This is a genomic window from Lactonifactor longoviformis DSM 17459 (genome assembly GCF_900129135.1).
In the GTDB taxonomy this organism is placed as follows: Bacteria; Bacillota; Clostridia; order Lachnospirales; family Lachnospiraceae; genus Lactonifactor; species Lactonifactor longoviformis.
In genome coordinates this window covers 1-57,671 of sequence record NZ_FQVI01000017.1, presented here as the reverse complement: position 1 = coordinate 57,671, position 57,671 = coordinate 1, and the positions used below count along the sequence as shown (strand labels likewise).

The window sequence follows — 57,671 nt, the reverse complement described above, 5'->3', positions numbered from 1 at the left end:
TTTACATAATTAGCAATCTTGAGGGTTAGCTGTGATTCTACGAATTTTGTACCGTCACTGAAGGTGTATTCCGCACCGCCGTCCATGCCGCCGTGTCCAGGATCCAACACTACGGTAAAGGTTCCTGCTTTATCGCCCGCTTTCGGTGCAGATAAAGCGGACCTGGACATGGAAGCGGGAGCGGCTTCACTTTGAAGCACCTCGGAAATGTCGGAAGCTGTAAGTCCGTCCTCCCCTTCTTTTGTGACTACTGTTTGATTCACATAATCTAATTCTTCCTCTGAGAGATTCTCTGTGTCTGTCTGATTCTCTGTATCCCCAATGATTTCCGCGGCTTGTTCCTCGTCAATACTGAGGGTATCCATCTCTTCCTCCGGCTGCAGTCCGGTCTCGATATCCTGACCGCCTACAGTGGTAACGATTGAAAGAAAGGTTCGGGTAACACCTTCCCCTGGAAGATCCAGCAGGAAAGCGGCATAATTTTCAACAATTTCTTCTGCTTCTGCAGTATGTATCTCCCCATCCCCATCCTGATAGGAGAGCACTGCTTTTTCCATCACAGTAGAAGTATCCCCCATCTCAAGAATGACGGATTGGTGCGTATCGTCTTCCTGGGTCAAAAGCAGCTGGCAGTCCAGAGAAAGGGAATCCCTGCTGTCGTTGTCTGGTTGTGTTTCCTGTGCGGGTTCCTCCTCAGGAAGGCTGTCATGGGCCTGACTGCTGGCGTAAGCCGGCGTCCAGGCAGTGAGCAGCATAACTGCAGTCAGAACATAGCACAGGAGTTTCTTTCGGATGTTTTTCATTTGTCTTTCTCCTTTGCTTTTTTGCAACGTAAAACTTTGTTACTAAAATGTTAATGAATCATTACATATTATAGTATATGGCCGGACGGATTGCAATGGAGGAATAGAAAATGGCCTCTGAATTTAAGAAAAGTTTAATCTGAATTTATAAGCCATCCATTGCAAGGGTCAGAAAAATATGTTACCTTACAAATATAGTTTATCTGTTAGTTGCTATAAATAATGTATTGGGAGAATGTATGAAATGGAAAAATTAGAACTGAAGTACCTCCAATGTCTGGCAGAGCTTTACCCGTCAATCGCTAAAGCCTCCACAGAAATCATTAATCTGCAGTCTATACTGAACCTGCCTAAGGCCACAGAACATTTTCTGACCGACATTCACGGGGAATATGAAGCTTTTTCCCACGTCCTGAAAAATGGTTCGGGAGCAGTGAGAAGGAAGATCAATGAGGTATTCGGACACACTCTGGACGAAAGAGAGAAGAAATCTCTGGCAACCTTAATCTATTATCCAAAAGAAAAGATGGAGGTAGTGAAAAAGAGCAGGGAGAACATGGAAGACTGGTATATGATTACCCTGTACCGTCTCATCGAAGTCTGCAAACGGGTAGCCTCCAAATATACCCGGTCAAAGGTGAGAAAGGCTCTGCCGGAGGATTTTGCCTATGTCATTGAAGAATTGATTACAGAAAAACCGGATCTGGTGGACAAAGAAGCTTACTATGACGAGATTGTCCATACGATTATTGAAATCGGGAGAGCGGAAGTATTTATTATAGCCCTTTCTGAGCTGATTCAGCGCCTGGTAGTCGATCATCTCCATATCCTGGGAGATATCTATGACAGAGGGCCTGGTCCCCAGCACATAATGGATAAGCTGACAAGCTACCACTCCCTGGACATTCAGTGGGGAAACCATGATATTCTCTGGATGGGAGCTGCGGTGGGCCAGCGTTCCTGTATTGCCACTGTGATACGTATCTGTGCCAGGTATGGAAATCTGGACATTCTGGAAGACGGATACGGCATTAATCTGCTTCCCCTTGCAACCTTTGCCCTTGCAACTTACAAAAATGATCCCTGCGAGTGCTTTAAAATTAAAGGGACAGATGTCTATAATCCTGCAGAGACAGAATTGAATATGAAGATGCACAAGGCCATATCCATCATTCAGTTTAAACTGGAGGGCCAGCTTTTGACAAGGCATAAGGAATATAAGATGAGCGACCGGCGGCTTCTGGACAAAATAGATTATGAAGCCGGGACAATGGAACTGGACGGGAAGACCTATGCATTAATCGACAAAAATTTTCCAACCATAGATCCCAAGAAGCCCTTTGAACTTACAGAAGAAGAAACAGCTATCATGGAGCGTCTGGTGACGGCGTTCACCGACTGTGAAAAGCTTCAGCAGCACATGATGCTGCTTCTGAATAAGGGCGGTCTGTACAAAACATTCAATGGGAATCTGCTGTATCACGGATGCGTTCCTCTGAACGATGACGGAAGCCTCATGACTGTAGAGATATACGGGAAAAAATATAAGGGAAAAGCGCTGTATGATGTGCTGGATACCTACGTGAGAAAGGCCTTTTTTGCCCTCAATCCCGTGGAAAGAGAGAAGGGCAAGGATATTCTGTGGTATATCTGGTCAGGCCCCGGTTCTCCGCTGTTCGGAAAAAGCAAGATGGCAACCCTGGAGCGGTATTTCCTGAAAGAGCCGGAGACCCACAAGGAAGTAAAGAATGCTTACTATGGCATGCTGGAAAACGATACGGTAGTAAACAGTATCCTTCAGGAATTCGGACTGGACCCGGAGCACGGTCATATTATCAACGGCCATGTCCCGGTGCATCACATGTCAGGGGAAAGCCCTGTCAAGTGCAGCGGCAAACTTCTTGTAATAGACGGAGGATTTTCAAAGGCTTACCAAAAGGAAACCGGAATTGCCGGCTATACCCTTATCTTTAACTCCTTCGGACTCATTCTTGCCGCCCATGAGCCCTTCACATCCGCAGAAAATGCCATAGCCCAGGAGACAGATATCGTATCAGACAGCATACTGGTAAAACGAGTGGCAAAGCGAATGGTGGTTGGAGATACAGATAACGGGAAAGCCCTCAAAGAGAGAATTGATGAGTTAAAACAGCTTCTGGATGCTTACAGGAGCGGCCTGATAAAAGAAAAGTAAAGAGTAAAAAAGGGGACGTGTTCTTTCTAAAAGGAACACGTCCCCTTTTCGGGTTGGCCTGTCCCAAAATACAACAGACCTGTCCCTAAATGATTTTCCGGGCCAGCGCCTCATCTATAATTAAAGTATTAATATATCCGCTTCTTGCACAGCTTATCACGGACTGGGCATTGACTATACTGGCCGATACTCCGATAACTGTGTCTAATTCTTTCAGAACATCCAAATCAATGGCCATAATTCGTTCATTAATCCCTGCGTTACAGGGGAGTCCATTTTTATCCAGATATCTCCCGCAGATCCGGCACACTGCGCCTAACTCATCTGACGGCCAGTTCCTGTCCCCCAAAAAGAGATGCCTGTGAATCCACCCCTCCCATCATCTGTATGGAATTGATTTTTTGATAATCTCCAAAATACAGCTTTTCGGCAATATAATAAGATATCATATCATTTGTGTATCCAAGAAGCATTCCGTTATTCAAAATAAGCCTGAATGTTGTATGACGGGAGCAGCTGGTCATTCCCCACAGAATTCTATATTGCGCCCATAGTTTTTAAATGTTCAAGATATCCCTGCATTTCCTGATACTGTTTCTGCTGGATACTTTTTCTGTGTCCACAGCCGGAGGCAAACGTGGATTCATCCAGACTGGTACCCTTCCTGTACATTTCCAACAGTTCCGAAACATAATCGATAGGGTATGCTTCCCGCTTCTCCAGTTTCACGCCTGAATATATCCTTGAAGAGCTGCTCGATGGAATCAGTCAGTTGATTTCGGATGATGTTTCCGAACGTGGTAAAAGAGGGTGCCTGTATGTCATCAAGAAGATAGATATACCGGATATCATTTCTGCAGGACTTTTCCATTTCCCGCAGAGAACATATCTCATGTTCCATGAAAGTAAAGAGTATCACTTTGAGGAGTTTTTGTTCATCACATCCCGGACGGTCTCTTTTGTACCCTTTCTCTACAAAATATCATGATAGGTCGATGTGGTCCATAATCTCACAAAAAGTGTATACTGGATCAGAAATATTAATTAATTTTTCTATATCCAGTAGTAATTTTACTGACGTGGGGTATAATTACCGCTGGTGTCATTAGGAGGAATGCAAAAAACGCTCATTATTTTAGGAGTTATCGTTTTAATCTCCGCTGCTTTTTTATGTTTAGCAGATACATGTCTCAGAAAGAGGATGAAGAGGATATGCTTCTGTATGACGGCTACGGATCAGAGGAAGTGGTGGGTGACCTGGCGATTCAAGGGGAGAAACATATCCTTTACATTAGAAAAATCAAGCTAATCCTGTACAATCCGACTTTAGGGAATGTGATCAATGCTGTCAACGCAGACGATGAGGGTGTGGACATCCAGTTAAATGAGAACGGGGAGATTACACAGATTGGGGATGTTCAGAGCAATGAGACAGGACATTGGAAAATCCTGATTGACAATATAGGTGTGCATAAAAATAATGTATGGCATATCCCGGCACAGAATTACCAAGGCTTTACCTTCGTTTGGAACGAAAAGAATTAAACTTTAGCATCAGCCATAGACGCAGGCCTGATATATCAAAATGTTCATATAAAGAGTTTTTCAGTGGAAAGCGCATGACATTACCCAATGCCGAAATTATGTTACACCAGCCGGCTATGTATGGGAATGGTATTCGAGGACCAGAGAGCGATATAAAAATAATGTCTGATTATATGCAAAAGAGCAGACAAAGATTAAACAAAATATTGTCCGAAAATACTGGACGCACAGTCGAAGAAATCAAACGAGATACTGATAGAGATCACTTTATGAATGCCGAATAGGCGTAGTCATATGGCTTGATTGACTCCATAATTTCCAGAATATAGAAAAACCATCCAAGCCAAATCTGCAGAATTACTGTTATCCGACGGGGTAACAGAATAGAACGCTTGTGAAGAATTTGGTGAAATCAGGTTTTCATGTGCTATATTAGTACTCCACCGGTCTTGTAACCCTCCTACTACTATGGTAAGATGGGATGGTAGTAAGTCAAACAATAAGAACCGGCTCTCATTTCCCATATCCCAGTAAAGAGAATGTTTGCCTACATGGCAGGCATCCCTCTTTCAGAGTACATCCGTCGACGCCGGATGTACCTGGCGGCTGTGAACCTGCAGGGAGGCGGGATAAAGATCGTGGATGCGGCCCTGAACTATGGGTACTCATCACCTACAGCATTTAACAGGGCGTTTCAGAGCGTCCACGGCATCGCGCCCTCATCAGCAAAAAGAGAAGGCGTGTTCCTAAAATCTTATCCTCCCATCAGCTTTAAAATCACAGTAAAGGGATTGGAAGAAATGAATTGCAGAATCGAAACAAGAGAGGCGTTCCGCATTGTGGGTATCAGTACACCTCTGCACAAGGAGATTGAGAAAAATAAATGGCCACAATGATGGAGCAACAGCCTATGGGGTTCTTGGGAGTAAGTGCTTGCGGGGAGCTGGAACAGCGCATAGTCACAGAATGGATCCCCACCTCAGGCTACGAGTACGGGAACGCCCCGGATATCGAAGTCTACCTGAACCCGGATCCCGAGGTGTGGATACCGGTGATAAAGTCTCAGGGCTAGAAATTTAGAGCGTATTTGATAGAATATTGAAAGGACAAGGTTGGTACGGATATGAATGCAAATCAAATTATACAATTCCTCACGGTCGCCTCTGAAAAAAATCTGACAAAAGCATCCGAAAAGCTTTTTATATCACAACAGGCACTGAGTAAAGCAATAAGTGCCCTTGAAGAAGAGCTAGGGGTTCAGCTTTTTATCAGAACTGGGAAGGGAACAGAGCTAACAGATTTAGGTGAGAAGATCCTCCCTGTTACCGAATCTTTATTGAAGAAATACGAAGAACACATGGCAATTATAAGGGATGTCATTCAACAGCATCACTATACCATCACGTTGCTTTTTGAACATGCTTTCATGCCCTATGTCATCCCCCCTGACTTTATTTCCAAAATTGGAGAAATTACATTAAAATTTACAATTGCAGATAACACCGAATATTGTATAAAAGGAATTGCGTCTGGAAAGTATGATTTGGGGTTCATACACAAGCCTAAGCAACTGTCCGGTCTTGTATACATACCTGTTTTCCACGAACGGCCGATTGTGCTGATGAACAGGAATCATCCTTTGGCAGCCAAAAAAGAGATTAAGATAGAAGATTTAAAAAATGTAGCGCAATTTCTGCCGGCAGTCAGTTCCTCCGCGGTATATATGGATTATATTGAAGCCTGTATTGAAAGTGGCTTTTATCCAAAGTATGTATTTGAGTCTTCAGATCAGGGAATACTGGCAAGGGGAATCGAGGCAAACAAAGGTGTGGTTGTGGCAGGCGGCAGAGGAATTACGGAAAATGATACAGTGATATCGCGGCCCCTTGTATATAAATCATTTATGGTTGACATGGGGTTTTTGGCAAAGCCTGATTATTCTGAAAAATTGCATCTGAAATCCTTTGTCAAATCTATTATAAACTATTATTCGTGCAGTTAATGCAAGGGCATAAGCGTCACAACTTTTGGTTGTGATGTTTTTTTTGCATGTAAATACTACAACTGTGGAATGTAGGGTAAGAATTATGTTTGTTTTACGATACCGATACCTTTTCTTATAATGAACATATAAAGAAAATAGACTAAGTAAGAAAGGAGTATCTGCTATGACACCACGTGAAAATGTATTGGAAGTAATTAATTGGGGGAACCCGGAATATGTACCGCTGATGAATGAATGCGACCCCTATTTTTTTTCTGGGGTCTGTAATCTGGAAATGACTTTTGGAGGGCCAGATGCTTTTGGGGTTAATTGGGTTTCGACCCCAGAAGGCTCCATACCTGAACCTGGGAAGTTCCTATTCTGTGATATATCCGAGTGGCGGGACTATGTAAAAATTCCGGATGTGGATAAAATAGACTTTAAGGCAATGGCAAAACACGATCTTGTTGGTTTTGACTGGGATAACAAACTTTTGAATTTTTTTTATCCCGCAGGGCTATTTGACCGCCTTGTTGCTTTTATGGGATTTGAAAATGCATTGATTTCACTGGCTGAAGATCCAGAGTCCTGCGATGACTTTTTCCATGAAATGATGAAATACCGCATTCAGGTATTAGAACGTGCTATTGAGGCGTATAAGCCGGATATGGTCACCTATGTGGACGATATGGCACATGCCAAAGGTCTGTTCATATCCCCGGAGACCTATCGTAAACTGATAAAGCCATATCATAGGCAAATTGTCCAGACAGTCAAATCCAGGGGTGTCATTTTTAACCAGCATATCTGTGGGAAATGTGAAGACCTGCTGGATGACTTCGTGGAGATTGGAGTACAAGTATGGAATTCCGCACAGCCAATTAATGACTTAGCAGCAGTTCAGAAGAAATACAAAGGTAAACTGGTGGTAGAAGGTGGATGGGACACTTCCGGCCCAGCCTCCTATCTGGACTCCTCCATAGAGCTTGTGATGGAAGAGGCTATGAGAAATATAAAAGAGTATGGAGTAAATAAAGGGTTTATTTTCTGGCCAATTATTATGAACAAACAAGGAAACGGAATGATTGTAGGAGACGAGCGTCTGGATAAGCTTACCGAAGTCTGGCCCACAATCAGCAGGATTTATTAATGTTGGGAGGTCATATCTATGAAAAGGAATCTTACTCTGAAGCTTACTATCCTCAGTCTTTCCCTGCTGGTACTGGCGCCCAACGGCGCTTCAGTCATCCTGCCTAATATTGCACAGACGTTTCCCGATATACCTTTTACATCGGTGATCCTTGTTCTGACTCTCCCTTTTGCAGTCTTGACGGTCTTTTCTTTTATTACAAGCGCTCTGATGAACTTTATACCTAAAAAAACGCTTGTCATAATAGGCATAATACTATACTTGATTGGCGGGCTCGGTCCTATATTCACAGGTAGTTTCTCTGTACTGCTGTTTTTCAGGGGGGTTCTGGGAGCTGGGATTGGTGTCATTACACCTCTTGCCAGCGGATTAATTCCGCTATTTTTCCAGGGCCAGGAACTGGCATCTGTTTTTGGACTATCATCCTCATTTATGAATATCGGACAGATTTATTTTGTATTCATGGCGGGTTTGTTAGTAACATTAGGTTGGAACAAAACATTTTGGCCTTTTCTGATAGCTATCCCAATTTTGCTGCTAATTATATTTAAGCTCCCTGAGCCGTCAACCTCCGCAGCCGAATGCCAGGATAAACCGAAAATCAAGTTAACACCTGTCTTTTGGTTAATATTCCTACTTGCAATCTTGGAAGGTGTGTTTCATTATCCCATTCTGACTAATACATCCGCTTTTATTGTGGGGATGAATTTGGGCGATAGCGAAACGGCCTCTACGGTTCTTACTGTTATGTTAGTTGCGGGTTTAATCAGCGGTTTTTTATTTTCCAAGATTTTTGCAAAATTAAAGGCTATGACTATCCCACTTTCAAGTATGGTAATGACTGTCGGTTTCTTTACCATGGCATTGGCTGATAACCTGGCAATGGTTTATATTGGAGCATGCCTGGCATGCCTGGGATTATCGGTAAATATGTCTCTTATTTTTGTTTATGCCACTGCGGTCAGCAATCCGTCCTCATCTTCCTTCGCAGTCGCAATAGCCACCACCGGTGTTTATCTAGGAGGGGTCGCTTCCTCTTATGTCATGTCCGGTTTATTGCGGATGCTTGAAAAATCATCCGACCAGACGGTATTTACCATCAGCAGTGCGGCTTTTTTTGGATTTACCTTGTTATCCATAGGGTGCCTGCTCATAAAACGAAAAAACAGATAAGGAGAAAGATATTTTATGGACAATAACACAATACTTACCCCGGAAAAGAAAAAGTATAATGAACGCTTACAACGTATAGAGGATGCGGTTGCATTAAAAGAGCCTGATAAGATTCCACTGGCTCCCAGTTTTGATGGGGTCATCCAGAATTTCTATGGCTCAAGCTATAAGAATACATATTATGACCATCCGAAGGCAATTGATGCGATTGTAAGATTTTATACAGATTATCCTCAGTGTGATGCAACAATGACCAATTTGCTAATAAGCGGAAAAGCATGTGAACTATCTGGCTTTAATTTTATAGACTGGCCTGGGCGACCAGGCACTTCTGTATCAGACTACAGTACCCATCAGATTATTGAGCATGAGTATATGGCACAGGAGGAGTATCCGGAGCTGTTGAAGGATTTTACAGGATTCATGATTAGAAAATACATTCCCAGAGCCTATGACAGGCTCCAGGGTTTGCAAAATTTTTCTTTTAACACTTCCACTGTATTAAGCGCGGCTTTTTTAGCTCCTTTTTATTCGCCTGCCATGCTGGACTCCTATAAGCTTTTTGCAGAAATCGGCAAGTTAGAGGCGGAAACCAGTGCGGCCTTTATGAATCAGATAGACCAGTTGGCCGCCATTGGGATGCCATCCATGTTCATGGCTATTTCGGAAGCACCCTATGATATTTTAGGTGATTATTTCCGTGGAACTGTAGGAATTATGGAAGACCTGTTTGAATATGAAGACGAAATAAAGGAAGCCTGTGATATGTTTGCCGACCAGCAAATTCAGGCACTGCAGTTCCTGCGCTTTATCCCCATGAAGGGTAAAAGGGTATTCTTTCCCCTTCATAAGGGTATGGATGGCTTTATGAATGACAAGCAGTATGAGAAGCTTTATTGGAATCCGCTAAAAAAAATCATGCTTGCGCTGATTGATATGGGTGTGACGCCTTACGTCTTTGCCGAAGGAAAATACAGTACACGTCTGCACTACCTGGCTGATGTACCAAAAGGAAAAGTTATTTATCATTTTGAGGACATTGATATGAGAGAAGCCAAAAAAATCCTGGGAAAAGTAGCTTGTATTTCCGGCAATTTGCCTGTGGCACTGATGGAATATGGGAAAAAGGAAACTATAGTCAATTACTGTAAATCCCTGATTGACAATTGTGCTCCGGGAGGAGGATATATATTTGATTTCAATGGAGCCTGCGAAAATGCTAAACGTGAAAACATCAATACTATGTTCGAAGTTTTTGAAACTTACAGATAATTAGTAACTGTTTAGAACTATGAACAGTTACAACTCAAGCCCATGAAAATCGCCTTTGGCGATGGGGCTTGCTGTTGGACGTTCAACGTTTTTGCATGGGGCTGTCCTGAAAACGTAACTCTCGGAAACCCAATAATAAGCATTACAATAAAGCCTACCAATTATGGTGGGCTTTTAGTTTTGACATGGCAGACGACTTAGCCAATCACTACGTTTACTCCCAGACGTTCTAATGAACGAATATTTCTCTGTATGATTTTCTCATGATTGCATGTATCGTAATAATCGTACCCAAGTTCCTTATAAGGCTGTAACTCTTTCAAGATATGGTAGACTGCAATAAGCATAGAGTGGGCAACCGCAATTAAGGCTCTTTTTCCACCCCGGCGTGCGGCAATTCGTTGATAACGTGAATAGAAATAACTCTTTTTATTCCGAATTGCAGAGCGTGCACACTCTACAAGAACCGATTTTACATGCTGATTACCCTTCCGAATCCGGGTACTCATCTTTTTCCCGGCACTTTCTTTGCATTCAGGGACTAAACCAGCCCAAGAGCTAAATTGAGATTGGTCTTTAAACTGATCCATTTCAATCCCTATTTCTGCAAGCAAACGCTCCGCACTTTTTTTACCTATTCCAGGTATCTGTCGGGAAATAGACAACCCTCTCTTTTCGGGTTGCCCTGTCCCAAAATACTACAGACCTGTCCCTAAATGATTTTCCTGGCCAGCGCCTCAGCAGATGAAAATTCACAGGCCAAAACAGGCAATTAAGCATGGAATCTTCAATATGTCCGAAGGCGAAAAAGGATAAGGAAGAGTATGGCAATTATGATTACTTAGAGGTGGAGAGCATAAAGAAAAGGGGAATCAAACCGACAAAAATGTATGAAAGTTCCAGAAAAAACAGCTGTTTTGTCGGTTTGATTTATGCGTTTACAATGTTATAATAAATCCGTAGGAATGTGTTTTGTGAATTTAAGGGTTATCCCTAATACATTGTAAATTATGAGAATAACGATAGGATTGATTATTGACAAGCTTTCTGTAGAGTATCAGACATACTGTTTTTGGAACGAGGCGGATAAGCGTTCATGGAAACGTCCGGCTCTATTTGATGCGCAGGCAGAACTTGAGGAGGGCCGTATTTATTTGGCACCGACGGATGCATTGCCGTCGAGACATGAATTCACTTCGGACTATTTTATTATCTGTGTAGGGGATGAACCGAGAAAAAATTATCTCAGAGGATGTTTTCCGTTTATCTGGGTAAAAAACGGTTATTTTGCAGAGGTTTTTAATAAGGTACAGGGGTGGTATGAAAGCTATGCCCAATGGGAAATTGATATGCAGGAAGTAATAGCATCAGATATTGATTTCGGGAAGCTGACAAAACTTTCACTGCCTTTTATTGGTAATCCTGTGGCGATTTTAGATACAGAATTTTATCATGTGGCTATTACTACCTGGGAAAAGAAGGCAGATGGGCAGGTTAAATTTCATGTCGAAGCGCCAATGTTCCCAATATCACTTGAAAAATTCGAAAATGTCCATACTATACGGGAGAAATATAAAGAACTGAGGGGGATTTATCGTCCTACAGAAGGATATATCTGTTCAAATTTGTTTGTTACAGGCCGTTTTGTGGGAACAATAACGGTAGCAGAAAGATGGCGGCCTTTTCGGAAAAGCGATGAAGAGATTATACAAGTTTATGCAGAAAGAATAGAGGAAGCTTTTCTGAGACGCGCAAGTGTTAAGACTATGCAGACTTCTACATTGAAAAGTGTTGTCTTTGATTATTTGAATAAGAATCCTGTCAGTAAATATCGGGTAGCTCATATTACCACTGAGAATCAGTTTTTTTTGTGTTTTAAGGTTATGGTACAGGGGGACGGACATTTATCTCCTCCTGTCAATTACATCTGTTCGATATTAGAGAATATGTTTGAAGGCTGTGTTGCCATGGAATATGAGGGCTGCATTATGGGAATTGTAGATTTTTCTATTTTCCCTTATGAATTAGAAAAATTTATTGCCACCTTGAAAAGCTTTTTAGATAAAAAAGGCTTTTATGCTGGAGTCAGCGATCGTTTTACAGACATTCAGGAGGTTTGGATTTATCATCGACAGGCTTATCATGCGTTTAGAATTGGACAGGAAATGCATCCGGAGAAACGTATCTATTTCTTTATGGATTATGCTTTTATCTATATGCTTGAGAATTGCACAGGAGAATTTTCTTTAAAACATCTGATTCCCCCGGAACTCCGAACACTCCTAAAAAGCTCAAAAGCAGGTGTGAATTATGCTGAGACATTGAAATGCTATTTAGAAAATAATATGAATGCCTCTGTGACTTCGAGGCTCTTGTATCTGCATAGAAGTTCATTTATGAACCGTATGGAGCGTGTTCACCAGATATTGGGTGATGAATTATTGAACTCAAAGACAAGACTTTGGTATCAGATCCTCCTGACCATATATGAAGATTCAGAGGAAAATCCAGAATAAATCTGAAATCTAAAAAGAAATTAACTGCTGTATAACAGATGAATATTCATCTGTTTTGCAGCAGTTTTTTGTTGTTAATAGATATAGGCAGTAAAGGACAAAAATGTTTGTTTAGAAGAGATATACAATACACTTTGATGGATTGAATGAAAATAAGTGGATTTGTATACTAAGGGTGTCGACAAATTAAGTAAAAATTGTAAATTTAGCACCACTAGTGGAATTCAATCTTATCTATGGAGGAGGTTATACATTGAGCCAAAGCAATGAAAAGTTGAAACTCGAGAAGCCGGCAGGTCCAAGGATGACATCAAAGCCAGTAAAAATCATTGGTTTAATTTTGGCAATTGTTTTATTTGTAACATTTGCGTTTCTTTTAAAACCTAGTGAGACCTTGCCGCAGCAGGCGCTGAATACAATTGCTATCTTTTTAACATTTGTATGCTGTTCTATTTTCGGCGTCTGTCCCATGCCAATTATCGGACCCATTTGCATTGTACTTCTCGTGATTACCAGAACCTATACTATAAATGAAGTCTTGGCAACTGGTTTTGGAAGCAATACGGTGTGGTTTATTATTTTTGCGTTTGCGCTTACTACGGCCATCAATAAAACAGGATTATTTAAAAGGATAGTGGCAAGAGTAATGATGCTATTGCCTGAGACCTGGGGAGCACAGGTGATTGCATTTTCCATTTCAGGATTTATCCTCAATCCTTTTATTCCAAGTGGCAATGCAAAAGTGTCTATTTTTGCTCCAATGGTAGAATCAGGAGCTTCCCAGTATAACCTGGAGCCCCATAGCAAGGGAGCGGTAGGCATGTGGATGGGGTGCTGGCCGGTAATTGCTAATTTTACAAATGCTTGGGCTACAAGTACGGGATTTTTGATTTGTACTGCTATTAGCGGCGAAAAATATTCTTTTACCAGCTGGCTTGGAATAACTGGAGTTTGGATGATCGCAATGATGGTTATGTGGACTTTATATATTTTAATTAAATTTAAGCCAGAAACAGGTACCAAGTTTGATAAAGGTACTGCGAAAAAAGCATACGAAGAACTGGGTCTTATGTCCAAGCAGGAAAAGATCGGCATGCTAATATTATTAATCACGGTAATACTTTGGATTTTTGGCAAAAATTTTGGGATTGACGATACAACAGCAGCTATCATTGGCTTTTGCCTTACAATGCTGTTTGGACTTTTTAATCCACAGAAGGATTTGAATACAGCAGTTCCCTGGTCATTAATGTTAAGTATGTTCTGCTTAATGCCCATTTTTGCAGGAATTAATACCTTTGGTATCAGTGACTTCTTAGTTAGTGTGCTTCAGCCGGTGGCCGGTGTAGTCGGCAACCCAGTAGTATTGATTATATTAACTTGTTTAGTAGTCTATGCTATTCGTCAATTGGTAATTGATACTTCCGGTTCCGTAATTATTTGTACGACACTGTTTGGAGGACTTGCTGCAGCTATGGGGCTTCCTGTTGCTGCAATTTCTTTCTCAGCATTTGTCTGTACTTCTATTTTCAATAACCAGGCATTATCACTCCCATTTTTGACGGCTAATGCGGCTACTAAAGGGTGGATTCAATTTGATGATATAAAGAGAACGGCCTGGCCTTATGCGATTATGCAGGTAATTGCACTTTTGGTAAGTATTCCTGTATGGAAACTGCTGACATAGATATTTATATTGTAATATGGGATTAAGATTTATAAAGGAGGAATGGACAATGACAGCAGAGTTAAATAAATACACTTATGAAGAAATAGAGGCTTTTGGGAAAAAAATCCACGATGTTATGCTGGAAGCCAGAAAAACAGGACAGTATGTGGTGGCTAATGAAGCAATTTTGGATGATAATGTTGTATACGAATGGGCTCTTGGGCCTACTCTGCCGGCTTATGTAGCAAATGGAAAAGATGCCGTTATGCGAAACGCATTGGGGGCAGAGATGGCTGGTGTGGATGGATGGAAGTACCCTTGGGGTGATTACTGGGTAGATCCAGAGAAGGGGGTTCTGATTTATAATTGGAAAATGATCTCCCCTTGGGAAAGGTCGGATGGAACTTTCTATGCGGCCAATGGATACGGATATTCTTTCCATACTTATGCCGGAAATGGCCGTACAAAGCACAAGACAGATATCTGTGAATCGCAGATGCTGCAGTATTGCCATGCGGAAGGAGTAGCAGGCGGGTTTGCTAATGAAGCAATGCGAGAAAAAGTTAAGATGCGCAGAACCAGAGAAACAATGGCATTGGAAAATTGGATAGAGCATTTAGAAGAGCTGCGTGAGGAATACGGATACAAAGAATAATTGCCAATTACCAATACCAAAGTGGATAGGAGGGTTTAAGAATGAATTTTACTGTAGAGAATGATGCACACGTATTTGATCAAATCGATAATAACTATACCGCACATGTAAACGATATTAATTGCCATAATTATGCTCCGGTGGAATTGAAGCAATTTGCAGAAATGTGGAAAAAGGCGTTGGATAAGGCGCGTAAAACGCGGGATTATGCGCCATTGGCCCGCTATATGACCGATGATTTTAAGTATACTTGGTGTTTGCCTGGTGTGGATCCTACATATTTTCATAAGCGTTTGGAAGCCAATGGCAAAGACGAGGTTGTAAATACCGTTCATATTGACACAATGATTGGGGTGGAAGGCTGGGATTATCCTTGGATTGAGACTTATATAGATCCGCGAAAAGGGGTAATTTTCTATATGTGGAAGGAAGTTACTCCATACAGAAAGAAAGATGGAACACTATTTGAAAACCAAGCTTTTGCTGTTACACGGCTGGACTATGCCGGCGGTTATAAAGTGAAGGTGATGGAAGATTTGGTGGACTGTGAATTTCATATTGCACTGGTAGATGAAACCATTGCAGCAGGATTTGCGCCAGAAAGCCTGATACAGAAACAGAATGAGTATTATCGTCAGCTGGCCAAAGATTACAATGCTTTTTACCGTCATCTTGAAGAACTTTGCAGCCAGGCAGGCAATGATAAATCTATGATTCCGGATCTTTTGGACGGTTATTATTCTCCATACAAAAATGCAGTTGTTAAGGGAGTGGAACCGGAACTAGAAACAGTAGATGCCTATCCAGTTTCGGAAACAGCGGTACCGGCCGATTCAAAAGCTTTGGTGTCTAATCAACTAGAGAGGGAAATTGAACCTTCCGCTGTGCATTTATCAGAGATCTGTACTCAGCCAGAACTAAGCATTCAAGATGCCAAAGCTTTTGGGGAGCATATGACAGTCAGAAATCATGTAGGATATTATGATTTTACACATAAACTTTTAGAAGTGACAGGACTTGATGCCCGAAGCTTCCTCAGCAGAATGTTTGTAGGTCCGGTTGCAAAAGCAAAAATAGGTCAGGGCAAATATACTACTATGCTGAATGAAGACGGACAAATCATTGATGATGTAATCGTATTCCGGATTGAAGAAGATAAATACTGGATATCTACTTTATATATTGAGGAATTAATTGCCTGGTTCAATGCCCATAAAACTTATGAAGAGGTTTATTATAGTGAAATTACTGGAATTACGTTCATGTATGCGGTGCAGGGCCCAGCCTCACGAGCTGTATTAAATGGGTTCCTGAAAGAAAGCGTTACTGAGCTGAAGCAGTTCCAAATCTGTAATAATTCAATAGGTGAGATTCCGGTAAAAGTTGCAAGAAGTGGTTTTACAGGAGAGCTGGGATATGAAATTTACTGCAAACCAGAGGATAGAGAACTTGTAAAAGATGCTTTAGAAAGAGAAGGGCAACGTTATGGAATAACAGAGATTACCACAGATGTAATTATTAACAGTTTGCCCAGAGAAAAAGGATATGTTTTGATGAGCGATATTGGCGGTCTGAATCCTATGGAATGCGGCTTAGGATGGAGTATTGACTGGACCAAAAACTTCATTGGGAAGACAGCTCTTGAAAAGGTAAATGTCCAAGGGGCCAAAAAAGAACTGCTTGGTTTTGCGGTGAACGATGATTCTGCGGTAATAAACGCAGGCGCAGAGGTCTTTGTAAACAATGAGTATGCAGGACGGGTTACGGTGTTCACTTATGGCTTTTCCTTGAAAAAAAATATTGGTTATGCAGTAGTAAACGTTTGTACTGCAAATATTGGCGATTTTGCAGTCATAGTCAGCGAAGGAAAACGGTATGAAGCTGTTCTGAGAGATAGAGTATTCTACGATCCTAAGAACGACAGAATAAAAGAAAGGAATATTGCAGAACTAGAAAAGGCAGCCCTTAATCCGTATGCTTCGCTTCGCAAAAATGACAGCAGTGCTAAGAGAGATCACGAGAGTGTCCGAAATGCTGTGGGATATTACGACTTTACCCATAAACTGTTAGAGGTAACTGGTCTGGATGCCAGAAGCTTTCTCAGCAAGATGTTTGTAGGGGCTGTGGCAAAAGCTAAAGTTAATCAGGCTAAGTATACAACTATGCTAAATGAAAGCGGACAAATCATTGACGATGTAATTGTGTTCCGAATGGATGAGGATAAATACTGGGTATCTACTCTATATATTGAAAAATTGATTGTCTGGTTTGATGCACACAAAAATTATGAGGAGGTTTCTTACAGAGAGATCACAGAAGATATAACAATGTATGCCGTTCAAGGACCCTGCGCCAGGAGACTGTTAAACGATATAGTAAAAGAACCTATAGATTCTTTGAGAAACTTTTTTATCAATGACAATACACTTGCTGGGGCAGCAGTTAAGATTGCGAGGAGCGGTTTTACAGGAGAATTAGGGTATGAAATCTACTGTAACCCGAGAGATGCAGATTTAGTAGAAAAGGAATTAAAGGAAAAGGGAAAGAAATATCATGCGGTCAAAATTGCCACAGATGTAATTACCACTAGTCTGCCGAGAGAAAAAGGATTTGTTCTGATGAGTGATATTGGTGGGTGCAGCCCCTTAGAATGCGGTTTGGGCTGGAGTATTGACTGGAATAAAAATTTTATTGGAAAAGCGGCATTGCAGAAAGAACAAATGCAGGGCTCCAGAAGAGAACTGCTTGGCTTTGTGGTTGAGGATGATTCTGCGGAGATCACGGAGGGTGCTGAAGCGAAAATCGGTAGCAAGACAGTTGGAAAGGTTACTATGTTTACCTATGGTTTTACGATACAGAAAAATATTGGTTTTGTCTTGATATGTAAAGAAGATGCGAAAATTGGCGATAAAATTCTAATAAATGGTATACCGGCGATTCTCACAGACAGAATATGGTATGATCAAAATAATAGTAGAATCAGATCCTGATTCCTGCTGTCTTGTAAATTTCAATTGACAGAGTGGGGGAGATACTTCCCCTGCGCTGTTAATAAACTCTCTAAAAAGAAGTGCGGGTGGATATGGGAGGAAGAGCATGGGGAAAAACAATACAAAGCGCGGATGTATAACGGCAATTGCGACAATGCTTATGGTAATGTTAACAGTTCTGCCGTTAAATACTATCGGATTGTTTATAAGACCAATTTGCAAAGAATTACAGATAACAACAGCACAGCTATCTCTATGTTTTTCACTAAATGCAATTGGTGCAGTTGCTACCTCTTTTTTCTTTGGGCGCTTATATAAACGTTTTGGGAAAAAGCCTTTGATAGTAGTTGGAGGTATTACGGTATTTTTATATCTTTTCAGTATGTCCGTATCATCAAATCTTTTTTTGATCTATGTAACAGCTGCGGTGGCGGGGATCGGAGGAACAACAAGCGGATTTGCTATGGGGCAGTTAACTATGACAGAATGGTTTGATAAGGCCAGAGCAACGATGTATAGCAGCTTGACAATTACGCTGTCACTATTTGTTGCACTTCTCTCACCAATTATTGCAAGCGGAATTCTCAATTTCGGGTATCGGTTGGTATTGCTGGTAGAAGCTTTTATTAGTGGCGGTGGCATTGTTTTGCTGGGACTTTTTGCCGTCAGCAAATCACCTGAAAAATATGGAATGCGTCCCATTGGTTATCTGTCTGCTCATCATAAAATGGAACCGATAGGAGCTTCTCTGACCATGGCCCAGATTCGCAAGACACTTCCCTTTTGGATAGCGCTGTTAATAAGCTTGATGACATGTACAGTGGGACGGGTTGCATCTACACATGGAAACAACTTTTTTCAAACACTTGGACTGAGCAGTACACAAGCATCTTATGTATCTTCAGTAAATGCGATTGCCACCTTGGTGTGGTCTGTCCTTTTCGGTGTTCTTTCTGACAAGTTCTCACCGAAAATTGCTGCCGTGAGCAGTGGGTGCTTTGCAGCGGCAGTAATGCTGATGAATCCCCTGCTGGCAGGAATGAGCGGGGCCCTGCTATATGCTATTTTTGTAGAGGCAGAAAGCGGTATTGCCAGCATTTATTCGCCGGCTGTTGTAGCTAAAGTTTATGGAAAACAGGAGGCTGCCCAAATGATAGGGCTTATCCGCTGCTTTGCCTCGATCGGATCTATCATGGGACCTGTGTTTGCTGGGATTTTATATGATCGCTTTGGCAATTATAGTTTTTGTTTGTTTGTAACAGGAACACTTATGATATTTGTAGTTGTCCTCTGCATCGTATTGGATAATAAAAAAGTGTGGAAAATATAAGAAAGATGAAAGGCGAGGCATAACAGACCCTGCCCTATCCCAAACTGCAAAATTCTGTTGACAGTCCTTGTCTGATATCATATAATTCAATTAAATTAAGTGCAGACTGCAGAAAGGAAACTGAAAATGGACGACGCCGACTGCGACGAAGACCGAACAAATTGTAAGGCAACAGCAAATATAAAAATCATACCGGACATAGCATTCTGTCAGCACCCTATAAATCGTGCTGAAGGAAAGTTATGTCCTTATTTAGTGCAAAAAAAGAGAATATTTTGCTGGAAAAGCTGAAATAGAGTTTATTGAATAGAGAAATTTATAGTAGGAAAGGATTTTGTATATGAACAGTAACAGCATTTCACTGGCAATTATTGTAATCTGTATTATTATGTCGGCTTACTTTTCGGCAACGGAAACAGCCTTTTCTTCTCTGAATCGTATCCGGGTGAAGAATATGGCGGATAAAGGAAATAAAAGGGCAGAGCTTGTTTTAAAACTGGCAGGTAATTATGATGGAATGCTCTCAACAATCCTGATTGGCAATAATATCGTTAATATCGCCTGCGCATCAATTGCCACGGTTTTGTTTGTAAAGCTTTTGGGTGAGGATATGGGTGCCAGTGTCTCAACTGTTGCAACTACCATTGTTGTTCTCATTTTTGGGGAGGTATCTCCCAAAAGCATTGCTAAGGAGTCACCAGAAAAGTTTGCCATGTTTTCCGCTCCTTTTTTAAAGGGATTTATGGTGGTTCTGACGCCCTTTAATTTTTTGTTCCGCCAGTGGAAAAAGTTCCTGTCTAAACTGGTAAAAACCTCAGAGGACCGTTCCATTACTGAGGAAGAACTGCTGACTATAGTGGAGGAGGCAGAACAGGACGGAGGGATCGGGACCCAGGAAAGTGATCTGATCCGCAACGCCATAGAATTTACAGAAGTTGAAGCCGGAGATATCCTGACTCCCCGTGTGGATGTGGTTGCCGTCTCTATTGAAGACTCCAGGGACAGCATTGCCGGGGCTTTTGCCGACAGCGGATTTTCCAGACTCCCGGTATACTTGGAGAATATCGATCAAATTGTAGGAATCCTGTATCAGAAGGACTTTTACAATTACGTATATCACACGGATGAGAAGCTGGAGAATATTGTAAGAAGGCCGCTCTTTATAACAAAGACAAAGAAAATCAATATTCTGTTAAAAGAGCTTCAGGCGGCAAAATCTCATATTGCTGTTGTGATAGATGAGTTTGGCGGAACGGTAGGGATTGTAACCTTGGAAGATATTTTGGAAGAGCTGGTAGGTGAAATCTGGGATGAACATGATAAGGTGGTTATGGAAATAGAGAAGGAAGGGGAGGGCGTCTATACAGTTCTCGGCAGTACTAACGCAGAACGTTTTTTTGAAGAGCTGGACAGAGAGGAAGAATTAGAAGTGACTACAGTCAGCGGCTGGGTGATGGATGAATTGGGTAAAATACCGGAAGAGGGAGAACAGTTTCAATTCGAAAATCTGAAAATTACTGTGCTTAAAATGTCAGGACGCCGTGTAGAAAAGATACGGGTAGAAGTTCTGCCTCAGATAGAGCGGGCCGGGTAACCGGCCCGTCCTTTTTCTACATAATTCACTTAATAACTTGAATATTTTCCCATAATAACATACAATAATGAGAAAGACTACGACACGAGGGAGAGAATCATGATCTACAACACAATCTTAGATGCAATGGGCAATACTCCGCTGATCCGTCTGAACCATATGGGGGATCCCAACGGGGCACAGATACTGGTGAAATTCGAAGGATTAAATGTAGGCGGCTCTATTAAAACCAGAACCGCTTTTCATATGATTTCAGCGGCTGAAGAAAAAGGACTGCTTCACAAGGATTCCATTATTGTGGAACCTACCAGCGGCAATCAGGGAATTGGGCTGGCATTAATCGGAGCCGTGAAGGGATACCGGACGGTGATTATTATGCCGGATTCTGTGAGTGAAGAGCGCAGGAAGCTGGTTCAGCACTATGGGGCAGAGGTCAGGCTGGTACACGATGCAGGTGATATCGGAGCGTGTATTGAAGAGTGTCTCCAGCAGGCACTGAATATGGCCCGGGAAGATCCCAATGTATATGTGCCTCAGCAATTTGAGAACCCTGCAAATCCTTCTGTACACAGAAAATATACGGCCCGGGAAATTTTGCGGGATGCAGGAGGTCCTATTCACGGATTTTGTTCCGGAATAGGCACCGGCGGTACCATTACGGGAATCGGGGAAATTCTGAAAGAGCAGAATCCGGATATGGAAATCTGGGCAGTGGAGCCGGAGAATGCGGCAATTCTTGCGGGCGGTAATATAGGAACTCACATACAGATGGGAATCGGAGACGGTTTGATACCAGCCATACTGAATCAGAAAATATATGAAAACATTTATATTGTAAGCGACGAGGAAGCCTTACAGACCGCAAAAGATCTTGCCCGCCTGGAAGGCCTTATGTGCGGGATTTCCAGTGGAACCAACGTGGCGGCAGCCATTGCTCTGGCAAAAAAACTGGGAAAAGGAAAGACAGTGGTTACGGTATTGCCGGATACGGCGGAGCGATATTTCAGCACACCTCTGTTTGAGTAGAGGCCAAGGGTATTATTTGTATGACTTATTGTAATGACGACAAGAGCAGGGGAGATTCTTCCCCTGCTTTTGTTATATACAGACCGAGATACCGGTAAGAGTAGTATTTTGCCGGAAAAAAGTGTACGATAGGGACAGAAAGGGGTGATACAAATGGATAAAATCATGGCTAAGAGAAACTATATTCGAAATCCCAGAGAGAAGGTGAGGCATTGGGGGGCAAAAGAATTGTGCAGCATCTTTGGGCTCAGCTATGACACAAGAAAAGAGAATGCCAAACTGGCTGAACTTATTTTTCGGGCAGTGTCCGAAGATTATCAGGTGCCCCGGTCTTATGCCTCCATTGCATCCAGGGCATTCCTGCTAAAAGGGATCGGTGAGGGCATTCTGGAGGAGGACTCTCTGGCTCTGGAGGGAGATATCGTACTTACACATCCGCTGAAATCTCTGTCAGACAAAGAAAATATTCTTCTGGCAGCAGTTCTCACGGGAATGCGGACACACGTTATGGACGGGGCAGGTGTCAAGGAGTATCTGAAGAAGATGCAGGTGAGCAAAAAGTATGTACCGGTTGTAGAGGCGGCAATGGAAAGTGTGCAGCTGGCTGAGAAGCAGGCAATCCCCTCTGAGGAGAAATGCCCGGGCGGGCGGAAGGCGGGATGCTCCAGCTTTTCCGGCCAGCTGGAGCTCTATGTCAGTAAGCAGTTAGATACCATCCGTCAGCTCACAGAAAAGACTCCTGACTATGGGGATCCGGAAGCTATACATGATCTTCGTGTGGCATTCCGCAAGCTGTACTCTGTGACGGAAGTATTTTCCCACTATATGAAGCCCCGGTGGAGTTTCTGCTATCAACCCCAACTTAACCGGAATCTCAAACGACTGGGAGCGCTAAGGGATCTGGATGTTCTGAATCAAAAACAAATAGTTTTTCTGGAGAAAGAAGGCATCAGCCCGGATGTATTTCCTGTATGGAACAAAATCACAGGGGAAAGGAGGGAGGGATGTCTGACGGCGATGGACCAGTATTTTTCCTCTGACGAATTCCCGAAGCTGGCGGCAGCTATGGAAGAGGAGATAAAGCGGGGGATCTGTACCCCTGTACTTCACAGAGGGAAAGGGGCGTGTATATTTTTCCCGGAGGAAGTAAAAAAAGAGGGTGTCTGGCGTGCGGTTATGAAAATCAAAGCACAAAAGAACTGGATGGAAGGCCTGCTGGTTCCGGAACCGGTACTTCATAAGCTTCGCCTTTCCTTTAAAGAATTGAGATATGTGTTAGATTTCTTCCGTGAGATTCTGGACAAAGAGGAAGCAGAAATGCTGGAAGCAGCCAGGCTGTTCCAGGAGGTCCTGGGAGATCTGCACGATGAGACCGTACTTCTCCAGGAAATTAGAAAATTATGCAAAAAGCAGGAAAAATACCAGATGGATCCTGAGGAAAGAACATACCTAAAAAAATTTGAACATTTTTCTGAAAAGGAGAGAGACCGGCACTACGCCTTATTTGAAAAGCATTGGAATGCGTTTTGCAGGAAATATATCTAAATAAAGGAAAGCCAGGATCCCCTCTGAGGATCCTGGTTTTGCCGAATACTTTCTAATCATTGCTGCGGAATCATCCGCGTGGAACAGGTCCGCCGCAAGACTCCCGCACCGTCAATTCAGGCGTCAAAAGAATTTCTTTCTTTGGGAAAGATGCATCTTCCAGCCGTTCAAACAGCAGTTCTGCTGCAATAGTCCCCATCTCATAAGCTGAAACATCCACACAAGTAAGAGGTGAATAACAGATAGAGGCCCAGTCCGGTTCGTAAAAGGCCACCACGGAGATTTCTTCAGGCACTTTTATGTTATGCTCCTTCAGATATGTGAGACAACCCAGGGTCATCAGATTATTAGCCACAAAAATCGCGGTTGGAGGTGTCTCCAGCCGTAGAAGTTCATGGGCCGCCCGATGAGCGGATTCAACCGTGAAATCACAGTTGATAATATAGGATTCATTTTCTTCAATTCCTTGATCCTTCAGGGCATCCAGATAACCTTTCAGGCGCATACGACCGGGATAGGTGTCCTGCTTTCCGCATATGGTGGCAATTTTTCTGTGCCCCCTGCGGATTAGATGGGTAGTTGCCCGGTAGGCACCATAGTGGTCATCGATACCTACAAAATCCGCTTCCACGGAAGAACATTTGCGGCTGATCATAACAAAAGGAATGTCGTTATAATTGATCTTATTTAAACTGGTATCCTCTTCGGAGACTACAGAGATAACAAAGCCATCGCAGAGATGCCCCCGTATGCTGTCCAGATATCCGTTCTGCTTGGCTGTATTTTCATCAGTGTTGCACAGAAGGAGGCGATATTTATTTTTTAGGCACACATCCTCCACACCCCTGGCAATGCTGGTATAAAAGGGGTTGCATACATCGGGGATTACCAGTGCAATCTGGTTGGTTTTTCCGCGTATCATACTTTGTGCCACGGTATTGGGGGTATATCCCAATTCCTCAATTGCTTTTAAAACCTTGACCCTGGTCTTTTCGGATCCGAATCCGGGTTCGTTCAATACTCTGGAGATTGTGGATACAGAAAGCCCCAAAGTATTTGCCACATCTTTTAAGGTTACCATATAGGGAATATCCTTTCTTTTACACAAATATAAATTCATCTTATCGGTCAATAATTTGGAAGAAAGTACTAACTTTAAACTACAGTATAAAGCATAAGTCACAAAAATGGAAGACAGGACAAATAAAAAGGCCTTAAGGATTGACAGGAAATAAGTAAAACGTTATACTTAAAAATATAAAGAAATAGTTTTAAAATAAATCAATTAAACAATATTTAATGAAATATATAACATAAAATACATAAATAGTCATTCATTATTGGATAAAAATACTCATATAACCCCTAAAATATTTTATTAAAATAAAACGTTATATTAAGAAAGGAGCTAGTTATTATGAGTGCAGAATTATCTTCAAGAGAACGGGTGAACCGGACCCTCAGACATCAAGAGGCGGACAGAATCCCGCTGGACCTGGGCAGTACCCCGTTTACTACGGTGCATCTGGAGGTTGCCAAGGATTTGAACCGATACCTGGGGGAAGCGCAGGAATCCTATGAATTTATTTCTTTCAGTGCCCAGGCAGTGAAACTGAACCCTCAAGTGTCGAAAAAGCTTAACATTGACACCTGCGGAGTGACAACACGCCTGCCGGATTCCTATCGTATGAGAATTGATGAGACGAATTCTTACGAGGATGAGTGGGGGATTCGGTACAGAAAGGTTCCTGCATCCTATCAGTATGACTTTATACAACATCCTCTGGAAGAGGCGGATTTGGACGATCTGGAAAATTTTCAATTTCCGGATCCGGTTGAGGAGACAAGATTTGCCGGATTCAGAGAGAATGTGAAACGGATTTATGAGGAGACAGACAAGGCGATTGTTTTAAATCCCCCCTATGGCTGTCAGATTATGGCTGTAGAAGCCTGGCTGACCGGTTTTGAACGTCATTACTGTGATATAGCCGCTGACCAGGAATTCATCCACGCACTGTCGAGACGGCTTATGGACTGGTATATGAGATGGCTGGACCGGGCGCTGGACGAGGTGGGGGAATATATCTCGGTGATTGCCTGCGCCGATGATCTGGGGATTCAGTCAGGCCCCATGATTCGGCCGGAGACGTATCGGGAGCTGTTTCAGCCATACCATAAAGAATTGTATTCTTTCATCAAAAAGCGGACAGATGCCAGGATATTTCTTCATTCCTGCGGCTCTGTGGTTCAGTTTATGGACGACATTATTGAGAACGGAGTAGATATTCTGAATCCTGTACAGGTTACTGCAAAAGATATGGACACTAAATTTTTAAAGGAACGGTGGGGGGATAAGATTACCTTCTGGGGCGGAGGGTGCAATGCCCAGAAGGTACTTCCTTTCGGAACCTTAGATGAGGTTGAGGCGGAAGTGCGTATGAGAATCGATGATTTGAAGCCGGGGGGAGGTTTTGTGTTTGCGCCCATACATAATATCCTGCCGGGTATCAGCGGAGAAAAAGTAAATGCCATGTACCGTGTAGCAAAAGAGTACGGGACCTATGGCCAAAAGGAGGAAAAGTAACCCATTACGTTTGCCAAGCGGAGAGAAAGAAGGAAGATACTATGGATGAAATTAATCAAAAACTGCCTATATCAAAATTAAGTGTTTTAGGATTGCAGCATGTGTTAATCTTGTATTTCAGCTCTGTCTCAGTGCCTTTGATTGTGGGAAATGCTTTGAAGCTCTCTACAGGTGAGATTGCGTTTCTGATCAATGCCAGCCTGCTGTGCGCAGGGATTGCAACCCTGGTACAGAGCATCGGATTCGGAAAATATGTTGGACTTAAGATGCCTGTTATGCAGGGAATGACACTGATGGCTTCCGGTGCCCTGACAGCAATCGCTACAAGCTATGATATTCAGACCGTATTCGGAGCCGTGATCGCGGCTGGTGTAGTCTGTCTGGTCATTGGCCCTGTGTTTAGTAAGCTTATGCCTTTGTTTCCCAACATTGTGCGGGGCTGCGTCATCAGCGTAGTTGGACTCACTCTAATTCCGGTAGCTGTCAATTGGATTGCCGGGACAAAGGATACCGAGCTGTACGGACATCCCACAAATTTCCTGTTGGCCCTTATCGTTGTGGCGGTTATAGTGGTCTTAAACAAATTCTGTACAGGCTTTGTTAAAAACATTGCTGTTTTAATTGCTTTGTGCGCAGGGTTTGCGGCTGCTCTGGCAATGGGAAGAGTGGATCTGTCGGGTGTATCCCAGGCCTCCTGGTTCGGTGTAACTCTGCCCTTCCACTTTGGACTGCCTAAATTTGCCCTCACTCCTATTGTATCGCTCAGTGTGGTTATGCTGGTAATCATGGCAGAGTCTATTGTGATTTATCTGGCCATCGGAGAAATTGTAGAGCATGATACAACGGAAAAAGATATGTCCAGAGGCTTCATAGCCAATGGTATCAATGTTATATTTTCAGGGATTTTCAACTCCTTTGTGTTTACTTCCTTCACACAGAATATAGGACTTGTTGCGCTGACAAAGATAAAAAGCCGCTTTACCACAGCCGCCGGAGGCGTTATCCTGATTCTTTTGGGATTCTTTCCCAAAATAGCTACGATTGTAGCATCGATCCCTTCACCGGTACTGGGAGGAGTGGGGATTGTGGTTTTTGCTACCATTACAGCCAGTGGGATCAAAACCATGATGAGCGCGGATATCTCGAAAGGCGATAATTCATTGATTGCAGCTCTTTCTATTGGTGTGGGCCTTGGATCCACACTTCTGAAAAGCGCAGGGGCATTTGCTGCCTTCAGCCCTAATATTCGTATTTTTCTGGAAGATGGTGTGATAACAGGCTGTATTACTGCTGTAGTTTTAAACCTGATTTTTAATGGCTACAGGGAAAAAGAAAAGAAATGAATGGAAAGCCGGATGCAGAAGCTGCTGTATCCGGCTGGATTTGCAGTTGGAAGCAGGATGGCAATAGTGGGGTGCATGATATGAAAGAATGCCAGGCCATATTGGAAATGAATCATATATACAAACAATATTCCGGAATAACCGTGCTTGAAGATGTTACATTCCGGGCTTATCCGGGAGAGGTGCAGGTACTTCTGGGAGCCAACGGAGCAGGTAAATCCACACTGATGAATATAGTTTCCGGAGTTACCGCCTGTGACAGGGGCAGGATATATATCGGAGACAGAGAAGTGTGCATCCGCAGTGCGGCAGATGCCGCCAGGGAAGGGATTGCAATGATTCATCAGGAACTAAGCCTCTTTCAGGAAAGAAGTGTGTATCAGAATATCTTTATGGGAAACGAGAGGATGAAAAAGAACCTTCCGTTCTGGACAGATTCCAAACGCATGGAGGAGGAGAGCCGCAAGGTGCTGGAAGAAATGGGATTTGCGATAAATCCGGGGGAGACCGTGAAAAATTTGAGCATTGCCCAGCAGCAGATTGTAGAGATCGCCAAAGCTGTGTGGAAGCGGGCAGACATTTTAATCATGGATGAACCTACCTCCAGTCTGACAGAGGCCGAGGTTGCCCGGCTGTTTTGCCTGATTCGAAGGCTGAAGGAACAGGGATGCGCCATAATTTATATCTCCCATAAGCTGGATGAGCTATTCCGGATAGGGGACAGAATAACCGTATTATTCCAGGGAAAAGTATGTCTGGAGGAATCCATGAAGCAGGTGACAAAAGAACAGCTGGTGAAATCCATGAGCGGAAAAGAGGTGCAGCGGGTAAAAAAGGTTAGCTGTGCGCTTCCCCAGGAGGCCCTGCGCGCTGTGAATCTGAACGGGAGAAGATTCAGAGACTGCAGCTTCTATGTAAAAAAAGGAGAGATTGTTGCTCTGACCGGCATGGTAGGTGCCGGAAGAAGCGAACTGGTAAAAGCAATATTCGGCGCGGATGCGCTGCGGAGCGGAGACATATATCTGTTCGGAAAACGGGTTTCGGGGAGACCATCCCCTTCCGCCAGCATTGCAGGAAGGATAGGATTTCTCCCGGAGGAAAGGAAGCAGCAGGGATTGATTATGGGAATGGACGTGGGAAAGAATATTGTGCAGGCAGATCTGCCCAGACTCTTTCCCAAAAGGATTCTGAGCAGAAAGAAGGAGAGGGAGACGGCTCGGACCTTTGCCGGGGAAGTAATGTATACACAGGGGATTCAACGGCTTCCGGAAAAGCTAAGCGGCGGGAATCAGCAAAAAGTGGTGTTGGCAAAATGGCTCTGTACAGACAGTGATTTACTGATTTTTGATGAGCCTACTAAAGGAATTGATGCGGCGGCACGGGCAGAAATCTACCAGCAGATTCTCGATCTGGCCGGGAAGGGAAAAGGGATTCTCCTGGTATCATCGGATCCGGCAGAGGTACTTCAGCTCAGCGACCGTGTCTATGTAATGAGAGAAGGCAAGATCTGTAAAGAACTGGCAAGAAGTGAGCTGACTGCAAATAAGATTGTAGCGTCAGAATTATAAGGATGTTGCTTATGGAGAAAAAAAGAGTAAAATACAAAACGGATTTTGGGATGAAAAACACTTCGGCGCTTACCGGGACGATTATGGTGTTCCTGCTGTTTTCCATTTTGTCGGATGATTTTCTTACGGTATATAATATCTCAAACGTTTTGAAAAATTGTGCCGTTCTTCTGATAGCGTCCATGGGGACAACCATGGCTATTCTGCTGGGCAGCAATGATATCTCTGTGGGATCTGTTATGTCCCTAGGAGGGATAATCACGGCAATGCTGATAAAAGGCGGTGCGGATCCGGCTTTGGCTGCCGCCGCAGGATTGGCGGCAGGACTGGGCGCTGGTCTTATCAATGGGATTCTTATCGTATATTTTCAGGCTAATTTCTGGGTTGCAACATTTGCCATGTACAGTATTGCCCAGGGAATTGCCCTGATTCTAAGCGACGGCAATGGGATTGCCGGATTTCCCGGCGGCTTCCGGTTTCTGGGAACAGGCAAAGTGTTCGGCGTATATTTTATTATCCTTCTGGCCGCCGCCTTACTGGCGCTGATGTATGTCCTGCTGAATAAAACCAGGTTTGGAGGATATATCTATGCCATAGGAGAAAGTGAGCGCATTGCGGGCATTACAGGAATTCCAACCGGTAAAGTAAAGCTGCTGGTATTTACCCTCAGCGGGTTATGTGCAGGAACCGCCGGGATCCTTCTGGCGGCCAAGACAAATGTTGCCATGCCTTCAGGGGGAGCGGGGTACGAATTTGATGCGATAGCAGCGGTAATCATAGGCGGAACCTCCCTGGACGGAGGAAAGGGAAGCGTACTGGGAACTGCTGTGGGGGTTTTCTTAATCACTGTTATAAGAAACGGACTGACCGTTATGGGCCTGTCATCGGTGTTTCACTACCTGGTCATCGGTCTGATTATAATGGCGGTTATTGTTGTGGATGTCTTGCAGATACAGCTTCGAGAGAACAGAAAAGAGAGTGATGCTCGTGAATGTAAATAAAAAAACAGTTATCTCCGCTTATCTTCCCCAACTGCTGCTTCTGGCGGCGGTGATCCTGTTCCTGGGCAGGGAGGCGGAAGGGTTTCTGACCTTGTCAAACCTTAGAAATGTGCTGGTCATGCAGGTGCCTTTTCTTTTTCTGCTGAGTATGGGAATGACGATTTCCGTAGTGGTAAAAGGGCTGGATCTGTCGATTGGAGCGAATATGGCGTTGTCCAGCTGTGTCGCCGGTTTGGTGATTAAAAGCCAGGGAATGGCGGCCGGGATAGCAGCAGGCATTCTGGCAGGATGTCTGCTGGGAGCTGTCAACGGCCTTCTCATAGCGAAAGTAAAGCTTCCGGCCTTTATCGCTACTTATGGAATGGATTGGATTGGGAAAGGACTCTGCTATGTTCTGATGATGGGAACAACCGCCTATGGGTTTCCAAAAGCCTTAAGAGAGCTCAGCAGCGGTGAGACGGCAGGAATTTCCAATCTGCTGCTGGCGGCAGGAATTATCTATGGCATATATAGCTTTATACTCTACCATACGGTTCCGGGCAGAAATATCTATGCCATAGGACTGAATCTGGAAGGGGCCAGATTCAGCGGTGTGATGGCCGACAGGACAATGATCTGTGCCTATATTATGAATGGATTTCTGGCGGCGGTAACAGGACTTTTGTATATTGGCCAGCTGGACGCGGTTGATCCAACCATAGCGGAGGGGTGGAACATAAAGCTGATTGCTGCAGTTCTGATTGGAGGGGCTTCTATGAGCGGCGGAAAAGCAGACTTAAACCATACTCTGCTGGGCGTGCTGATTCTCAGTTTCCTGACAAATGGCATTAATCTTCTGGGAATCTCGTCTCTTTGGCAGCAGCTGGTGATCGGTCTGGTAATTATATGTTCTATATTTATGGATAAGTTCAGCAGGCTTATCCTGGAATATCGGGAGAAGCAAAACTGGATAAAAAGGGAGGGGAGCCTATGAAACGCAGTCTTTCCTGGGGAATCTGCTGTGTGCTGGCGGTGGTGCTGATAATAAAAGGCATTGCAGGGAGCGGTGAGGAGGTGCAAAGGCCGCAGAGAGCTGCTGTGATCTTAAAAGGGCTGACAACCTCATACTGGTATGCAGTAAAAAGCGGTGCAGAGGACGCGTCCAGAGAGCTGGGGGTGGATGTTGATATTATGGCTCCTGTAAAAGCGGACAGTAATGAGCTGCAGCTGCAGCTTTTGGAGGAGGCTGTGGGAAGCCAGTATGATGTAATCTGCATCAGTCCCGCAGACTCAAAGGGAATACTGCCTGGAATCGAATTGGCGAACGATGCGGGAATTCCTGTGATTAACTATGCTACCCCGATCACTGGGGATGTACAGGTTGCCAGCTTTATCAGAATCCAGGACTTTGACGCTGAATATACAGTGGCAAAAAAACTATGTGAAATGATTCAGGAGGGAGAAGTAATAATTCTGGAAGGCCCTGCCGGGCAGCAGAACGCTCAGGATAAGACAGAGGGGGCAAAAGCTGCCATAAAAGAATTTCCCGGGATTCAGCTTGCGGCGTCTCAGACGGCAAACTGGATCCGCAATGAAGCCTTTGTGGTAACGCAGAATCTCCTTCAGGCTCACCCGGATATAAAAGGAATTATTGCCTGCAATGATGACATGGCTGTGGGTGCATCGGAGGCAGTGGAGACAGCAGGGAAAAAGGGGGAAATCTATATCAGCGGGATGAACTGTGCGGTATTTGCGCTGGAAGCTCTGAAGGAGGGGAAGATCCAGGTGACGATAGACGTTATGGCTTATGAACTGGGATATGAGGCAGTAGCTGTGGCGAAGGAGATTATGGACGGCCAGAACTATGAAAAGGATATTGTTATGGAGACAGAGCTTTGTGATCTTTCTAATGTAGAAGAAATGTTAAAAAAGCATAGAAGAATCGAAGGAAAATGAGAAAAGACCGGGAGGAACAGATGAAATCTTTGTGCCAACGTGTTATACTTAACAAAACCAGAGAACACCGGAGGCAGAGATGGACAGGGGAAAAAGACTATCAGACAGTATTGCGGATACTCTCTTATCAATGATTGTAATAGATAAAAAATTCCGTCCCGGGGATAAATTGCCCAATGAAAATGAGCTTTCCATGGAATTAAATATCAGCCGGACGACGCTGAGAGAGGCTATCCGTATCCTTGCCGCAGGAAATGTGGTAGAGATAAAAAGAGGAAAGGGCACCTTTGTGCGGGAAGATTTCACGGATCCTTCCATGGAGAATCTGTCAAATCTGACAGTGGCAAAGGTTGATGCTGAGGATCTGTATGAGATGCGGCTGATTTTCGAACCAGAAGCTGCATATTATGCCGCAAAGCGTTCTACAGAGTCTGAATTGAAGAATATTCTTTCGATGGGTGAAAAAATAGAGCGCTATATCCAGGAGGGAAAAGACAGGACAGAAGTGGAGCAGGAATTCCACAAAGCAATTGCAAGAGCATCACACAATGAATTCATGAACCGGCTGATGCCGATTATTTACAAGGCCATTGATAAAGGGGTGGTGCTTTCGGAGACAAAAAAAGAGGCTGTGGAGGATACAATTTCTGATCACAGAATGCTTATGAACTTCATCAAAAACAGGAACGCAGAGGGTGCCCGGTATGCGATGAAGATTCATATTATGCATGCCATTGAGCAGCTGGGGTTGGAAAAATAGAAATGAGACGTTGCAATGCAGGCGAAAGTTGGCTTGCGGGCGGCGTCTTTTTCTCCCTCTCAGCTCCTAAAGCCAACCCCCGGTGCAGGTTTTCTCTCACCTGATGATTAGGGAGGTTCCAGAAAAGAGAAAACAGACAATATTATTGACAGTAGACAACATACAACATATAATAGAATAAACAAATAACAGAGAGCAGGGAGGAAATTGGGATGAGAAGTGACAGAATTACACAGGGGATTAACGCTGCGCCTCAGAGGGCACTGCTGCATGCGCTGGGGCTTACCGATAAGGAGCTGGGTAAACCTTTGATAGGTATCGTAAGCTCCTACAATGAGATAGTTCCCGGCCACATGAACATTGATAAAATTGTAGAGGCAGTCCGGCAGGGAGTGCTGCAGGCGGGAGGGATACCTTTTGTATTTCCTGCTATTGCAGTTTGTGACGGAATTGCCATGGGGCATGAGGGTATGAAATATTCCCTTGTCACCAGGGAACTGATCGCGGACTCTACAGAGGCAATGGCTGCTGCTCATCCGTTTGACGGGCTGGTTATGGTCCCTAACTGTGATAAAAATGTACCTGGACTTCTTATGGCTGCAGCCAGGATAAACATTCCTGCAGTATTTGTAAGCGGAGGGCCTATGCTGGCAGGCAGGATGAGGAAGGGGAGGATTAGCTATTCTACGGTATCAGAGGCGGTGAGTCAGTTTAAAACCGGAAAGATTGACCGGGATACACTGAGCGGTTACGAACATGCTGCATGTCCAACCTGTGGTTCCTGTTCCGGTATGTTTACAGCCAACAGCATGAACTGTCTTACCGAGGTTCTTGGCATGGCACTGCAGGGGAATGGGACGGTGCCTGCTGTATTCTCGGAGCGCCTGAGGCTGGCAAAGGAGACAGGAATGCAGATTATGGAGATGGTGAGAAATAACAGAATCCCAAGAGACATTATGACCCGGGAAGCGTTCTGCAATGCTCTGACCATTGATATGGCACTGGGATGTTCCACGAACAGTGTACTGCATCTTCCGGCCATTGCCTATGAATGCAATGTGTCTCTGGATTTGGATGTGGTCAATGAGATCTCGGAAAAAACACCTAATCTCTGCCATCTGGCACCGGCAGGAGAACATTATATAGAGGACCTGTACGAAGCAGGAGGGATTTATGCGGTGATGAACGAGATTCATAAGCTGCAGCTGCTGCATGCGGAATCACTGTTCTGCAACGGAAAAACTTTAGGTGAAAATATACAGGGACATGTAGTTCAAGACTATGATATCATTCGAAGTGTTGAGAAGCCATACAGCAGGCAGGGAGGGATTGCAGTTCTGAAAGGAAATCTTGCTCCGGAAGGATGTGTGGTGAAGCGATCAGCGGTAGCAGAAAATATGATGCATCATACAGGGCCGGCCAGAGTCTATGACAGGGAAGAGGAGGCGCTGGAAGCTATATACAATGGGGCAATGAAAGAGGGAGATATCGTAGTAATACGTTTTGAAGGTCCTAAGGGAGGTCCGGGTATGCGGGAAATGCTGAATCCCACATCTGCTATTATGGGGAGCGGGCTGGGGGACAGCGTAGCGTTGATTACGGACGGCAGATTTTCCGGAGCCACCAGAGGGGCAGCTATCGGGCATGTCTCCCCGGAGGCGGCAGCCGGAGGAGCCATTGCACTGGTTGAGGAGGGGGACCTGATTGAGATAGATATTCCGGGGCACCGGATAGAACTGCTGGTGACAGAGGAAGAACTTCAGAGAAGAAAAGCAGCCTGGAGACCCAAACAGAGAGAGTTAAAGAGAGGATATCTGCAGAGATATGCAAAAAGTGTAACTTCAGGCGGAAGAGGAGCGGTTTTGGAATGAAAGAGAATAAATATGACCAGAAGGTCTTTTTTGAGAAGTACAGCAAAATGCATCGATCCGTACAGGGGCTGGACGGAGCCGGAGAGTGGCGGGAATTAAAAAAACTGATTCCTGATTTGCGGGGGAAGAGAGTGCTCGACCTTGGCTGCGGATATGGATGGCACTGTATCTATGCGTCTTCCTGCGGGGCGGGATACGTTCTGGGGACAGACATTTCGGAGAAGATGCTGGAGGTGGCCCGTGAAAAATCCGGACATTTGGATATTGACTACCTGCAGTGCCCGATGGAAGAACTGAGGCTGACAGAGAGCAGCTTTGATGTAGTGATTAGTTCACTTGCTTTTCACTATATAGAAGCTTTTAAGGAAATTGCTGAAAATATATGGAAATGGCTTGCGCCGGGCGGCAGCTTAGTCTTCTCAGTGGAACATCCCGTCTTTACGGCGTATGGAACCCAGGATTGGTACTACGATGGCAATGGAGAGATTCTTCACTTTCCGGTTGACAACTATTACTACGAAGGAAAGAGGGATGCAGTTTTTCTCGGAGAACATGTGACCAAGTACCACAGAACACTGACTGCTTACCTTAATACCCTTCTGGACTGCGGATTTACCATCCGCCATATAGTTGAGCCCATGCCCCCGGAAGATATGCTGGAACTTCCGGGGATGGCAGATGAGATGCGAAGGCCCATGATGCTTTTGGTGTCGGCAGAAAAAGAAGAAAAGAGATAGCAATATGCTTTGTAAAAGAGCCGGGAGAAATCGTCTTCCGGCTTTCTGCTGTCTTTGGGGAAAGGGTTGACAAAACGATAAAAAGATAATATATTACCTATATAGGTAATATATTACATAGTGTTGGAGGATAAAGGATGTTAAATACTATGAATTTTGACGGGATGGATTCCATGCACTTTCTGGTTGGACTTCTGAACGAATTTGTCAATAGACTGCAGACAAAGGGAGATAGTTTTTTTAAAGAAATCAGCTGGAAGCAATGTTTTCTTCTGATCTGCATTAAACTGTTTGACAAACCGCCTGCTATTAGTGAATTATCAGGAGCTATAGGCACTTCACATCAAAATGTAAAGCAAATGCTTTTGAAACTGGAAAAGGGAGGATATATCAAACTTTTCCACGATTCAGAGGATCGCAGAAAGCAGAGGGTTATGATCTCTGAAAAAGGAATTGCCTTCGACCAAAAATATGCTGAGCCAAGCCGGGAATTTATGGAGCAGCTGTTCAGCGGCATAGACTCGGAGGAACTCAAGGTGACAGTGAAAACTATGATGAAGCTGGACAGTAATTTAAAGGAGATGCGTGAATGAACAGAATCGTGGTATATCAAAGTGAGACAGGGTTTACCAGGCAGTATGCTGAATGGATAGGGGCTGCTCTGGGGTGTGAAGCTAAGCCGTTAAAACATATTTCTCCCCAAGAGTTAAAAAAATATGAAGGTGTAATCTTCGGCGGTTGGATTATGGGAAATATGATTATGGGGCTTGAGAAGATAAGAAAAGTGATGCCGTGTGATTTTATTGTGTTTGCTGTGGGGGTTTCCCCGAAAAGTGACGTGCTGATACGTGAGATAAAAGAGCAGAATAAACTGGGGAACACTCCGTTTTTTTATCTGGAGGGCGGATTCCGCCAGGAACAGCTGGGGGTTGTAAAAAGGATGATGCTGAAAATGGTCAAAAAGTCAGTGCTGAAAAAGGAAAATAAGACAGAGCAGGATCTGTTCATGGCCCGGGCTCTGGGGACATCCTTCGACCATTCCGATGAAACCTTCATTCTGCCGCTGGTGAATTTTGCACGCTCGGAGTGAGTTCTTTGAATTTGTAATAAGCCGGTTGCACAATATAGCCTGCGCAACCGGCCTTTCTGCTATAGATCTTTCACCTTTGCCCACAGTTCAATGCAGCAGTCTTTCTCAAATGGGCGGAAATACTTTTGGATTAGTATATTTTCAGGAATGAGGCTGTGGGCGGGCAGCCATACGTCATACAGATATCTGCTGGCCTTATACAGAGCTTCGTCTACCAACAGCTCGAAAGTCTCCGCAGTATACCGGCATACAATATATGTGCCTGCCGGCATCGTGCGGGTCTCGCTGCCTCCTGTGCCCCAGATATCCTCAATACCTACAAAGTAGTTAAAATACCCCGGGCGATCGGAAAGGGTTAAAATGTCTGCCCCGATCGCATTGGCAGGGAGATCCCGTGCCACGGTATCCCACAGATCTGCGAGCATATTCACTTTCGGCTGGCCGAGTTCCTCTGCTTTGGCAAGTTTGCTTTGTCCGGTGAATACTATATCCTGCTCTACCAGGCGCCGGGAGATCTCCAAAACCATCTGATCCGTAACAAGAGGTTCCTGTATATCTGCCATTGTATGGTTCAAAGAAAGATCCGGCTTCGGGTAAACGTCCAGATGCACCTCACTTTTGCGGTAAGCATCCGGTGTAATCCCATACACTTCCTTAAAAACTGAGGAGAATGAGCTGTGACTCTGAAATCCGCATGCCACTGCCACCTCCAGGATACTTTTTTTTGTTTCTTCTCTCAGCACTCTGACCGATCTGGCCAGACGCCGCAATCGGATATACTCCATAACGCTTTTTCCTGTCAGCCGCTGGAACAGCCGCTGAAAATAAAATTTAGACAGATGACAGGCGGATGCCAGATCCTCTATGCGTATTTCCTCCCCACAATGTGCCTCAATATAATCTACAGCAATTTGAATAGATTCCCATGCGTACATAATCGTTACCTCCTGAACTGTATTCTATCACGAATCTTAAAGAGATATTTGCTCCAGAATGCCTTTTTGCATTTTTGCGCTGACAGGTACATGGTATCTTTTATATACTATGTCTCTTATAAGTGCCTATCCCACTTCAAAGTGCGTACTTTTCAAAAGATACTGAAGGCTTTATGATACTTGTATAAACAGCAGCTGTTGTAGGAAACTCAAAATATCTGCGGGGCAGCTTTTCAGGCGTGTCCCGGTATGTAAATAAGAAAGGAAGCAGAGGAAATGAGGAAAGTAGTAGAATTTTTACAGGCGAATCCGGTACAGTATCTGGCAACCGTGGGCAGAGACGGGAAAGCAAAATGCCGTCCGTTTATGTTCAGCTTTGAAAAAGACGGTAAGCTTTGGTTCTGCACGAATAACCAGAAAGAGGTTTATAAGGATATGCAGGAAAACCCGGAAGTGGAGATTAGTATATCCGACGCATCCTATGCCTGGCTTCGTCTGCACGGAACCGCTGTATTTGAAGATAATATGGAAGTGAAGGAAGGCTGCATGGAAAATCCTATTGTGAAAGGGCAGTATAATACTGCTGATAATCCGATTTTTACCGTATTTTATCTGGACCATCCCCACGGCGTGATTGCCGATTTTTCCGGCAATCCTCCTTATGAATTCTAGAGGTGATTACAGTGGATGCCATTGCAGAACTGTGTGAAAAGATGAAGCAGGCAGAGGCTGTCATTGTAGGAGCAGGAGCTGGTCTTTCTGCCTCTGCCGGCTTTTCCTACAGGGGAGAGCGCTTCCGCCAATATTTTTGGGACTTTGCAGAAAAATACCACTTCGATGATATGTACTCCGGAGGGTTTTACCCTTACGATACGCTGGAGGAATACTGGGCCTACTGGAGCCGGTATGTTTGGATTAACCGTTATATGGATGCTCCTAAGCCTGTCTATCAGAAACTTTTGGAATTGCTGAGAGATAAAGAGTACTTTGTGCTCACTACAAATGTTGACCACCAGTTTCAAACCGCCGGTTTTGAGAGGCAGAGGCTTTTCTATACACAGGGGGATTACGGACTGTTCCAGTGCAGCAAGCCCTGCCACAGAAAAACCTACGACAATGAAGAAACCATCCGCCGGATGTTTGAGCAGCAGAAAGATATGCTGGTACCCACGGAACTGATTCCGCGCTGTCCGGTGTGCGGCAGGCCTATGAGTATGAATCTCCGTGCGGATCAGACCTTTGTTGAAGATCAGGGGTGGCATCTCGCTGCGGAGAGATATGCATTGTTTCTGCAGCGGCATCAGAACCGGCGGCTTCTGTTTCTGGAGCTGGGTACGGGGTATAATACGCCGGGGATTATAAAATATCCGTTTTGGCAGATGACTCAACAGGAGCCCGGGGCTTTTTATATCTGTGTCAATAACACAGAGGCGTTTGCCCCGAAAGATATAGGCGGCAGGTCTCTGTGTATTGACAGGGACATCGGAGAGGTTCTTGAGCGTGCTTTGGCCTGGAACATGCAGGTGTATACCGGAACAAAGCCTGAGAAAGGAGCAGGTAATGGATCAGGATGAGAGATTGGACAGATTGCTGAGAGGATTCTGTGAGGACTCTTTGGATTACAAAAATTTGAAAGTGGAGAAAGAGGAGAGGAGAAACGCTCTGCGCGCCCTTATGAATCTCCGGATGCCCGGACCCCTTCCGGAGAAGTTTCTGCAGCTTCAGGACGAATTCCTTCGGGAAGAAGCCAGGGAGAAGGGAATCGTAACTCCGGAACAAATTCCATCCGTGAAGGAACAATATGGAGTCTTTGGCAGGCTTGCAGAGAGGATTTCTGTGTGGCAGGGAGATATTACCAGGCTCGCCGCAGATGCTGTTGTCAATGCGGCAAACTCCGGCATGCTGGGATGCTTTGTGCCCTGCCACAGATGTATTGACAATGCCATTCACTCCGCGGCAGGAGTACAGCTGAGACAGGAGTGCTTTGAACTTATGGAGAAGAAACGGAAGCTGTACGGGGCGGATTATGAGGAACCCACCGGCGGTGCAGAGATAACGCTGGCTTACAACCTGCCTGCAAACTACGTGATCCATACGGTGGGTCCCGTTGTGCACGGGAGTCTCAGCCGCTCCCTGGAGCAGGAGCTGAGAAATTGTTATCAGTCATGTTTGAAGTGTGCTTCTGCACACAACATAAAAAGCCTTGCGTTCTGCTGTATTTCCACAGGAGAATTTCATTTTCCCAATGAAAGAGCGGCAGAGATCGCTGTGAAAACAACAGCGGCGTATCTGGAAGAGCATGCGGAAATAGAAAAGGTTATCTTTAATGTATACAAAGATTGCGATCTGGAGATCTATCAATCTGTTATTGAGCAGCGGATCTGACCATGCAAATGCTGCTATTTATATCAACAAGAAAAGTGCGGGGCATAGGAAAAGAAAGGGGATTTTATGGTATATGAAGAGATAAAAGATATGGTTGCAGCATTTGTAAGCACCTACCAAGAAAATAATTCTACTATGACCGGTTGGAGAACGCCCATAACAGGCATCGCAGACGCAGGGGATCCTTTGTTTCGGAAGCTGAAGGAAACTATCGGACCCAATCATGCATTTCCCTCGGATATACTGCCGGGTGCGAGGTCAGTTATAGCTTACTTTATACCTTTTTCAGCGGAAGTTATCAACAGCAATATCCCGGATGAGGAAAGTTCCAGAGAGTGGGACTACGCCAACATAGAAACCAATCAGCTTCTGCTGGATCTCAATCAGTTTCTCTGTACAAAGATGGAAGCTGCGGGATACCATGCATCTCTGCTTCCTCCCACGTATCATTATGATGAAGAGAAGCTTATCAGTGACTGGTCTCATAAAAGCGCTGCCTACATAGCTGGAATCGGCACATTTGGGATCCACCATGTACTTATCACTAAAAACGGCTGCTGCGGCAGGCTGGGCAGTGTCGTCACAGACCTGAGCCTTACTCCTACGAAGAGACCGGACAGAGAGTACTGTCTCTATAAACGAAATGGAAGCTGCGGCAGGTGTGTAGAGCGGTGTGTGAACCTTGCATTTGAAAGAGAGGGCAAGGATATAAGTTATGAAAGGAAAAAATGCAATGAGCAGATATACGGAAAGATCGTGCCGCAATATGCCATTGGGGCGGGAGATGCCTGCGGAAAGTGTATGTGCGGGGTTCCCTGTTCTGTGAAGGCCCCCGGTATATGAAAAAAAATATAAGCTTGATCAGAAGCAAAGGCAGTCTACAGACAGTAGTTAGAGCCTTTGCTTTTGTTTTTGTGTGAAATTATCTCGAAATTATCCTATAAAAGAAAATTATCATAAATTATCTTGACGGGATAAAAAGCTTGCTATATACTATAGATAAAGGGGGACAGATACAATGAATTGGCTAATGTCCTCAACTCGAAAATTTAATTGCGCATGAAGCGCAGGAGAAAGGATGGGTTCATATAATGAGCACAACAGTTAGATGTATTGGGGCCGGGAATATCGTAAAGGCGATTCTTTCAGGTGTGGAAAAAAGCGGTGTTTACAGAACGGACGAGATGGCTATCTTTGATATTTCGTCAGTCGTACGGGAAGAATTCAAAGAGAGAGGCTATACTGCTTTTGAGTCTATTGGGGAATTGGTAAAAGGTGCTCCTATTGTTTTGATTGCTGTGACGCCTCAGGTGATTAGTTCTATTATACAAGAGGTGAAGGAGGCTTTGTCCTCTGAAACCGTGCTGCTTTCTGTTGTGGCGGGTATGAGCACGGAGTGGTATCGCGAGAGGTTGGGAGATAAGTGTAAGGTTGTAAGGTGCATGCCTACCCTGACAGCCCAGGCAGGTATGGGAGCTTTTGCGGTTTCTCGAGCACCTGCGGTATCGGATGGGGATTTTGAAGAGGTAAATCGTTTCCTGTCAAGCTGCGGTATCGTTGAGGAGATACCAGAGTCTCTTATGTGTGAAGTTGTTCCCATAAATGGTTCAGCTCCGGCTTATTTTTATCATATGGCCCAGGTGGTAGTAGAAGAGGCGGTACATATGGGTTTTGATGAAAAGACTGCGCTGCGGCTGTTCGCTCAGACGATGAAGGGCAGTGCTGAGATGCTCCTGAATTCAGGAATGAACGCAGAGACGCTGGAAAATAAGCTGCGCCTTCCGGGGGGGACGACTCTCGCTGCTCTTGATAAAATGGATGAATTTGGCTTTGATACCTGCCTGAAAGAGGGCATAAAGGCCTGTGTTGACCGCTGCAGAGAGCTGGGGCAGCTGTAAGTATCAAATAAAATGAAAAGGGAGAAAAACTTATGCAGAGATATCAGGTTTTATCACAAAATGAAATTGAACAGATCCATGAAAATACACTTCGCATTATGGAAAATATCGGAGTGGTTATGACGTATCGGCCTGCGAGAGATATTCTGGAAAAGGGCGGTGCTATACTTGATGGCGAACGAGTACGGTTTCCGCAAAAGATGGTTGAGAAGGAATTGAAAAATGTTCCGTCATCCTTCACTATGTATGCCCGTAATCCGAAATACAATGTGACACTTAACACGGAAGATTCTGTGTATGCCGGTCCAAACTGTCCTCCGTTTGTTACAGATATGGACAGAGGCAGACGCCCGGGAACGCTGGCAGATTTTATTGAAATTATTAAAATCTGCGATCGGCTGAAAAATGTTGATATCCAGAGCCAGATTCCCTGCGAACCGGGGGATGTTGAGGTGGCAAGGCGTCCCGATGTTATGCTTTATAATACATTAAAGTACAGTGAGAAGCCTTTTATGGGGAGCTCTCTGGGGTATGAAAATGCGAAAAGGGGTATTGAAATGGCCTCTCTTGCATTTGGCGGTATGGAAGCAATAAAAGAAAAGCCAATTATGGCCTCTATTCCCTGCACACTGACTCCCCTTGCCTATGATGACAGCATGTTGGGAGCTCTGATGGCTTATGCAGAGGCACGTCAGCCCCAATTGATTAATTCTCTTGCGATCGCAGGAATGACAGCTCCAACTACTCTGGCCGGCTTGGTTTCGGTTCAGAATGCAGAGGTTCTGGCGGGGATTGTCCTGGCTCAGCTTATTAGCCCGGGGACTCCTATTGTCTACTCGGGTGCCGGATCGAACGCGGAGATGTCCAGCGGGGTATTATCCATTGGTTCCCCGGAGCACGCCCTGGTTTCCCTGGTTGTGGGACAGCTGGCAAAATATTATCAGATTCCATGCAGAATCAGCGGTGCACTTTCTGATTCTAAATTGGTGGATGCACAGGCAGGTTATGAATCGGCAGTGACTCTTACGATGGGTCAGATGGCAGGCGGAAATTTTATTCTCCACGGTGTAGGAATTATAGAAGGCTATAACTGTACCTCTTTGGAAAAGTTGGTAATTGATAATGAGATTATTGGCTATATGAAACGAATCAATAAAGGGGTGGCTGTCAACGAAGAAACACTTGCATACGATGTGATAGAAGAGATCGGACCTAAAGGCACTTTTCTTGTACATGATCATACACTGGAAAACTTCCGGGATGAATTCTACATGCCGACAATCGGTGACCGGTGGGTGTATGATCAGTGGAAGAGCAGAGGCGGTCTTTCTGTTGAAGAGCGGGCCAATAAAAAATGGAAAGAAATATTGGAAAATTACGGAGAACCTACTCTGCCTAACGATATTGATGCAGAGCTGCAGAAGTTTATGGAAATATATTAGCAGGAGTATGTTTTTTGGCTAGGTATAATTTAGAGTAAGAATCTCCCGGAGGATTGTTCATACAGACCTCCGGGAGATTCTTTTCTCGTATTCTGCTGACATAAAGAGAAGAAAATCCGGACAAATCGAGAAAATTACTTATCATTCTCTCTGCCTTATGTTATACTTTATCATATGGTTAAGGTGGTATACCCGCCCATAGAACGGCGGCACTGTTAGAAATTATCTTAAGAATGAGGAAATAAATATGACAGATTTCAAATTATTGGGTAAAAAGTTAAAAAGCCTGCGTAAAGAAAAGATGCTGACGCTTCAGCAGTTATCGGAACGGTCGGGGATATCTACCGGATATATTAGTAAAATTGAGCGGGGGGCTGTAAATCCATCGGTAAAAAATATACAAAAATTGTGTTTTGTTCTGGATATCACAGCTAATGAATTAATGATTGATGAGACAGAGACAGAGAAGATAAGCAGTACTAACAAAGAAAAGAGCTATATTTTACGGAAAGAGGAGCGCCTTCCTATTTACGGGATTGTGAATGCTCTTGATTTTGAGTCGGTATTTGAGGATAGTCCGCATTTTAAAGTGAATGTCCTGACGCTGGTGAGCGGTATGCGGGAACAGTCTTATAATGTCCATAGCTACGACGAATTCGGAATAGTAGCCAAAGGGAAGCTGGGGCTGGAAATGGATGATGGGAACTATGAACTTTCAGAAGGAGACTGTATTATGATACGCGCAAATACAAAGCATACGATAACAAACCGTTCATCTGAAGAATGCATCAGCTACTGGATCGAAATCTCCAAATAAAGGACAACATATCCGGTAAAATAATTTTGCTGTTGCCGGGATGATTTCATAAGTTGGGAATATTTTGTTTATCTAAAATGATAATTTATCTTGTGTTTTTAGGCTGTATAGTCGAAACTGGGATAAATTATCATTTTTTTTTATAATAAAGTTTGTTTAAATATCACCTGAAAACTAGCGCATATCGGAATGAAACCCCTATAGACATAGTTTTTGTCATTAATAAGTATATCATATAAGAAATATTTCTTAAATGATAATTATCCTCTTGTTAAAACATATGTAAAATGTTATAGTTATTATAACAATAAGTATTCGGCCGGAAACCGTTTCATTTAGGAATACATATGGGAGGTAACTATTGTGAAAGACAAAGTAAACATGAACCGTATTATGAGGCTCAAAAACAGGGTCTTAAATACTCGTCCGGAAATGGATCTTGAAAATGCACTGATTCTGACCCGGGGGTTCCGGGAGTCAGAGGGGGAACCCTTAGTAGTTCAAAAGGCATATGCCTTTCGAAAGCAGTGTCTGGAAAAGACAGTAAAAATATGGGATGATGAATTGATTGTGGGCAATTCAGGAAGCAAGCAGCGTGGTGGCCTGCTGTGCCCTGATACCTGCTGGTCTGTACTGGATGATGAGCTGGACACCATAAGCACTAGGAAATACGATCCTTTTTATCTGAGGGATGAGGATAGAGAGCATTTTGTGGATGAGATCCGCCCTTACTGGAAGGGAAGGTCTACCTATGAAAAATGGCTCTGTCAGATACCAGAAGATACCAGAATTCTTCGTGACTGCGGGGTCCTGTATATTAACCGCAAAGCTGTCCGCGGCTGGGGGGAGACAACTGCGGGATACGAAATGATTATAAAAGAGGGGATAGAAGGGATAAAAAGACGGATTGAAGAGACGAGAGCAGCTTTGGATATCACGAAACCGGGCCATTATGAAAAGATGGTATATCTCCGTGCTCTTTCTCTCAGTGCTGACGGGGTAATTCAGCTGGCAAGGCGTTATTCGGCAGAAGCATCAAGGATGGCAGAAAACGAGACCGTTAAGACGAGAAAAGAAGAATTACTGTCTATCGCGGAGATCTGCAGAAGAGTTCCTGAAAAACCTGCGGAGACATTCAGAGAGGCACTCCAATCCTTCTATATATATCACACCTGTATTTTTATGGAACAGAATGCGGCAAGCTATAATCCGGGAAGAATGGACCAATATCTCTATCCCTTTTACAAAGCAGATCTGGAAGCAGGGAGAATTACACCTCAGGAGGCTCAGGAACTGCTCGACTGCCTGTGGGTCAAGTTCAGTGAGCCATGCCTCTTTCAGGATGAAAAGACAGCCCAATATTCTGCAGGCTATCCTATGTTCCAGAATATCTGTGTAGGCGGTGTGGATGAAAATGGAATGGATGCTGTCAACGAACTCTCTTATATGATTCTCCAGGCTACCATGGACGTACAGCTTTATCAGCCGTCCTTGTCTGTGCGGTATCATATGGTACGCAATCCCAATGCATTTTTGAAAAAGGTGGCGGAATTGATAAAACTGGGTACGGGATTCCCGGCATTTCACTGTGATGAGGTTGGCATTCAGATGCTGATGAACAAGGGAATTCCTTTGAAGGAGGCATATAATTGGAATCCTTGCGGCTGTGTGGAAACCAATCTTGCAGGAAAGATGCATTGCTATACGTCATATGCGGACTACAATTTAGGTTCTGTTGTAGAATTTGCTCTGAATGATGGCCGCAGCAGAAAGTACGGCATTCCCGCCGGGGCAAGAACAGGGAATCCATGTGATTTTAAGTCGTTTGAAGATTTTTTTAAAGCGGTAAAAGAGCAGATTACTTACATCATACGGGCAATGGTTGCGGGAAACCATGTAAATGATGATATTTGTCTGGAACGAGTATGTCCTGCCCTGTCTTTGTCATTTGAGGATTGTATTACAAAAGCAAAAGACTATGCCTGGGGCGGGCCGAAATACAATGTAGGCAACGGTCTGGATGCCATTGGGGTAGCGGACCTGATTAACAGCGTCTATGCAGTGAAGTATCTTGTTTATGATAAAAGGATGCTAAGTATGGAGAAACTTTTGGAAGCTTTGGAGCATAATTTTACTGGCTTTGAGGAGATAGAAAAATTGTGCCTGGAATGTCCGAAATACGGAAATGACGATGAGGATGTAAATCAATTAACCGCTGAATTGTTTAGCTTTATTGCTGACTTGATTGAATCCTTTGACAGTAAGTACGGCCACATGACGGCAGGGATTCTTCCGGTATCAGGAAATACGCCTTTTGGCCTGGAGGTCGGTGCTCTTCCGTCAGGGAGAAAGGCATATGTTCCCCTGGCCGACGGGGTCAGCCCGAATGCGGGAACGGACATAGAGGGGATGGGAGCCGTAATGAAATCTGTTTCTTTTATTCCCCATGGAAGGTTCAGCCAGGGAACTCTACTGAATCTGAAGCTGGATCCTGCGTTTAATCAGAGTGAAAATTCTACCCAGTCCTTAATGGCTTTTCTGAAGAGTATGTGCTCGCTTGGAGTTTTCCATGTGCAGTTTAATGTGATTGATAGGGATATACTCATAGATGCACAAAAGAATCCTGAAAAACATAAAGGATTATTAATCCGGGTGGCCGGCTATACTGCCTACTTTGTGGAACTGGGAAAAGAGGTTCAGGATGATATTATTTCGCGGACGGCACATGCCGGAGTGAATGTGTAAACATAGTAGAGAATAAATAGGAAAGGGTTATTTGTATGAGCAGAGAAGCTCAAATTCTGAGAATCGAGAAACTATCACCGAATGATGGAAAAGGTCTGCGGACAGTGGTGTTTTTTAAAGGATGTCCCCTCAGATGCAGGTGGTGTTCAACTCCGGAATCTCAGAAAATGGAACAGGAACTTTACTATCGGCAGGCTAAATGCCGAGGCTGCGGCAAATGCGTGAGCAGCTGCCCGCAGAAGGCTTTGTCTCTGGACGAAAGTGCAAACCGAATCAAGAGAGATGATAACAAGTGTACGAAGTGTCTTATTTGTGTAAAGGTCTGTCCGTCAAATGCGGCTGGTGTTTACGGCCAGGTTATGACTGTGGAACAGGTGATGAAAATCATTTTGCGGGATGAAGTATATTACTATCACTCCGGTGGTGGTGTCACCTTAAGTGGCGGAGATGTGCTTTGTCAGGCGGAATTTGCAAGGGACCTTTTATCTTTATGTAAAGATGCGGGAATTCATACTATGGCCGAACTGGATATGTATGGGGATTACAGTCGGATTGCAATGCTGCTGCCATACCTGGATGAGTTTTACGCTGATATTAAGATAATGGATGGTAAAATACATAAACAGTATACAGGTGTGGATAATCATTTGATTTTAGAAAATATAAAGAAGGCATCCAAATTCAGCAGGCCGGGTGCGCTTCATATCCGTGTTCCGCTGATATGGAATATAAATGATAATCCAGAGAATATATCAGAGACAGCAGAATACTGCAAAGCGCTTGCTTCCTGTGAAGAACTGGAATTCCTGCCGTACCACCGCCTTGGAGAGTCTACCTATGAATATCTCGGGCGGGGATATACAATGAGCGATTTGAAGCCCATGACTTTTGAGGAGGCTTATGAAAAAGTTGCTTTTCTGAAGAATTTCAATATTCCTTTTCCTGTCAAAGTATCCGGCAGAATTCTGAATTAGTCAGCCGGTATGGTTTACAAAAGGGGACAGACTGCCCTATTACTAATTGTACCGTCAATCGGACGGTGGAACGGAGAAGCTTATGAGAAAAATGGGTTTTAAGAAGTTAATGATTTTTATTATATTGAGTGCAACCGTTGCGCTCGCTTATCAGATTCCATATCTTCGGTTTACATTTTATGATCAGATGACTGCTGCGCTAAATCTCACAGATACACAGATGGGACTGATGGCTACGGCGGTATCTCTGACCAGTACTCTCTGTTATCCTATTGGAGGCATCTTTGCTGAGAAGTTTTCCTGCAGAAATCTGATCATTATTTCATTAGCCGGTCTGGCTGCCTGTACGGTGGTGTATTCTATGACAACTAATTTTGTAGTTTTAATGATCGTACACATTTTGTACGGATTTTTTGGTATTGCCACTTTGTGGTCTGCCTACCTGACAGGGATACGTTCTCTTGGGGATGAAGAGAGCCAGAGTACTCTTTTTGGAAGCAGCGAGGCTACCCGGGGAATTATTCAGGCTGTGGGAGGCTTTCTCTTTCTGGGCATTATGGGTGCGGCAGCGTCTGCTGCTTCCGGTTTCCGCTTTGTTCTCCTTGCGGGGATGGTTATCTGTGTACTCTTTCTCATTCTGGCCTTTATCTTTCTTCCAAAGGGGGAACTGAACGGGGAGGACATCGTGAATGATAGTGAAACATCATATACTATGCTGGATGCTCTCAAGTGCAAGGGGGTGTGGATTACTATTGGTCTGGTAGCCTGCGCATTCGTATCCTGGACTTTGGGTAATGGATATCTGACCACCTATACGGTACGCGTTCTTGGAGTTGCTGAGTCCACGGCTTCCACACTTGGTATTATTAGAAGCTATATTATTGTATTTCTGGCCGGATTTATCGGCGGCTGGCTGCTGGATAAGTTTACCTTCAAGGGAAAAGGCTTTTTTGTATTATTTACGGCAGTGATAGCAGCTACTGCAGCAATGATGCTTACAAGCAAAGTAGTGCCCGTATGTATTGTTATCACAATGATCCTTGCATTTATTGCAAATATAATGAAATCCACCTATTGGAGTACTATGGGTCAGGCGGGTATCCCAATGAAGATGACGGCGGTTGCCACAGGAGTCGTTTCATTTATTGCTTTTATACCTGATTTTATTGTTCCTACAGTTGCCGGTGTATGGCTGGATGAGGCAACTAAGGCGGGCAATGTGGCAGCAGGCTTCCATAAAATCTTTATTCTTTTGTTTGTGTTCTCGGCTGCTGGTCTGGTAATATCAGTAATCTTAACAAAACAGGCAAAGTCAATAAAAGGACAGGAATAATATCATTCCAGGAAACGGGCTGCCAGTCAAATAAAATGAAGAGGAAGGATGCTGTGCCTTCCTCTTCATTTTATTGGTCTCTTGCCTACAGCCTTTTCAGATACATTTTCTCAGCCAGATTAATGAGAGAGTATAAAATCATTGCCATAATGCATAACAGTACGATTGACATGATAACCCAGTCCAGCTTAAATACCTGGCTGCCATAGATGATCAGATAACCAAGCCCCTCTTTAGAGCCGATAAATTCACCGATTACCACACCTACCAGGCAAAGGCCGATATTAACTTTCATAACCCCGAGAATTACAGGTACAGAAGCCGGAAGTACAACCTTCAGCAGAGTATCTTTTTTCTTTCCTCCCAGAGTATAGATAAGTTTTATCTTATCCGGATCTACCTCCTTGAAGCCGATGTAGAGGTTTATGATAGCTCCGAAAATTGCCACGGACATGCCCGCAACAATGATTGTGGTAGTGTTTGCCCCAAGCCATACGATAAGAAGAGGAGCCAGCGCAGATTTTGGGAGGCTGTTTAAAACTACCAGATATGGTTCAAGGATGGCCGATACCTTGGGGGAGGACCACAGAAGTACGGCGATGCCCACACCGAAGATTGTGACGAAGAAAAAACTGGCCAGTGTCTCCCACAGAGTAACTCCCATGTGAATAAACAGGGAGTGGTTCTGTGCCATGGAGATCATGGTTTTTATAACCCTGCTGGGACTGCTGAATACAAAGGAGTCTATCCATGTAAGACGCGTGCTGATTTCCCACAGTGCTACAAAGATAACAAAGATTGCTGCCCGTGCCAGCTGCACCAGCTGACGGGAGCGCTTCAGGTTTTTCAGGTATTGTCTCTGCCCCGTAGACATTTTAACCACTTCTTTACTCACCGTGATTCAGCTCCCGCCAGATAAGATTAAAATACGTTTTGAAATTAGGGGCATTTCTGGAACCCATGGGGGTTCTTTCTTCCTGGTCAATTTCCAATTCTATAGGAACCGTCTTCTGAACAGTTGCGGGGCGTTTGGTCAGAACGATAACGCGGTCGGCCATGCTGATGGCTTCCGAGATGTCGTGGGTTACTAATACGGCGGTCTTAGATTCATGTTTTATAATCTTGCCAATATCGTCGCTTACATTAAGGCGTGTCTGATAATCCAAAGCAGAAAAAGGTTCATCCAATAAAAGAAGGTCAGGTTCCAATGCCAGAGTGCGGATAAGGGCTGCTCTCTGACGCATTCCACCTGACAGCTGCGAAGGCTTGGAGTTTTTAAAGGTGTCAAGTCCGTATGTCTGCAAAAGGGAATCAATCTGCTCTCTCTTTTGAGGGGTATCTTTCTTCTGAATCTCTAATCCTAACAGTACGTTGCTGTATATGGTTCTCCACTCAAACAGGTGATCTTTCTGCAGCATATAGCCGATATTCATCTGATTCTCACTTAATTTCTTTCCATTCATCAGGATCTCTCCCTCTTCAGGGGTGAGAAGGCCTGAGATCAGGTTCAGGAGCGTGGATTTGCCGCAGCCGCTGGGGCCTACTATGGCGACAAATTCACCTGGCTGAACCTGAAAAGATATATGGGATAGTGCTAAAGTCTCTCCATCTTCGCTGTGATAAGAAAGACTGATATCTTTTAATTCTAACAAAGGTGTTTGCATAGGCGTCCTCCATGATGTGTATATAGTATCATATGAAATTGAAAGAAAAGAGTGCTGATGCTATAATGAAAAAGAGGTGAAACCACACATGAACAGAAATTATCAAAAGGAAATGGAAAAAGTCATCGAAAGGCTGAAAAAAGAGCGTTCTGTACCGCGTCTGCTTCTGCACAGCTGCTGTGCACCCTGCAGCAGCTATGTACTGGAGTATTTGTCCCGCTATTTTAAGATTACAGTCCTGTATTATAATCCGAACATTTATCCCAGGGAGGAGTTTCTGAAAAGGAGAAAGGAGCAGGAAGAGTTTATCCGCCTCCTGCCTGCGGCACATCCCATAGAGTTTCTGGGAAGCGAATACAGGGAACAGGAATTCTATGATGCAGTAAAAGGATATGAACAGATCCCGGAAGGAGGAGAGCGGTGCTTCCGCTGTTATGCCCTGCGTTTGGAGGAAGCAGCCAGGGAGGCGAAAAAAGGGGGATATGATTTCTTTACTACTACGTTGAGTATCAGCCCTCTGAAAAATGCCGGGAAGCTAAACGAAATTGGAGAGGCGCTGGCAGAGAAATATGGGACCGCTTATCTTTCCTCGGATTTCAAGAAGAAAAATGGCTATAAACGTTCCACAGAACTTTCCAGGGAATATGGAATCTACCGGCAGGATTACTGCGGCTGCGCATTCTCTAAAAAAGAGCGGGAGACGGCCAAAAGAGAGCAGAAAAGCCGACAAAATTCTTGCAATGCCTTGGGCTAGATGATACACTAATACACGATTATAAGCGGACAGCGAAGATAAAATGAAGAAAGAAATGAGGATAAAAAAATGGCACAGTTATGGGGCGGCCGTTTCACAAAGGAAACGGACCAGTTAGTTTATAATTTTAATGCATCCATTGGGTTTGATCAGAAATTTTACAGACAGGATATTGCGGGAAGCATGGCACATGTTAAGATGCTTGCAAAGCAGGGAATTCTCACAGAGGAAGAAAAGACGCAGATTCTGGACGGACTGGAGGGGATTCTAAGGGATGTGGAAAACAAAACCCTGGAGATCACAAGTGAATATGAAGATATTCACAGTTTTGTGGAGGCAACTCTTATCGGACGCATCGGGGAACCTGGAAAAAAGCTTCATACAGGAAGAAGCAGGAATGACCAGGTGGCTCTGGATATGAAGCTCTATACCAGAGATGAGGTAAAAGAGATGGATGGACTGGTTAAGGAACTTCTTTGGACGCTTCTCCATATCATGGAGGAGAATACAGATACCTTTATGCCGGGATTTACGCATCTGCAGAAAGCCCAGCCGATCACCCTGGCACATCACATGGGTGCTTATTTTGAGATGTTTAAAAGAGACAGAGGGCGTCTTCAGGATATCCTGGAGAGAATGAATTACTGTCCTCTGGGTTCCGGAGCGCTTGCCGGAACTACCTACCCTCTGGATCGGGAGTATACGGCTGAGCTTCTGGACTTTGCGGGACCTACCTTAAACAGTATGGACTCTGTGTCGGACAGAGACTATCTGATCGAGTTTTTGTCTGCAATGTCCACTATTATGATGCATCTGAGCCGTTTTTCTGAAGAAATAATTATCTGGAATTCCAACGAATACCAATTTGTAGAAATCGATGATGCCTACAGCACAGGCAGCAGTATTATGCCCCAAAAGAAGAACCCGGACATTGCTGAACTGGTGCGGGGGAAAACCGGAAGAGTCTATGGAGCCCTGATGTCTCTTCTCACAACTATGAAAGGAATCCCTCTGGCTTACAATAAGGATATGCAGGAGGACAAGGAGCTGACCTTTGATGCCATTGATACGGTAAAGGGTTGCCTTGCTCTGTTTAACGGCATGCTCGCTGCCATGCAGTTTAAGAAAGAGAATATGGAGTCCAGCGCCCGGAATGGATTTACCAATGCAACAGATGCCGCAGATTATCTGGTGAATCACGGGGTTGCATTCCGGGATGCCCATGGAATTGTAGGGCAGCTGGTTCTGTACTGCATTGAAAAGGGAATCTCTCTGGACGATATGTCCCTGGAAGAATACAGAAAGATTAGCCCAGCCTTCCAGGAAGATATTTATGATGCCATCAGCATGAAAACCTGCGTGGAAAAGAGAATGACTATAGGTGCGCCGGGGGAAGAGGCTATGAAACAGGTGATAGAGATCAACAGAAAATATCTGGAAAAAAATTAAAAAAAGTGTTGATTTTTCCCTGCATATAGTATAGTATTGTTTAGGAAAGACAAATGTACGCGGTGCAAAAACAAACAGACGATGTAGCCGTGTTTTTGTACCATACATAGAAATAATATCGAGGAGAGAAGTATTATGAGCGATAAGTTGAGAGTTGGTATCTTAGGAGCGACAGGTATGGTGGGACAGAGATTCATCTCCCTGTTGGAGGAACATCCCTGGTTTGAAGTAGTAACAGTAGCGGCCAGCGCAAGAAGCGCGGGCAAAACCTATGAAGAAGCAGTGGGGGGACGCTGGAAAATGGATACCCCTATGCCGGAAGCAGTTAAGAAGCTGGTGGTTATGAATGTGAATGAGGTAGAGAAAGTGGCAGCCAGCGTTGATTTTGTTTTCTCCGCAGTGGATATGTCAAAAGATGAGATTAAGGCTATCGAGGAGGCATACGCAAAGACGGAGACACCGGTAGTATCCAACAACAGCGCTCACAGATGGACCCCTGATGTGCCAATGGTAGTGCCTGAGATCAATCCGGAACACTTTGAAGTGATCGAATTTCAGAAGAAGCGTCTGGGAACCCAGAAGGGGTTTGTGGCTGTAAAGCCAAACTGCTCCATTCAGAGCTATGCGCCGGTTCTTACTGCCTGGAAGGAATTTGAACCGGTTGAAGTAGTCGCCACTACTTATCAGGCAATCTCCGGTGCCGGAAAAACCTTTAAAGACTGGCCGGAGATGGTAGAGAACATTATCCCTTATATTGGGGGAGAAGAAGAAAAGAGTGAGCAGGAGCCTCTGCGGCTTTGGGGCAAGGTAGAGGATGGAGTAATTAAGAAGGCCGCTCTTCCGGTAATTACCTGCCAGTGCATCCGTGTGCCAGTGTTAAATGGCCATACAGCTGCTGTCTTTGTTAAGTTTAATAAAAAACCTTCAAAGGAAGAGCTGATCGATCGTCTGGTGAATTTTAAAGGTGTACCTCAGGAATTGGATCTGCCAAGCGCTCCAAAACAGTTTATTCAGTATCTGGAAGAGGATAATCGTCCCCAGGTGAAGGCAGATGTTGACTATGAAAAAGGAATGGGTGTATCTGTTGGACGTCTGAGAGAAGACACGGTATACGATTTTAAATTTGTGGGATTATCCCATAATACAGTCAGAGGGGCCGCAGGAGGAGCTGTTCTGTGTGCGGAAACTCTGAAAGCAAAAGGTTATATCACAGCAAAATAAAAACAGTAAGCAGCAGCCGGCAGGCGAAGCGCGCGTCAGCAGCGTGTTTCCCTGCCGGTTTTGTCTTCTTGTGTTATTCATCTTAGGATGGTATAATAAGCTGGATCAAAAATTGCTGATGAAAATATGCCAAAGGAATAATTGCAGAATGTCAAAATCACTCTATATAGCAGAGAAACCCAGTGTAGCCCAGGAATTCGCCAAGGCACTGAAGGAGAATTTTAGAAGGGGCGACGGGTATCTGGAATCGGAACACGCTGTTGTGACCTGGTGCGTAGGGCACCTGATCACCATGAGCTACCCGGAAAAATATGACGCGAAGCTGAAAAGGTGGAGTTTAGAGACCCTGCCTTTTTTGCCGGAGGAATTCAAATATGAAATCATCCCTTCCGTAAGGAAACAATTTGATATAGTCAGCGGACTATTAAAGCGGGAGGACGTAGCCACCATCTATGTATGCACAGACTCCGGGCGTGAGGGTGAGTATATCTACCGTCTGGTGGAAATGATGTCCGGGGTGAAGGGAAAGGAACGCAAAAGAGTCTGGATTGACTCTCAGACAGAGGATGAAATAGTAAGGGGAATCCGTGAGGCCAGGGATTTGTCTGAATACGACAATCTATCTGCTTCTGCCTACCTCAGAGCCAAGGAGGATTACCTGATGGGGATCAATTTCTCCAGGCTTCTCTCCCTGAAGTACGGAAATGTGGTATCTGGTTATCTTCATACGAAATATACGGCAATCTCCGTGGGACGGGTGATGACCTGCGTACTGGGGATGGTGGTCCGCAGAGAGAGGGAGATCCGGGACTTTGTAAAAACCCCTTTTTACCGGGTCCTGGGAAAACTGAACCTTAACGGCAAGCCCTTTGACGGGGAATGGAGGGCGGCAGAGGGAAGCCGGTATTTTCAGTCCCCCCTTTTATATAAGGAAAACGGATTTAAGGAAAAGAAACATGCCCGGGAGCTTGCTGATATACTTTCCGCTCATCCGCCCCTGCAGGCAGTCATAGAAAAGATTGAAAAAAAGAAGGAAAATAAAAATCCGCCTCTGCTGTTTAATCTGGCTGAGCTTCAGAATGAATGCGCCAGACTTTTTAAAATCAGTCCGGATGAAACCCTTCAGGTGGTGCAGGAACTGTATGAAAAAAAGCTGGTTACGTATCCCAGAACAGATGCCAGAGTGCTCTCCTCTGCTGTGGCAAAAGAAATTCATAAAAATATTGGAGGCCTGCGTAATTATATACATGGGCAGTCTTTTGCTGCTGAGATACTTGAAAAAGGAAGTTACAAAAATATAGCTAAGACAAGGTACGTAAATGATAAGCAGATAACGGATCACTATGCTATAATTCCTACCGGACAAGGGCTTGCCGCCATAAACCGGCTTCCGGAAAAATCCCAAAAGGTATATGAGACCATCGTAAGGCGTTTCCTGAGTATTTTTTATCCTCCCGCGGTGTACCAGAAGGTGAACCTGGTGACGCTTGTGGAAAAGGAGCGGCTGTTTTCCAGCTTTAAGGTTCTGATCGCAGAGGGATATCTGAAAGTGACGGGGAATTCCTTTGACAGGAAAAAAGAAGACTCAGGTGAAAAAGGGGAGGAGACTTCCTGCGATGCAGCCTTCTTAGAAGCGCTTCAGAGTCTGAAGAAGCAGGGAGTAATTCCGGTGGACGGCTTTGAGATTAAGGAGGGGGAAACCTCGCCCCCCAAGCGTTATACCTCTGGTTCTATGATTCTTGCCATGGAGAATGCAGGTCAGCTCATAGAGGATGAGGAACTGAGGGCTCAGATCAAGGGCAGCGGGATCGGAACCAGTGCTACCAGAGCAGAGATACTGAAGAAATTAGTGACCATAAAATACCTTGGACTGAATAAGAAGACGCAGGTAATTACTCCCACACTTCTGGGAGAGATGATATTTGATGTGGTGAATGCGTCCATCCGTTCCCTGCTGAATCCGGACTTAACCGCAAGCTGGGAAAAGGGGCTGACCTATGTGGCAGAAGGGGATATTACCTCGGAAGAATACATGGTGAAGCTGGAGAACTTCATCAAAAGCAGAACTTACGGGGTTCTGAAGCTGAACAACCAGTATGTACTCCGCCAGTATTTTGATAAGGCGGCACAGAATTACAAGACATCACCCGGCCGGTCATCGGCAAATAAAAAGAAAGAAGGGAAAACAAATGGAGCAGTTAACAATTAAAGAGTTATACCAGGATTTGAACCAGACATTGGCAAAGGAACTGCTGGAGAAGTATACTTACCCCTGGGAGGTGCTTCCCCATATCAGCGAATTTATAGTGTCGCTGGGCAATTCTTTGGATGAGAAGGAGTACGAGAAAAAAGGAGAAAATATTTGGATTGCAAGGAGTGCTAAAGTAGCTCCCACAGCATATATCAACGGCCCGGCCATCATCGGAAAGGATGCAGAGGTCCGTCACTGCGCATTTATCAGAGGAAATGCTCTGGTAGGTGAGGGGGCTGTGGTTGGAAACTCTACAGAGCTTAAGAATGTTATCTTATTTAATAAAGTACAGGTTCCCCATTATAATTATGTAGGGGATTCGATCCTGGGCTTTAAGTCTCATATGGGGGCTGGATCCATCACTTCAAATGTGAAATCTGACAAAAAGCTTGTGATTGTAAAGGCAGCAAACAGAAAGATTGAAACTGGCTTAAAAAAATTCGGAGCTATGCTCGGAGATGAAGTGGAAGTGGGCTGCGGATCTGTGCTGAATCCTGGAACCGTTGTGGGTTCACATACCAATATCTATCCTCTGTCATCAGTAAGAGGTGTGGTTCCCTCCAACAGTATTTACAAAAATAAAACTGAGATTGCAGAAAAGGCAGATGATTAGAGAATTGAGAAATCCGGCAAGACTGGTTGACAATTGGGCACATTTTTGCTAGACTAATCGCATATTGAGAAAACGAAGGCGTTTTGGTAGACTACCAGAGCGCCTTTTTGCTGTCTGTAAAGGAGTAATGTGTTCTATGGATGTATTGAATAAAAACGTTGCAGCAAATCTGAAAAGGATTCGAAAGGCAAAAAATATGAGTTTGGACGCAGTCTCTGTTCAGACTGGGATCAGCAAAAGTATGCTGGGGCAGATTGAGCGGGGACAGTCCAATCCCACAGTGGCAGTCCTGGGGAAAATTGTCAGCGGACTCCGTGTCAAATTCCAGGATTTACTGGGGACGCCGCCTCTTGATACATACATCGTTGAGGGTGACAAGATCGCTCCCATAAAAAAGTCCAAAGATCAATATAAGGTTTTTGTCTATTTCCCTTATGAGGAGGAGAGGAGCTTTCAAATCTATAAAATACAGATCTATCCCGGCTGCAAATATGCGACCGAATCCCATGGAGAGCATACGGCAGAATATATTCTGGTAACAGAAGGAGAGCTGACCGTTCAGGTGGGGGATACGTTTCATGTGATAAAGAAAGGGAACGCTATGCGGATGGAAACGGATAGGGAACATGCTTATTGGAACTGGGGGCAGGAGATGCTTTGGGTTGATATAGTGTTTTCCTGGTGAGGCAGGGGGACGGTGAGAGGAATCCCGCGGCAGCGGGCTGGCTGGGTTGGGCGGGAGGGAGGCTTAAGGTCCGGGGACACCTCCGTCGCGAGGAGAGTCTAAGACAAAACCGGAATCCCCGCCGGAGCACCGTTCGTATGTGCAAAGAATGCTTGATGTGCATTCTCTGC

General features: G+C 44.3%; 52 protein-coding genes and 1 pseudogene (1 of these 53 running past the window's edge). 44 read left to right on the top strand and 9 right to left on the bottom strand.

What is annotated here, in order from left to right; translation table 11 throughout:
- Positions 1 to 803, bottom strand: the beginning of a protein-coding gene (locus BUA56_RS23995; RefSeq protein WP_084067981.1) for an N-acetylmuramoyl-L-alanine amidase. Its footprint begins 2,305 nt before the window's first position; 803 of the gene's 3,108 nt are visible here — the first part of the coding sequence; its start codon is at positions 801 to 803; its stop codon lies off the left edge, out of view.
- 244 nt (positions 804 to 1,047) lie between these two features.
- On the opposite strand from BUA56_RS23995, the gene BUA56_RS14815 reads away from it, so the two are divergent.
- On the top strand, positions 1,048 to 2,997 hold the full coding sequence (locus BUA56_RS14815; protein ID WP_072853109.1) for a fructose-1,6-bisphosphatase: 1,950 nt from the start codon (positions 1,048 to 1,050) through the stop codon (positions 2,995 to 2,997).
- A gap of 85 nt (positions 2,998 to 3,082) precedes the next feature.
- Here the strand turns inward: BUA56_RS14815 and BUA56_RS14810 are convergent, their stop codons facing one another.
- The 3 genes from BUA56_RS14810 to BUA56_RS22805 all read right to left on the bottom strand — a co-directional run bounded on the left by BUA56_RS14810 (position 3,083) and on the right by BUA56_RS22805 (position 3,726).
- Complete coding sequence (locus BUA56_RS14810) at positions 3,083 to 3,346, bottom strand: sugar-binding domain-containing protein (protein WP_158641011.1); 264 nt, start codon at positions 3,344 to 3,346, stop codon at positions 3,083 to 3,085.
- Positions 3,318 to 3,446: a hypothetical protein gene (locus tag BUA56_RS23885; RefSeq protein ID WP_278320867.1), complete on the bottom strand. Its 129-nt coding sequence runs from the start codon at positions 3,444 to 3,446 to the stop codon at positions 3,318 to 3,320. Before BUA56_RS23885 ends, BUA56_RS14810 begins: the two co-directional genes overlap by 29 nt.
- An 88-nt stretch (positions 3,447 to 3,534) precedes the next feature.
- Entirely contained in the window at positions 3,535 to 3,726 is a 192-nt protein-coding gene (locus BUA56_RS22805; protein ID WP_187143890.1) for a hypothetical protein, read from the bottom strand.
- Between the two features lie 456 nt (positions 3,727 to 4,182).
- Here BUA56_RS22805 and BUA56_RS14795 point away from each other — a divergent pair, with 456 nt between their 5' ends.
- The 7 genes and pseudogenes from BUA56_RS14795 to BUA56_RS14760 all read left to right on the top strand — a co-directional run bounded on the left by BUA56_RS14795 (position 4,183) and on the right by BUA56_RS14760 (position 10,121).
- On the top strand, positions 4,183 to 4,542 hold the full coding sequence (locus tag BUA56_RS14795; RefSeq protein ID WP_139249496.1) for a hypothetical protein: 360 nt from the start codon (positions 4,183 to 4,185) through the stop codon (positions 4,540 to 4,542).
- The gene (locus BUA56_RS14790) at positions 4,524 to 4,826 is read left to right on the top strand and encodes a ClpP family protease (protein ID WP_341443453.1); all 303 of its coding nucleotides are present in this window, start codon (positions 4,524 to 4,526) and stop codon (positions 4,824 to 4,826) included. Before BUA56_RS14795 ends, BUA56_RS14790 begins: the two co-directional genes overlap by 19 nt.
- 249 nt (positions 4,827 to 5,075) lie before the next feature.
- Positions 5,076 to 5,614 (top strand): annotated as a pseudogene (locus BUA56_RS14785) (AraC family transcriptional regulator); the annotation flags it as partial.
- 51 nt (positions 5,615 to 5,665) lie between these two features.
- Positions 5,666 to 6,544, top strand: coding sequence for a LysR family transcriptional regulator (locus BUA56_RS14775; protein ID WP_072853097.1), 879 nt, complete (start codon positions 5,666 to 5,668; stop codon positions 6,542 to 6,544).
- 166 nt (positions 6,545 to 6,710) lie between these two features.
- The gene (locus BUA56_RS14770) at positions 6,711 to 7,676 is read left to right on the top strand and encodes a uroporphyrinogen decarboxylase family protein (protein ID WP_072853096.1); all 966 of its coding nucleotides are present in this window, start codon (positions 6,711 to 6,713) and stop codon (positions 7,674 to 7,676) included.
- Between the two features lie 18 nt (positions 7,677 to 7,694).
- Positions 7,695 to 8,849, top strand: coding sequence for an MFS transporter (locus BUA56_RS14765; protein ID WP_072853095.1), 1,155 nt, complete (start codon positions 7,695 to 7,697; stop codon positions 8,847 to 8,849).
- A gap of 15 nt (positions 8,850 to 8,864) precedes the next feature.
- Positions 8,865 to 10,121, top strand: coding sequence for a uroporphyrinogen decarboxylase family protein (locus BUA56_RS14760; RefSeq protein ID WP_072853094.1), 1,257 nt, complete (start codon positions 8,865 to 8,867; stop codon positions 10,119 to 10,121).
- A 197-nt stretch (positions 10,122 to 10,318) separates the two neighbouring features.
- Here BUA56_RS14760 and BUA56_RS14755 read toward each other — a convergent pair whose 3' ends face one another.
- Positions 10,319 to 10,786, bottom strand: coding sequence for a transposase (locus BUA56_RS14755; RefSeq protein ID WP_072853093.1), 468 nt, complete (start codon positions 10,784 to 10,786; stop codon positions 10,319 to 10,321).
- Between the two features lie 113 nt (positions 10,787 to 10,899).
- Between BUA56_RS14755 and BUA56_RS23365 the strand changes: the two genes are divergently transcribed.
- The 9 genes from BUA56_RS23365 (at position 10,900) to BUA56_RS14710 (ending at position 23,446) form a co-directional block, all read left to right on the top strand.
- A complete protein-coding gene (locus tag BUA56_RS23365) occupies positions 10,900 to 11,073 on the top strand; it encodes a hypothetical protein (protein WP_207650941.1) in 174 nt (57 codons plus the stop codon).
- 397 nt (positions 11,074 to 11,470) lie between these two features.
- Positions 11,471 to 12,637, top strand: a complete 1,167-nt coding sequence (locus tag BUA56_RS14750; protein WP_158641009.1) for a PucR family transcriptional regulator — start codon at positions 11,471 to 11,473, stop codon at positions 12,635 to 12,637.
- A 253-nt stretch (positions 12,638 to 12,890) separates the two neighbouring features.
- Complete coding sequence (locus BUA56_RS14745) at positions 12,891 to 14,324, top strand: SLC13 family permease (protein WP_072853091.1); 1,434 nt, start codon at positions 12,891 to 12,893, stop codon at positions 14,322 to 14,324.
- A gap of 49 nt (positions 14,325 to 14,373) precedes the next feature.
- Entirely contained in the window at positions 14,374 to 14,961 is a 588-nt protein-coding gene (locus BUA56_RS14740; RefSeq protein ID WP_072853090.1) for a hypothetical protein, read from the top strand.
- A 41-nt stretch (positions 14,962 to 15,002) separates the two neighbouring features.
- Positions 15,003 to 17,951, top strand: a complete 2,949-nt coding sequence (locus BUA56_RS23695) for an aminomethyl transferase family protein (RefSeq protein WP_242946778.1) — start codon at positions 15,003 to 15,005, stop codon at positions 17,949 to 17,951.
- Between the two features lie 106 nt (positions 17,952 to 18,057).
- Positions 18,058 to 19,281: an MFS transporter gene (locus BUA56_RS14725; RefSeq protein WP_072853089.1), complete on the top strand. Its 1,224-nt coding sequence runs from the start codon at positions 18,058 to 18,060 to the stop codon at positions 19,279 to 19,281.
- A 340-nt stretch (positions 19,282 to 19,621) separates the two neighbouring features.
- On the top strand, positions 19,622 to 20,875 hold the full coding sequence (locus BUA56_RS14720; protein WP_072853088.1) for an HlyC/CorC family transporter: 1,254 nt from the start codon (positions 19,622 to 19,624) through the stop codon (positions 20,873 to 20,875).
- A 99-nt stretch (positions 20,876 to 20,974) separates the two neighbouring features.
- Positions 20,975 to 21,901: a cysteine synthase A gene (cysK, locus tag BUA56_RS14715; protein WP_072853087.1), complete on the top strand. Its 927-nt coding sequence runs from the start codon at positions 20,975 to 20,977 to the stop codon at positions 21,899 to 21,901.
- A gap of 153 nt (positions 21,902 to 22,054) precedes the next feature.
- Positions 22,055 to 23,446: a CHAD domain-containing protein gene (locus BUA56_RS14710; protein WP_072853086.1), complete on the top strand. Its 1,392-nt coding sequence runs from the start codon at positions 22,055 to 22,057 to the stop codon at positions 23,444 to 23,446.
- A 70-nt stretch (positions 23,447 to 23,516) separates the two neighbouring features.
- Here BUA56_RS14710 and BUA56_RS14705 read toward each other — a convergent pair whose 3' ends face one another.
- Complete coding sequence (locus BUA56_RS14705) at positions 23,517 to 24,527, bottom strand: LacI family DNA-binding transcriptional regulator (protein ID WP_072853084.1); 1,011 nt, start codon at positions 24,525 to 24,527, stop codon at positions 23,517 to 23,519.
- A gap of 336 nt (positions 24,528 to 24,863) precedes the next feature.
- Here BUA56_RS14705 and BUA56_RS14700 point away from each other — a divergent pair, with 336 nt between their 5' ends.
- The 11 genes from BUA56_RS14700 (at position 24,864) to BUA56_RS14650 (ending at position 36,335) form a co-directional block, all read left to right on the top strand.
- Positions 24,864 to 26,030 (top strand): uroporphyrinogen decarboxylase family protein, encoded by a 1,167-nt coding sequence (locus BUA56_RS14700; RefSeq protein ID WP_072853082.1) that lies wholly within the window; start codon positions 24,864 to 24,866, stop codon positions 26,028 to 26,030.
- Positions 26,031 to 26,071: 41 nt separating this feature from the next.
- Positions 26,072 to 27,373 (top strand): nucleobase:cation symporter-2 family protein, encoded by a 1,302-nt coding sequence (locus tag BUA56_RS14695; RefSeq protein ID WP_084067974.1) that lies wholly within the window; start codon positions 26,072 to 26,074, stop codon positions 27,371 to 27,373.
- Complete coding sequence (locus tag BUA56_RS14690) at positions 27,370 to 28,941, top strand: sugar ABC transporter ATP-binding protein (protein ID WP_084067973.1); 1,572 nt, start codon at positions 27,370 to 27,372, stop codon at positions 28,939 to 28,941. Before BUA56_RS14695 ends, BUA56_RS14690 begins: the two co-directional genes overlap by 4 nt.
- 11 nt (positions 28,942 to 28,952) lie before the next feature.
- Positions 28,953 to 29,942, top strand: coding sequence for an ABC transporter permease (locus BUA56_RS14685; protein WP_072853080.1), 990 nt, complete (start codon positions 28,953 to 28,955; stop codon positions 29,940 to 29,942).
- Positions 29,929 to 30,915 carry an ABC transporter permease gene (locus tag BUA56_RS14680; RefSeq protein ID WP_158641008.1) on the top strand — a complete coding sequence of 329 codons (987 nt, stop codon included), beginning with the start codon at positions 29,929 to 29,931 and terminating at the stop codon, positions 30,913 to 30,915. The genes BUA56_RS14685 and BUA56_RS14680 overlap by 14 nt, the downstream gene beginning before the upstream one ends.
- Positions 30,912 to 31,877: a sugar ABC transporter substrate-binding protein gene (locus BUA56_RS14675; protein WP_072853076.1), complete on the top strand. Its 966-nt coding sequence runs from the start codon at positions 30,912 to 30,914 to the stop codon at positions 31,875 to 31,877. The genes BUA56_RS14680 and BUA56_RS14675 overlap by 4 nt, the downstream gene beginning before the upstream one ends.
- Before the next feature lie 79 nt (positions 31,878 to 31,956).
- Positions 31,957 to 32,637 (top strand): FadR/GntR family transcriptional regulator, encoded by a 681-nt coding sequence (locus tag BUA56_RS14670; RefSeq protein WP_072853074.1) that lies wholly within the window; start codon positions 31,957 to 31,959, stop codon positions 32,635 to 32,637.
- Between the two features lie 212 nt (positions 32,638 to 32,849).
- Positions 32,850 to 34,508 (top strand): dihydroxy-acid dehydratase, encoded by a 1,659-nt coding sequence (ilvD, locus tag BUA56_RS14665; protein ID WP_072853072.1) that lies wholly within the window; start codon positions 32,850 to 32,852, stop codon positions 34,506 to 34,508.
- Positions 34,505 to 35,245 (top strand): class I SAM-dependent methyltransferase, encoded by a 741-nt coding sequence (locus BUA56_RS14660; protein WP_072853070.1) that lies wholly within the window; start codon positions 34,505 to 34,507, stop codon positions 35,243 to 35,245. Before ilvD ends, BUA56_RS14660 begins: the two co-directional genes overlap by 4 nt.
- Positions 35,246 to 35,382: 137 nt before the next feature.
- The gene (locus tag BUA56_RS14655) at positions 35,383 to 35,838 is read left to right on the top strand and encodes a MarR family winged helix-turn-helix transcriptional regulator (RefSeq protein ID WP_072853068.1); all 456 of its coding nucleotides are present in this window, start codon (positions 35,383 to 35,385) and stop codon (positions 35,836 to 35,838) included.
- On the top strand, positions 35,835 to 36,335 hold the full coding sequence (locus tag BUA56_RS14650; RefSeq protein WP_072853067.1) for a flavodoxin domain-containing protein: 501 nt from the start codon (positions 35,835 to 35,837) through the stop codon (positions 36,333 to 36,335). Before BUA56_RS14655 ends, BUA56_RS14650 begins: the two co-directional genes overlap by 4 nt.
- 59 nt (positions 36,336 to 36,394) lie before the next feature.
- Here BUA56_RS14650 and BUA56_RS14645 read toward each other — a convergent pair whose 3' ends face one another.
- Positions 36,395 to 37,270 (bottom strand): AraC family transcriptional regulator, encoded by an 876-nt coding sequence (locus tag BUA56_RS14645; RefSeq protein ID WP_072853065.1) that lies wholly within the window; start codon positions 37,268 to 37,270, stop codon positions 36,395 to 36,397.
- Positions 37,271 to 37,546: 276 nt separating this feature from the next.
- Between BUA56_RS14645 and BUA56_RS14640 the strand changes: the two genes are divergently transcribed.
- From BUA56_RS14640 to BUA56_RS14595, 10 genes are all read left to right on the top strand, one after another.
- Positions 37,547 to 37,942, top strand: coding sequence for a pyridoxamine 5'-phosphate oxidase family protein (locus BUA56_RS14640; protein ID WP_072853063.1), 396 nt, complete (start codon positions 37,547 to 37,549; stop codon positions 37,940 to 37,942).
- 41 nt (positions 37,943 to 37,983) lie between these two features.
- Positions 37,984 to 38,844, top strand: a complete 861-nt coding sequence (locus BUA56_RS14635; RefSeq protein WP_139249497.1) for an SIR2 family NAD-dependent protein deacylase — start codon at positions 37,984 to 37,986, stop codon at positions 38,842 to 38,844.
- On the top strand, positions 38,831 to 39,655 hold the full coding sequence (locus BUA56_RS14630; RefSeq protein ID WP_072853059.1) for a protein-ADP-ribose hydrolase: 825 nt from the start codon (positions 38,831 to 38,833) through the stop codon (positions 39,653 to 39,655). Before BUA56_RS14635 ends, BUA56_RS14630 begins: the two co-directional genes overlap by 14 nt.
- A gap of 66 nt (positions 39,656 to 39,721) precedes the next feature.
- A complete protein-coding gene (locus BUA56_RS14625; RefSeq protein ID WP_072853057.1) occupies positions 39,722 to 40,498 on the top strand; it encodes an epoxyqueuosine reductase in 777 nt (258 codons plus the stop codon).
- A gap of 248 nt (positions 40,499 to 40,746) precedes the next feature.
- Complete coding sequence (gene proC / locus BUA56_RS14620) at positions 40,747 to 41,553, top strand: pyrroline-5-carboxylate reductase (protein ID WP_072853056.1); 807 nt, start codon at positions 40,747 to 40,749, stop codon at positions 41,551 to 41,553.
- Positions 41,554 to 41,585: 32 nt separating this feature from the next.
- Positions 41,586 to 42,995 (top strand): trimethylamine methyltransferase family protein, encoded by a 1,410-nt coding sequence (locus tag BUA56_RS14615; protein WP_072853054.1) that lies wholly within the window; start codon positions 41,586 to 41,588, stop codon positions 42,993 to 42,995.
- Between the two features lie 247 nt (positions 42,996 to 43,242).
- Positions 43,243 to 43,812: a helix-turn-helix domain-containing protein gene (locus BUA56_RS14610; protein ID WP_072853052.1), complete on the top strand. Its 570-nt coding sequence runs from the start codon at positions 43,243 to 43,245 to the stop codon at positions 43,810 to 43,812.
- Positions 43,813 to 44,175: 363 nt separating this feature from the next.
- Positions 44,176 to 46,557, top strand: a complete 2,382-nt coding sequence (locus BUA56_RS14605; RefSeq protein WP_341443446.1) for a glycyl radical protein — start codon at positions 44,176 to 44,178, stop codon at positions 46,555 to 46,557.
- A 35-nt stretch (positions 46,558 to 46,592) separates the two neighbouring features.
- A complete protein-coding gene (locus tag BUA56_RS14600) occupies positions 46,593 to 47,531 on the top strand; it encodes a glycyl-radical enzyme activating protein (protein ID WP_072853050.1) in 939 nt (312 codons plus the stop codon).
- 82 nt (positions 47,532 to 47,613) lie between these two features.
- The gene (locus tag BUA56_RS14595) at positions 47,614 to 48,864 is read left to right on the top strand and encodes an MFS transporter (RefSeq protein WP_072853048.1); all 1,251 of its coding nucleotides are present in this window, start codon (positions 47,614 to 47,616) and stop codon (positions 48,862 to 48,864) included.
- An 85-nt stretch (positions 48,865 to 48,949) separates the two neighbouring features.
- On the opposite strand, the gene BUA56_RS14590 is transcribed toward BUA56_RS14595, so the two are convergent.
- Both BUA56_RS14590 and BUA56_RS14585 read right to left on the bottom strand, forming a co-directional pair.
- A complete protein-coding gene (locus BUA56_RS14590) occupies positions 48,950 to 49,759 on the bottom strand; it encodes an ABC transporter permease (protein WP_423241201.1) in 810 nt (269 codons plus the stop codon).
- Positions 49,752 to 50,528, bottom strand: a complete 777-nt coding sequence (locus BUA56_RS14585) for an ABC transporter ATP-binding protein (protein WP_072853045.1) — start codon at positions 50,526 to 50,528, stop codon at positions 49,752 to 49,754. The genes BUA56_RS14590 and BUA56_RS14585 overlap by 8 nt, the downstream gene beginning before the upstream one ends.
- Before the next feature lie 88 nt (positions 50,529 to 50,616).
- Here BUA56_RS14585 and BUA56_RS14580 point away from each other — a divergent pair, with 88 nt between their 5' ends.
- From BUA56_RS14580 to BUA56_RS14555, 6 genes are all read left to right on the top strand, one after another.
- Positions 50,617 to 51,282 (top strand): epoxyqueuosine reductase QueH, encoded by a 666-nt coding sequence (locus BUA56_RS14580; RefSeq protein WP_072853043.1) that lies wholly within the window; start codon positions 50,617 to 50,619, stop codon positions 51,280 to 51,282.
- A 69-nt stretch (positions 51,283 to 51,351) separates the two neighbouring features.
- Complete coding sequence (gene argH, locus BUA56_RS14575) at positions 51,352 to 52,731, top strand: argininosuccinate lyase (RefSeq protein WP_072853041.1); 1,380 nt, start codon at positions 51,352 to 51,354, stop codon at positions 52,729 to 52,731.
- Positions 52,732 to 52,866: 135 nt separating this feature from the next.
- Positions 52,867 to 53,952, top strand: coding sequence for an aspartate-semialdehyde dehydrogenase (gene asd, locus BUA56_RS14570; protein ID WP_072853038.1), 1,086 nt, complete (start codon positions 52,867 to 52,869; stop codon positions 53,950 to 53,952).
- 148 nt (positions 53,953 to 54,100) lie between these two features.
- Complete coding sequence (locus BUA56_RS14565) at positions 54,101 to 56,161, top strand: DNA topoisomerase (RefSeq protein ID WP_072853036.1); 2,061 nt, start codon at positions 54,101 to 54,103, stop codon at positions 56,159 to 56,161.
- Positions 56,142 to 56,816, top strand: coding sequence for an acyltransferase (locus BUA56_RS14560; RefSeq protein ID WP_072853034.1), 675 nt, complete (start codon positions 56,142 to 56,144; stop codon positions 56,814 to 56,816). Before BUA56_RS14565 ends, BUA56_RS14560 begins: the two co-directional genes overlap by 20 nt.
- A 136-nt stretch (positions 56,817 to 56,952) precedes the next feature.
- Positions 56,953 to 57,501, top strand: a complete 549-nt coding sequence (locus BUA56_RS14555; RefSeq protein WP_072853032.1) for a helix-turn-helix domain-containing protein — start codon at positions 56,953 to 56,955, stop codon at positions 57,499 to 57,501.
- Positions 57,502 to 57,671 lie beyond the last annotated feature (170 nt).

Bases quoted from the DNA above. Each gene is read 5' to 3' on its own strand.
- BUA56_RS23885 (WP_278320867.1), bottom strand. From the start codon at position 3,446: ATGATATCTTATTATATTGCCGAAAAGCTGTATTTTGGAGATTATCAA.
- BUA56_RS14595 (WP_072853048.1), top strand. From the start codon at position 47,614: ATGAGAAAAATGGGTTTTAAGAAGTTAATGATTTTTATTATATTGAGT.
- BUA56_RS14765 (WP_072853095.1), top strand. From the start codon at position 7,695: ATGAAAAGGAATCTTACTCTGAAGCTTACTATCCTCAGTCTTTCCCTG.
- BUA56_RS14560 (WP_072853034.1), top strand. From the start codon at position 56,142: ATGGAGCAGTTAACAATTAAAGAGTTATACCAGGATTTGAACCAGACA.
- BUA56_RS14555 (WP_072853032.1), top strand. From the start codon at position 56,953: ATGGATGTATTGAATAAAAACGTTGCAGCAAATCTGAAAAGGATTCGA.
- BUA56_RS14705 (WP_072853084.1), bottom strand. From the start codon at position 24,527: ATGGTAACCTTAAAAGATGTGGCAAATACTTTGGGGCTTTCTGTATCC.
- BUA56_RS14750 (WP_158641009.1), top strand. From the start codon at position 11,471: ATGCAGGAAGTAATAGCATCAGATATTGATTTCGGGAAGCTGACAAAA.
- ilvD (WP_072853072.1), top strand. From the start codon at position 32,850: ATGAGAAGTGACAGAATTACACAGGGGATTAACGCTGCGCCTCAGAGG.
- BUA56_RS14775 (WP_072853097.1), top strand. From the start codon at position 5,666: ATGAATGCAAATCAAATTATACAATTCCTCACGGTCGCCTCTGAAAAA.
- BUA56_RS14600 (WP_072853050.1), top strand. From the start codon at position 46,593: ATGAGCAGAGAAGCTCAAATTCTGAGAATCGAGAAACTATCACCGAAT.
- BUA56_RS14585 (WP_072853045.1), bottom strand. From the start codon at position 50,528: ATGCAAACACCTTTGTTAGAATTAAAAGATATCAGTCTTTCTTATCAC.
- argH (WP_072853041.1), top strand. From the start codon at position 51,352: ATGGCACAGTTATGGGGCGGCCGTTTCACAAAGGAAACGGACCAGTTA.
- BUA56_RS14580 (WP_072853043.1), top strand. From the start codon at position 50,617: ATGAACAGAAATTATCAAAAGGAAATGGAAAAAGTCATCGAAAGGCTG.
- BUA56_RS14675 (WP_072853076.1), top strand. From the start codon at position 30,912: ATGAAACGCAGTCTTTCCTGGGGAATCTGCTGTGTGCTGGCGGTGGTG.
- BUA56_RS14690 (WP_084067973.1), top strand. From the start codon at position 27,370: ATGAATGGAAAGCCGGATGCAGAAGCTGCTGTATCCGGCTGGATTTGC.
- BUA56_RS14670 (WP_072853074.1), top strand. From the start codon at position 31,957: ATGGACAGGGGAAAAAGACTATCAGACAGTATTGCGGATACTCTCTTA.
- BUA56_RS14640 (WP_072853063.1), top strand. From the start codon at position 37,547: ATGAGGAAAGTAGTAGAATTTTTACAGGCGAATCCGGTACAGTATCTG.
- BUA56_RS14630 (WP_072853059.1), top strand. From the start codon at position 38,831: ATGGATCAGGATGAGAGATTGGACAGATTGCTGAGAGGATTCTGTGAG.
- BUA56_RS14565 (WP_072853036.1), top strand. From the start codon at position 54,101: ATGTCAAAATCACTCTATATAGCAGAGAAACCCAGTGTAGCCCAGGAA.
- BUA56_RS14625 (WP_072853057.1), top strand. From the start codon at position 39,722: ATGGTATATGAAGAGATAAAAGATATGGTTGCAGCATTTGTAAGCACC.
- BUA56_RS14615 (WP_072853054.1), top strand. From the start codon at position 41,586: ATGCAGAGATATCAGGTTTTATCACAAAATGAAATTGAACAGATCCAT.
- cysK (WP_072853087.1), top strand. From the start codon at position 20,975: ATGATCTACAACACAATCTTAGATGCAATGGGCAATACTCCGCTGATC.
- BUA56_RS14645 (WP_072853065.1), bottom strand. From the start codon at position 37,270: ATGTACGCATGGGAATCTATTCAAATTGCTGTAGATTATATTGAGGCA.
- BUA56_RS14635 (WP_139249497.1), top strand. From the start codon at position 37,984: ATGAAGCAGGCAGAGGCTGTCATTGTAGGAGCAGGAGCTGGTCTTTCT.
- BUA56_RS23695 (WP_242946778.1), top strand. From the start codon at position 15,003: ATGAATTTTACTGTAGAGAATGATGCACACGTATTTGATCAAATCGAT.
- BUA56_RS14795 (WP_139249496.1), top strand. From the start codon at position 4,183: ATGTCTCAGAAAGAGGATGAAGAGGATATGCTTCTGTATGACGGCTAC.
- BUA56_RS14650 (WP_072853067.1), top strand. From the start codon at position 35,835: ATGAACAGAATCGTGGTATATCAAAGTGAGACAGGGTTTACCAGGCAG.
- BUA56_RS14660 (WP_072853070.1), top strand. From the start codon at position 34,505: ATGAAAGAGAATAAATATGACCAGAAGGTCTTTTTTGAGAAGTACAGC.
- proC (WP_072853056.1), top strand. From the start codon at position 40,747: ATGAGCACAACAGTTAGATGTATTGGGGCCGGGAATATCGTAAAGGCG.
- BUA56_RS14700 (WP_072853082.1), top strand. From the start codon at position 24,864: ATGAGTGCAGAATTATCTTCAAGAGAACGGGTGAACCGGACCCTCAGA.
- BUA56_RS14725 (WP_072853089.1), top strand. From the start codon at position 18,058: ATGGGGAAAAACAATACAAAGCGCGGATGTATAACGGCAATTGCGACA.
- BUA56_RS14720 (WP_072853088.1), top strand. From the start codon at position 19,622: ATGAACAGTAACAGCATTTCACTGGCAATTATTGTAATCTGTATTATT.
- BUA56_RS14655 (WP_072853068.1), top strand. From the start codon at position 35,383: ATGTTAAATACTATGAATTTTGACGGGATGGATTCCATGCACTTTCTG.
- BUA56_RS14740 (WP_072853090.1), top strand. From the start codon at position 14,374: ATGACAGCAGAGTTAAATAAATACACTTATGAAGAAATAGAGGCTTTT.
- BUA56_RS14695 (WP_084067974.1), top strand. From the start codon at position 26,072: ATGGATGAAATTAATCAAAAACTGCCTATATCAAAATTAAGTGTTTTA.
- BUA56_RS14710 (WP_072853086.1), top strand. From the start codon at position 22,055: ATGGATAAAATCATGGCTAAGAGAAACTATATTCGAAATCCCAGAGAG.
- BUA56_RS14770 (WP_072853096.1), top strand. From the start codon at position 6,711: ATGACACCACGTGAAAATGTATTGGAAGTAATTAATTGGGGGAACCCG.
- BUA56_RS14760 (WP_072853094.1), top strand. From the start codon at position 8,865: ATGGACAATAACACAATACTTACCCCGGAAAAGAAAAAGTATAATGAA.
- BUA56_RS23365 (WP_207650941.1), top strand. From the start codon at position 10,900: ATGGAATCTTCAATATGTCCGAAGGCGAAAAAGGATAAGGAAGAGTAT.
- BUA56_RS14685 (WP_072853080.1), top strand. From the start codon at position 28,953: ATGGAGAAAAAAAGAGTAAAATACAAAACGGATTTTGGGATGAAAAAC.
- BUA56_RS14610 (WP_072853052.1), top strand. From the start codon at position 43,243: ATGACAGATTTCAAATTATTGGGTAAAAAGTTAAAAAGCCTGCGTAAA.
- asd (WP_072853038.1), top strand. From the start codon at position 52,867: ATGAGCGATAAGTTGAGAGTTGGTATCTTAGGAGCGACAGGTATGGTG.
- BUA56_RS14815 (WP_072853109.1), top strand. From the start codon at position 1,048: ATGGAAAAATTAGAACTGAAGTACCTCCAATGTCTGGCAGAGCTTTAC.